Genomic DNA, 53,347 nt, shown 5'->3' with positions numbered 1-53,347 from the left:
TCATGCGCCGCATCCTGCGCAAGATCGCCGAAAACGACTACGGCGCATTGGGCGACACCTCCACCCTCGCCGATCCCAGCGTCGTCGACGATCTCATCGACAACAGAATGAACCGCTGAGGCGGCAGAGCCCACCAAGATAAGACAGCCGCCGATCAATCGGCGGCTGTCGGGATCGCCCCCCTTGAATGCCAAAAGCAGGTTATCGGGCCCTGCCAGAAAGGTCGCGTAAATCTCTGCCAACGCTGTACCTTTGACGTTTGCATCGCTGCATCCATAGTGGCGACGCCCGTGGACTGGGTATCTCTGCCCACCTCCAGCGGCGGCCACAGCGAACCCTGCCCAGCCAGCCCGGTCCGGTGGTGAAGCTTGGAGCAAATTTTATCCGCGTCCTGCGCCGCCGCGGCCCGGATGTGACCTGCCCGTCAAATGTGTACGCCTTGGACCGAATTTCTCCGCAATTTAACCCAACCCGCTGCAAAGGAATGCCGCAGGTGTTAATGTCAGGTCATGTGGGGGCGCTCTGAATGGAGCAGCCGCATGCAAGTTATCATACCACCGACGCATTCCGCGCCGCAGGCCACCGGTCATCCGCAAGGGCTGCCCGGCGACCGGACGGAGTCGAATACGCAGACAAAGATCAAGCCGATCGCTGACGCCCGCAACCCGGAGTCACGGCTGAACGAAGGTCTTGCACCGACCAAATTCTGGCGTGCCGCCAATGGCGAACCGGATCCATCAACCAATGCGCCGCCGCCTTCGATCATGCAGATCACGATCTCCCGAATGCTGGACGCGCAAATTCCGGCCTTTGGCAGCCGGGAGCCGCCCGCCGCAGCCAGCGAGCGGACAGAGGCAGAGTCAGAGGCAATGGGCGCGGCCAATCGGCCCGAACCGAATCCCGTCACCTCGACCGTCAGCCCGGCCACGGACGATCAGTCGGCAGAGCCGAACGACTCGCGCAGTTCTGTCTTGAGCACCTTGCCATAATTGTTCTTGGGCAACGCAGGCAGCGCAACATAAGCCTTTGGCCGTTTGAACCGGGCGATCCGGTCGAGGCAATGCGCGTCCAGCGCGGCCTCGTTCAGGGGGCCGTCGCAGACGACAAAGGCCACCACGTCCTCACCCCATTCGGGGTGGGGGCGGCCGACGACGGCTACCTCTGAGACGTTTGGATGCTCCAGCAGGGCCTCTTCGACTTCGCGCGGGTAGATGTTTGTTCCGCCCGAAATGATCAGATCCTTGGACCGGTCTTTCATGGTGACATAGCCGTCCACGTCCATCGCGCCCATGTCGCCGGTCCAGAGCCAGCCATCCTTCAGCGTTTTGGCCGTGGCCTCTGCGTTCTGCCAATACCCCGACATGACGATATCCCCCCGCACGAGGATTTCCCCAACCGCATCGGGCGGAAGCGTCACGCCTTGCTCATCGGCAATGCGCACCTCGACCGCAGATTGCGCCCGTCCGACGGACCCAAGCCGTTCGCGCCAACGCGGGTGGCTGCGATCCGTCACGTCATGGCGCGACAGCGCGGTGATGCCCATCGGGCACTCTCCCTGACCATAGATCTGGGCAAAGACCGGGCCAAAGTGGTCAACGGCTTCGATGATATCGGCGTTGTACATCGGTCCACCGGCGTACACCACCGTGCGCAGACCCGCGCCCGGGTTGCCCGAGGCCTTGGCATGACGGGTCAGGCGCTGGACCATTGTCGGCGCCATGAACATGTGGACGCCACCAAAATGCGCCGCAAGGCCAAGCGTCTCCTCCGCATCGAACCCGCCGGACGGCGGAAACACATGACGGGCACCGGCGCGAACATGCATCATGTTGTAGATGCCCGCACCATGGCTGAGCGGAGCGGCGTAAAGGGCGGCGTCCTCGGCGCGGACAAGGTCACAGTCGGATTGATAACAGAGCGACATGGTCATCAGCATCCGGTGCGTGATGATCACGCCCTTGGGGCGACCGGTGGTGCCGGAGGTGTAGAACAGCCATGCCAGATCATCAGGCGCGCGATGAACGGGCGCGTCCAGCGGAGCGGCCTCCAAGAGCGCCCGCCAAGCGGCGCTGCCGGTCTCTATCACCTCTGTCGCCGCGACCTGTGCCAGATCGGGGGCAAGATCGGCCGTCGCAAAGGCAAGCGACGCGCCGGAGTTCGCCAGAATGAAATCCGCTTCGCGGGGGTGAAGCTTGGCGTTGATCGGGACAATGGCCGCTCCGGCGTGCCATGCGCCGTATTGGGCAATCAGGTAGTCGGGGACATTCTTCATGAACAGCGCAACACGGTCGCCGGGCCGGATGCCCCGCGCGATCAGAGCCCCGGCAAGGCGCAGGGCGGCGGCGTTGAAGGGCCCATAGTCCGCCACCGGCGCACGGCCCAGAAACAGCGCGGGCCTGTCGGGGCCAAGCTGGGCGGCGCGCGCAAGCCATGTCGAAATGTTCATGTGTGATCCTCCCCGGTCGCGGATGCTATGCGGGGCACCGGTCCGCTGCAACATCTGCGCGCGGCCTCGTCGCCGCAACTGCCCCCGCGTGACAGGTCCGTGCGCAGCCCGACTGGCAAAAACCCGTGGAGATGACCCGAAAACGGCGGGTGGAACGTTTGCGCCATCGCTTTTCCTTCGCCGCGCCATGGCCTATAAGCTGCGCAGAGCCCGCCGGTGTGACCGGTAACGGGCCATTGGACATGGCGAGGATGGCATGAGCGAGAAGAAGACCGAGGCGGATGTGGCCTTCATCAAGGCGCTGGCGGAACTCCTTCAGGAGAACGACCTGACGGAACTTGAAGTTATGCGCGAATATGGCGACGACGACAGCCTGCAAGTGCGCATCAGTCGCGCGGTCCCGGTTGCCGCACAGGCCGCCCCTGTCGCTGCCGCCCCCGCTCACATCGCTGCCGCCGCCCCCGCAGCGGCCGCCGTCGCCGCGCCGGAGATGCCCGAAGACCCGGCCGCCCATCCCGGTGCCGTCACCTCACCCATGGTGGGCACCGTCTACATGCAGGCCGAGCCGGGCTCTGATCCGTTCATCAGCGTCGGCGCCTCCGTCAAGGAAGGCGATACGCTGCTTATCGTCGAGGCGATGAAGACGATGAACCACATTCCGGCACCGCGCTCAGGGACCATCAAGCGCATCCTCGTCGAGGATGGCGCGCCGGTGGAATACGGCGCTCCGCTTGTGATCCTTGAGTAAGCGCATGACTGACAAGATCCTTATTGCCAACCGTGGCGAGATTGCGCTGCGCGTTATTCGCGCCTGTCGCGAAATGGGCATTCCGTCGGTCGCGGTGCATTCCACCGCTGACGCCGATGCCATGCACGTGCGCATGGCCGATGAAACCATCTGCATCGGCCCCGCGCCGTCGACCGACAGCTACCTGTCGATCCCGGCGATCATCTCGGCCTGCGAAGTCACCGGCGCGACGGCGATCCATCCCGGCTATGGATTTTTGTCGGAAAACGCCCGGTTCGTGCAGATCGTCGAAGACCACGACATCACCTTCATCGGCCCGTCGGCGGAACATATCCGCACCATGGGCGACAAGATCACCGCCAAGGAAACAGCCAAGGCGCTGGGTATCCCGGTTGTTCCGGGGTCCGAAGGCGGCGTCGGGTCTGTCGAGGAGGCCAAGAAGATCGGGGCGTCCTTTGGCTATCCGGTCATCGTCAAGGCCACCGCCGGTGGCGGCGGGCGCGGCATGAAGGTCGCCCGCGACGAGGCAGAGATGGAGCGCGCTTATCTGACCGCGCGGTCCGAATCCAAGGCCGCCTTTGGCAACGACGAAGTCTATATCGAGAAATACCTGCAACGCCCGCGCCACATTGAGATTCAGGTCTTTGGTGACGGTCAGGGCAATGGCGTGCACCTGGGCGAGCGGGACTGTTCCTTGCAGCGTCGCCACCAGAAAGTGTTCGAAGAGGCGCCCGGCCCGTCGATCAGCCCAGAGGAACGCGCCTACATCGGCGGGATCTGCGCCAAGGCCATTTCAGAAATGGGCTATCGCGGCGCGGGCACCATCGAGTTCCTGTATGAAGACGGTGAGTTCTATTTCATCGAGATGAACACCCGGTTGCAGGTGGAACACCCGGTGACCGAGGCGATCTTTGGCGTCGATCTGGTGCGCGAACAGATCCGGGTCGCCGCAGGCTACCCGCTGTCGTTCACGCAAGATGACCTGAAAATCAACGGCCACGCCATCGAAGTGCGGATCAACGCCGAGAAACTGCCCGAATTCCGGCCCTCGCCCGGCACCATCTCGCATTTCCACGCGCCCGGCGGTCTGGGTGTGCGGATGGATTCGGCGCTGTATGACGGCTATCGAATCCCGCCCTACTACGACAGCCTGATTGCCAAGCTGATTGTGCATGGCGCAGACCGGCCAGCCGCCCTTGCGCGGTTGAACCGTGCGCTGGGAGAGCTGATCGTGGACGGGGTCGAGACCACTGTGCCGCTGTTCCACGCGCTGCTGCGCGAAAAGGACATCCACACCGGCGAATACAACATTCACTGGCTGGAAAAATGGCTGGAGGCCGGCGGGCTGGAGTGATCCCGCCAGCCACGTGACAGGCTGGGTGCACGTCGCCGGTCCAAGACGTTTCTGACCCGCCCCCACCACGGGCGGCGGGTCGACACTCTGATTTCTCTCTGGCCTTGCCCCTTTGGCCAAATACCCACATTGTAGCTCACCTTTTGCCAAATGATTACGCACACCACATGAGCGTCACCCCCGAACTGCTGCTACACGCCTACCGCACCGGGATTTTTCCGATGGCGGAACGCCATGACGACCCGGAAATTTTCTGGGTCGATCCCCGGCGTCGGGGCATTCTGCCTTTGGACGGGTTCCGCATTTCCCGCAGCCTGGCAAAACGGCTGCGTCGCGATGATTACTCCGTGACGTTGAATGCCGATTTCACCGGTGTGATCGACGGCTGTGCGGACCGCGACGAAACCTGGATCAATGCCGAAATCCGCGACCTCTATCACGCCCTGCACACCGAAGGGCGCGCGCATGCGCTGGAGGTCTGGATGGACGGGGATCTGGTCGGTGGCGTCTATGGCGTGGCCGTGGGCGCGGCCTTTTGCGGCGAGTCGATGTTTTCGCGCCGCCGTGATGCGTCCAAGATCGCGCTGGCCTGGTTGATGGACCTGCTAAGACGTACCGGTTTCACGTTGTTCGACACGCAATTCCTGACACCGCACCTTGCCACTCTGGGCGGGATAGAGATCACGCGGCACGACTATCGCGCGCGGCTGTCGTCCGCGTTGAAAACAGAGGCCGATATCCTGTCTGCGCCGCTTGCCTCAAACGGTGCCGAGGTTGTCGCCCGGAACGCCTTGGCGACGACATCGGGGACCAGCGCCCCCGACTGACGGAGTGCGTCCCAAAAGCCTCTACCCATGGAAAATCGCCCCTGCCGGGCGCGCACAGCGCCTGTGCGGCGGCAAAAGTGAACTGAACGGTTTGAAAACCCCGCGCGAGTCGCTAAGTGCCGCAGCAAACCGCCCTCTTGTCGTATCCGGAGACCGTCTATGCGTTCCCTAGCCCCTGCCCTTGCGGGCCTACTGCTTGCCACCGCCGGATTCGCGCAGGAGGTGCCCAAGCCGGTCAAGCTGATGGAGGTCAGCGCCCAACCGACGCAGATCGAACGGCTGTTCTACGGTCAGGTACAGGCCCTGCAAACGGTCGACCTTGCCTTTCAGGTCGCGGGCCAGATCAAGACGCTGGATGCCGAGGAAGGCACTTATCTGAAGATCGGCCAGACGATTGCCCAGCTGGACCTTGACCGCTATCGCCGCGCGATGTCGCAGGCAGAGATCAACCTTGAAAAGGCCCAGCGTGACGTGACCCGGCTGGAAAGCCTGCGCGGACAGGCCGTATCAGAGGTGTCGGTGAACGACGCCCAGACGCAGTTGAACCTCGCCGAGATCGGCTTTGAGGACGCGCAGGACAATCTGGAACATGCCACGCTGCACGCCCCTTTCGATGCGCTTGTCGCGCGCCGTCTGGTGGCGAATTTCACCACGGTTTCGGCTGGCACGCCCGTCGTGCGCCTGCACGACGTTTCGGAACTGCGCGTGGACATCGAAGTCCCCGAGGTGCTGTTCCGGCAGGCCGGCGCGTCCGACACGGTGAAATTCAGCGCCCAATTGCCCGGCGATCCGACCAGCTATCCGCTGACCATGCGTGAATTCGAAACTGAAACCAGTTCGGTTGGCCAGACCTATACCCTGACGCTCAGCTTTGACGACCCGCCGGGCGATTTTGTCTTTCCCGGTGCCTCTGTGACGGTGATCGCGTCGGCCACCACAAACGGCCATACCGGAGTTGTCCTGCCAGAGACCGCGCTGATCTATGCGCCGGACGGATCAGCCGCCGTAATGGTCTACGACGACGGCATCGTGCGTCGCACCCCGGTCCAGATCGAGATCCGCGCCGACGGGCGCACCTATCTCAAGGACGGTCTGGACGACGGCACGCAGATCATGCTGACGGGCGCGGCTTTGGTCACGGATGGCCAATCCGTCCGCCCCTTCACTCGCGTCGGAGAATAACCTCATGTCCATCGCGCGTGCGTCCATCGACAAGGCGCTGATCACCTGGCTGTTGATGCTGATCTGCCTGCTGGGCGGAATCTGGGGCTTTGCCACCATTGGCCGACTCGAAGATCCGGCCTTTACCATCAAGAACGCCATCATCATCACGCAATACCCCGGTGCCTCGGCCGAACAGGTCGCCCGCGAGGTGAGTGAGCCGATCGAGTCCGAGATCCAGAAGATGGGTGAGATCGATTTCATCACCTCATCGAACAAACCGGGTGTCAGCCGCATCTCGGTCAACATTGAATCGACCTTTGACGGCACCGAACTGCCCGCGATCTGGACCAAGCTGCGCAACCGCGTACAGGACGCCCAGCGCAGCCTGCCCGCAGAGGCGGGCACCCCGATCGTCAACGACAACTTCGGCGACGTCTACGGAGTGTTCTATGCCGTGACCGCGCCCGGCTTTACCGATGCGGAAACCCACGAGATCGCGGAATTCCTGCGGCGCGAACTGCTGGCTGTCGATGGCGTGGCGGACGTGGCCCTGGCCGGGCTGCCCACCGAGGCGATCTATGTCGACGCCAACCCGGCGATTTTCAGCAATCTCGGGATCGCGCCCACGGCACTGGCAACGGCACTCGCCAATACCGACACGCGCACACCGGCGGGCAGCATCGTGCAAAACGGGCAGGATATCCGCATTCAGGCCCCTGCCGGGGATGCCTCGGTGGACGAAATCGCACGGCTGACCATCGGTGTCGGCGGTGAGGTGATCGACCTGCTGGACATCGCCAAAGTGACCCGTGGCCGGGTTGAAACCCCTACCGAAATCATCCGCTTTCAGGGGCAAGAGGCGTTTACGCTGGGGGTTTCGGGCAAGGCTGACCTGAACATCGTCGAGATCGGCCAGCGGGTCGATGCGCGGCTGGCTGAAATCATGCGCGACATTCCCGCCGGTGTGGAACTGCAACCGATCTACCAGCAGCACGTGGTCGTGGACGAGGCGTCGAACGCCTTTCTGGTGAACCTTGCCATGTCGGTGGCGATTGTGGTGATCGTTCTGGCACTCTTCATGGGATGGCGGGCGGCTGTCGTGGTGGGGGCCACGCTGTTGCTGACCGTGGTCGGCACCATCTTTGTAATGGCCATTTTCGGCATCGAGATGGAGCGTATCTCGCTGGGCGCGCTGATCATCGCCATGGGGATGCTGGTGGACAACGCCATCGTGGTCGCCGAGGGGATGCAAGGCGACATGGCGCAGGGCAAATCCGCCCGCGATGCCGCCGAGGATGTCGCCGCCAAGACCCAGACCCCGCTGCTGGGCGCGACCGTGATCGGCATCATGGCCTTTGCAGGGATCGGCCTGTCCCCGGATGCGACCGGTGAATTCCTGTTCTCGCTGTTTGCGGTGATCGGCATTTCGCTGCTGCTGTCCTGGATTCTCGCGATCACGGCCACGCCGCTTTTGGCGCATTACTTCTTCAAGGTCGGCACCGGCGACGCGGGCGACCAATACGGCGGACCGCTGTTTCGCGCCTACCGCGCGACGCTGAACCTTGCGCTGCGGTTGCGCTGGCTGGTGATTGCCGGGCTGATCGGCCTGACGGTGGTGTGCTACATCGGCTTTGGCCAGGTGAAGCAGCAGTTCTTTCCCGACAGCAACACGCCGCTGTTCTACGTCCACTACAAGCTGCCTCAGGGGGCCAGCATCCATCGAACGGCAGAGGACATGAAGCTGCTCGAAGACTGGCTGGCGGATCGTGACGACGTGGTGTCGGTTGCGACCTTTGTGGGCGGCGGGGCCACGCGGTTCATGCTGACCTACGCGCCCGAAGAGGCGCTGCCGACCTATGGCCACCTCATCATCCGCACCGAAAGCCTTGAACAGATCCCGCCGCTGCGCAGCGACCTTGAGGCCTTTGGGCGCAACACACTGACGGCGGGCGAGTTCCGGACCGAACGTCTGGCCTTTGGCCCCGGCGGGGGTGCCCCGATCGAGGCGCGTTTCTCCGGGCCGGACCCGGTGGTCCTGCGCGAATTGGCCGAAAAGGCGATGGCTGAACTGCACGCCGGATCGGATCAGTTGCTGGACCTGCGCACCGACTGGCGCGAACGCGAACTGGTGATCAAACCGATCTTCGCCGATGAGCGTGCCAAGGCGGCGGGCGTCACCCGCGAGGATCTGGCCAACTCCCTGCTGCTGGGTTCTGACGGGTTGCAGGCAGGTGTCTACCGCGAAGGCGACCGCCTGATCCCGATTATCCTGCGCACCGATGTGGCCGCGCAGGAAGGCGGCGCCTATCTGGCGGACCAACCGGTCTATTCCAGCGCCGCACAGGCCTATATTCCGGTGTTGCAGCTGATCGACGGCTACGACTGGGAGGCGCAGAACACGCTCTTGCGCCGTCGCGACCGGGTGCCCACCATCGCGGTGCAGGCAGGCGTCGCCGCCGGAGTCAACGCCTCTGCCGTCTTCAACGAGATACGCGCCGGGATCGAAGCCATTGACCTGCCCGAAGGGTACACCCTTGAATGGGGCGGCGAATACGAAAGCTCGACAGAGGCGCAGGCCGCACTGGGCAAGCAGTTGCCGCTGTCGCTGATCATCATGGTGCTGATTTCCGTCCTGCTGTTCGGCCAGATCCGTCAGCCCGTGGTGATCTGGCTGCTGGTCCCGATGAGCGTGAACGGCGTGGCGCTGGGGCTGCTGGGGACCGGGTTGCCGTTTTCCTTCACCGCGCTGCTGGGCCTGCTCAGCCTGTCGGGGATGCTGATCAAGAACGGCATCGTTCTGGTCGAGGAGATCGACCTTGTCCGGGCCGAGGGCGTGGGCTTTCGCACGGCGGTTCTGGATGCCTCCACCTCGCGGTTGCGGCCTGTTGTGCTGGCCGCCGCGACGACGATCCTTGGCATGATCCCGCTGCTGTCCGACGCCTTCTTTGCGTCCATGGCGGTGACGATCATGGGCGGGCTTGGCTTTGCCTCTGTCCTGACGCTGATCGCGGCCCCGGTGCTTTACTTCAGCTTCTTCCCCAAAGCGCGCAAGGCGGACGCAGCGGCCACCGCTGCGGCCAAGGCCTGACGCACACATTCCCAAGAACCGGACCGCGGTCCGGTTCTTGGGCACCTACGCCCCCGCGCTACGACAGGTCGTCAAAGATTTGTTCAGGAAACGGGTGAAACCCGAGACGTCCGGCGGCGATCAATCCGGCAGCGTGCAGCGCAGGACCCAGACGTCAAAACGCGCATGGTCCATCGCGTTCAGCGCCGGGGACGAGGCGATCATCCAGCCCGAAAACAACGGCTTGGCAATGCCCGCCTCGCGGATGGTCAAGAAGGCATAGGCGTCACCGGAAGGGTCGCCTTCGGGATAGCGGCATTCCTTGAGCGCGATCTCGATCAGGCCCAGAACCTCTGTCTCGCCGTTTTGCAGGACGATGTCCGTGACCTTGGCGTTCAGCTTGTCCAGCCCGCGCAGCACGGCGCCTGTGCCATTGCTCGCCTTTTCCTGCGCACCGGCAGGGACGGCCGCCAGCGCAAGCAGAACAGCGGCCGCGCGCAGGCTCATTGTGTGGTGTCCTCTGCTCCGCCGCCAACATAGCGCAGCAAAAGCGTGAGCAGGCTGACAGAGCCTTGGGTGTCGAGGATTTCTTCGCCAGCGCCATAATAGAACAGCGAGCCGCCGGGGGAGATTTCGACATAGTTTCCGCCAAGCAGCCCTTCGGAGGCAATGGCGATCACGCTGTCATCGGGCACCTGCACGCCGTCGTTCAACACAACGGTGGTGTCGGCACGGTAGGTTTCGGCGTTCAGGCTGATCCCGCTGACGGTGCCCACCTTGACGCCTGCAAGGCGCACGTCGGTGCCGACACTGATCCCTTCTACGGACCGGAAAGAGGCAGACAGCTCATACCCGGTCGCGCCGATGGCAAAGCCCGTGCTCTGAATAGTATAGGCCCCAAAGGCCAGCGCCGCCGCCAGAACCGCGCCGCCGACGGCCACTTCGGCCACGGAATGGGTCATTTGGGCGACCACGCCTCATAGTCGCGACGGTCTGCCGGAGCCTCACGGCGGATAGAGCCGGCGGGCGCGTAGGCCAGCGCGGTGCCGGTCAGGTTCTCGCTGTGCGGCTTTTCCCAGACCTTGTGCGGCAGCGGCCGGTCGGTGGGCGCTTCTTTGAAGGTGTGGTGCAGCCAGCCATGCCAGTCGGGGCTGACGCGGCTTGCCTCTGCCTCACCGTTAAAGATCACCCAGCGCCGCTTGCCGTCGCGGGTCTGGTAGAAGGTGTTGCCCTGCTCATCCTCGCCGACCTTCACGCCTTTGCGGCTGGTGTAGATCAGGGTGTTGAGCGTGGCGCCATTCCACCAGGTCACGGCGCGCAGAAGGGTATTGAGAATGCCCATGGACGACTCCTCGTGTGTCTCGGGCCTTGTATGGCGAATTACCGGGGCGGGGTCCAGTGGCAGCCATGACGCATGTTCCCCGTTTACCGCAGTTGAAGAAGGTTCTGGCGCGGCAAACGTGGTGAACATAATCTTAACACAAAGGGGTGGCACGCGGACCATGACCAAAAAGACCAGAAACGGGCGAGCAGTGATGAAAGATACAGTAACGGCAGTCACCTGCCGGGGCGTGGCCGTGCCCGCCTCTCCCTTTCTGACCGAAACCCGCATACGGCGCATGGCCGAAGAACGTTATGAAGGCGATGAGATCGCAGGCGCGCTGGCCGTTGTGCGCCCCGGCGACCGGGTGCTGGAGCTGGGCGCGGGACTGGGTGTGGTGGGGGCCGTGGTGGCCAGCAATGCCGCCCCGGAGGCCGTGCTGTCGTTTGAGGCCAACCCCGACCTGATCCCCCATATCCGCGCGCTACATGCCTTGAACGGCCTGCAAGACAGGATCGAACTGCGCAATCAGGTGTTGATGAGCGCCCCGGACCGGCCCGACACCCGGACCTTTTACCTGCGCACCTCTTTCCTTGGGTCCTCTCTGGTGGATGTGGACAACCGTCAGACACGGCCCGTCGAGGTGCCGACCGCCTCTTTCGACGCCGTGGTCGAAGAGTTCCGCCCCAACGTCCTGATCATGGATATCGAGGGGGGCGAGTTGGAGTTTCTTGAACACGCCAGCCTCAAGGGCATCCGCGCGGTGGTGATCGAATTCCATCCCGGCGTCTACGGCACCGAGGGCGCCAAGACCTGCAAGGACCGGCTGCGCGCGCTGGGGTTCCGCCGCAATGACGATGTGTCGACGCGGTTCGTCTGGACGTGCAGCCGCGCTCTGCTGCGGATGGAACCGCCCAGCCCGGTGGGCGGCTGGTCCTGCCAGATCGCGCGGCTGAAACGCCCGGTGGTCGTGCCGCCGACGCATCGGTCGCATGTGCAACCCTCGGGCGTGCTGTCCGCCGAAGGACAGGTGGTGCCGCACGCGGCCACGTGGCGGAACGCGCGGCTGTTGACCCCGCCGCCTGCGCAACCCGACCATGCCGAGCGTCTGCCGGGCCGCTGGCTTTGGGGCGGTGTGCTGTGGCGCTATTTCCCGCATTTCGTGACCGAAAGCGTGACCCGGCTCTGGGCGCTGGAACATATCGACATGTCGCGCTTTGATGGCATCCTGTTCACCCCCAAGAACCCGACCAACACCGATCCGCTGCCCGCGTTTCACCACGAATTCCTGCGGCTGATGGGTTGTGACCTGCCGATCCATGAGGCCCGCGCGCCCTGCGTGCCGGATCAGTTGATCGTGCCGGGTCAGGGCTTTGGGCTGGGTGACATCAGCCGCGGCACCGACCGGTTCATCGAGACGGTTGCCCTGCGCTTTGGGCAGGATGTGGTGCCCGAGGGGCCGGAGAAGCTGTATATCAGCCGCTCGCGGCTGGGCGCGGGGCGGGGCGCGCTGTTGGGTGAGGCGCGACTGGAGGCGTATCTGGCGGCGGAGGGTTATGAGATTTTCCACCCGCAGGCGCATTCGCTGACCGAGCAGGTGGCCCGCTACAAGGCGGCCAGACAGATCGTGGCGGCGGAGGGGTCGGCGCTGCATTTTCTGGCCTTCGCGGCGCGGCCCGATCAGCAGGTGGCGATGGTTTTGCGGCGGCGGTCGGGGGCGACGCAGCATATCTCGGCGCATCTGGAAAGTTTTTCGGGGCGCGCGCCCCTTTGGGTCGAGACCCTGCGGCGGGCATGGATGCCGGCCGGGCAGGTCCGCAAGCGATTGGCCATCGGAGAGCCGGATTTCGCGGCGGTTCAGGCGGCCCTTGTGGGGGCCGGATTCGTGGCCCCCGGCCCGGTCTGGGAGCAGCCCGGAGAGGATGAGGTTCGGGCGCTTTTGGGGCCTGATTTTGAGCTTTTGGACGAGGCCGCGCGGCTGGCGGGATAAGGGCTGTCCACGCGTGGACAAGATCGCGCCCCAAGAAAATCAATAGCTTGCAGAGACGGTTTAACCTTGTCTTCAGGTTTTTCCCGCGTGACCAGCGGTGACGGTGGGCGGTGGCGGTGGGTTGAAAACCCACCCTACGCCTTGATCACCGCGCGAGGGCTGTGACCTCGATCTCGATCCGGTATTTGGGGTCGATCAGCCCACATTCCACCATGGTCGCGGCGGGGGGATTGGCGCCAAACGCCTCGCGCAGCAACGGCCAGCAGGGTTCGAATTCGGACCGATCCGGCAGGTAATAGGTCACTCGCACCACATCCGAGAGGCCGGAACCGGCCTTTTCCAGCGCCGCCGCAATGGTCGCCAGCGCGGCCCGGCACTGGTCCTGCACCGTCTCGCCCTGCCCCACGGTGCCCGCCACATGGACAAAGCCCCCGGCCACAACCGCGCGGCAATAGCCGATCTGTTCCTCGAACGGGCTGCCGGACGAAATGCGGGTGATGGTCATAATCATGTCTCCAACGCTGATGGATCTGTCGCGCCCAATGTCCCGGATCGCAGCCAAAGCGCAAGATGGGCCGGAGGGGCATGGACAAAAACCCTGCCACGCCCGCCAACGTGGCAGGGGCTGGACAGCGCCGTTTCGCCCCCCCATCGCGGCAAAAGAAAAGGCGGGGTCAACCCCCGCCCTACCCTAATCCGCGATGTCGCGGCCTCAGCCTGCCGAAGCGCCCTCTTTCTTGGCGTCGGCATAGATCATCAACGGCTTGGCCTCAGAGACCACCGATTCCTCATTGACGACAACCTCTGTCACCTCATCCATGCCCGGCAGTTCGAACATGGTGTCCAGCAGGATACCCTCAAGAATGGAGCGCAGCCCGCGCGCGCCGGTCTTGCGTTCAATCGCCTTTTTGGCGATGGCCGACAGCGCGTCTTCGGTGAAGTCGAGCTTGGTGTCTTCCATCTCAAACAGGCGCTGGTACTGCTTGACCAAGGCGTTCTTGGGCTGGGTCAGGATGGTGACAAGCGCGTCCTCATCCAGATCCTCAAGCGTGGCGATGACCGGCAGACGGCCGACAAATTCCGGGATCAGGCCGAATTTCAGCAGATCCTCAGGTTCCAGTTCCTTAAACGTCTCACCGACGCCAACCAGACTGTCATCGCGCACATCGGCGCCAAAGCCCATGGCAGAGCCTTTGCCGCGCTGCTTGATGATCCGGTCAAGACCGGCGAAGGCCCCACCACAGATGAACAGGATATTGGTGGTGTCGACCTGAAGGAATTCCTGCTGCGGATGTTTGCGCCCGCCCTGCGGCGGAACCGAGGCAACGGTGCCTTCCATCAGCTTCAGCAGGGCCTGCTGCACGCCCTCGCCCGAAACGTCGCGGGTGATCGAGGGGTTTTCAGACTTGCGGGTGATCTTGTCGACCTCGTCGATGTAGACGATGCCGCGCTGCGCGCGTTCGACGTTGTATTCGGACGATTGCAGCAGCTTGAGAATGATGTTTTCCACATCCTCACCGACATAGCCCGCCTCTGTCAGCGTGGTGGCGTCGGCCATGGTAAACGGCACATCCAGAATGCGCGCCAGCGTCTGCGCCAACAGCGTCTTGCCGCAGCCGGTGGGGCCGATCAGCAGGATGTTGGATTTCGCCAGTTCGATGTCCGACGATTTCTGCGCGTGGTTGAGACGTTTGTAATGGTTGTGAACGGCGACAGAGAGCACACGTTTGGCCGTGGCCTGCCCGATCACGTAATCGTCCAGAACATCGCAAATCTCACGCGGGGTGGGAACACCATCAGCCGCCTTCAGCCCGGCGCCCTTGGTTTCCTCGCGGATGATGTCCATGCAAAGTTCAACGCATTCGTCGCAGATGAACACGGTGGGGCCCGCAATCAGTTTACGTACCTCATGCTGGCTCTTGCCGCAAAAGCTGCAATAGAGGGTATTCTTGCTATCGCCGCCTGAATTCGTTGCCATTGTGCACCTTTCCCGGTCTCAAATCCGGTTTCTGCTTCGCCAGCGACCGACCATTGCGCCCCCACAACGCGGCCTGCCGCCAGTGTTCGGACAGCTTAGGCCACGTGGTCGGGCGCGACAATCCGAAAATTCGCCCCGCCCCACCCTGCGGCGCGGGGCTGCCTCATTAGGCGTCGCTGTCACCCTCGGACGTGCGCGACGTCACGATTTCGTCGATCAGCCCCCAGGACTTGGCCTGTTCGGCGTCCATGAAATTATCCCGCTCCAGCGCGCGTTCGACCGTGTCGTAGTCCTGACCGGTGTGTTTCACGTAGATCTCATTCAAGCGGCGCTTCAGCTTCAGCGTTTCTTCGGCGTGGATCATGATGTCTGTCGCCTGCCCCTGATAGCCGCCGGAGGGCTGGTGGACCATGATGCGGCTGTTGGGCAGCGAATAGCGCATACCCGGCGCACCGGCGGTCAACAGCAAAGACCCCATCGAGGCCGCCTGCCCGATGACAAGGGTCGACACCTTGGGTTTGATGTATTGCATGGTGTCGTAGATCGACAGGCCCGAGGTCACAACGCCACCGGGGCTGTTGATATACATCGAGATTTCCTTGGACGGGTTTTCCGCCTCAAGGTGGAGCAACTGCGCCACGATGAGGGAGGACATGCCGTCATGCACCGGACCGCTGAGGAAGACGATGCGTTCCTTCAGCAGGCGGGAGAAGATGTCATAGGCACGTTCCCCGCGGCTGGTCTGCTCGACGACCATGGGGACGAGGTTCATATATGTCTCGATCGGATCTTTCATTTCAGCCTGCCTGCAAATGCTGTCAAAGGTGTAACGCTTGGATGTTACCTGAGTCTTAGTATCGCCATTGGGGGGCTGCAAGGGGCGCAGGGGAAAACGCCCGGAGGCGGGGCGGCCTTGCGCGGGGCGGCACAGACCCGGATCAGTGGCCGATCCGGCGCACATCCGTGCAAATGTGGGCGGCGCATTCCATTTCCAGCGTGACATGGGTCAGCCCGTGCGCGGTGGCCAGTTGCGTCTTGACCCGGTCCTTGATCGCGTCGGCATGGACCCAAGCGCCGGTCTCTATCACCAGATGCGCTTGCAGGGCGGTGGCGTGCTCATCCATCTGCCACAGGTGCGCGTGATGCAGGCTTTGCACGCCGTCCACGGCCTCGGCGGTCTTGAGCACATGTTCCGGGGCCATGCGCGGCGGGCTGCCCAGCATCAGGATGCGGATGACGCCGCCGATTTCGGACCATGCCATCCACAGGATGTAGCCGGCAATCAGCAGGGTGATGGCCGGGTCGACCCATGTCCAGCCAAAGGCCCAGATCAGCGCCCCCGCCACGATCACCGCGACCGAGCCCATGGCATCGGCGAGGTTGTGCAGAAAGGCGGCGCGGATGTTCACGCTGTCCTGCGCCATGCGGTAGGTCAGCGCGGCGGTCACAAGGTCGATGACCAGCGCGACGGCGGCGATGACGATGATCAGCCAGCCGATCACCTCTTGCGGCTGGAAGAACCGCATCACCGCCTCATAGATCAGGTAGAGGCCGATCACGATGAGGGTGGTCAGGTTGATCAGCGCGGCGACCACCTCTGCCCGGCCATAGCCAAAGGTCATCTCTGCGTCGGCGGGGCGGCGGGCAATGCGGCGGGCCCATGCGGCGATGATCAGGCTGGCCGCGTCCGAGAAGTTGTGCAGCGCGTCGGCGATCATGGCGAGCGAGCCGGAGAGCACCCCGCCAACCACCTGCGCGACGGTCAACAGCAGGTTCACACCGACGGCAGCCGCCATGCGGGCGTCGCCGGCATCGGGGTCGACGTGGTGGTGGTGATGATGGTGGTGTCCGTGTGGCATGGGCTGAGAAAGCGCCCATTGGCGATGAGGGTCAAGGTGGCTTGGCCCCTCCGCGACCGGGGGTCGCGCGGGTCTGCCTGTGCGGCCGCGTGACCTTGCCGCAGTCCGCCGCGCAGGGCGCGCGGCGGACGACAGGTTTCATGGCCCAGCGCGCTTAGCCAAACATGTCCGAGGTGATGCCAGCGTACCAGCCGACGCTTTCCTCATAGGTGGCCTTGCGCAGGGCGGCGTCCTCACCGGTGTCGGAGATGAACCCGTCGACCTTGGCGATCTTTTCATCCGTCGCCTCATAGGTCGCGCCCACCTTGACGCCGTCGTCGGTGTCGATCAGCGACCAGCAGGTGTTCGAGAACTTGGCCGGGAAGACGCGGCTGCCGGTGAGCGCACCGCGCACCGCCATCGCCGCGACCTTGGCCTGACTGTTGGCGGAAAAGCCGGATTTCGGCATGTCGCCCTGATTGGTGGCATCGCCAAGGATGTGAATATTCTCATCCAGCCGCGATTGCATGGTGTGACCGTTGACCGGTGCCCAGTTGCCATCGGTCAGATCGGCGGCGGCACAGATCATGCCCGCCTTTTGCGCCGGAATGACGTTGCAGACATCCGCCTTGATGACCTCACCGTCGATGTCGACCTCCATCGTGTCGGGGTTCACAGAGACGTTCTCGCCGCCGAAATCCGGGCCGATGCGGGTGATCATGCCGCCATAGTGCTTTTGCCAGCCCTCTTCGAACAGCGCCTGTTTGGAGAACCCCTCTTTCGGGTCGGCTATGATGATCTTGGCGGTGGGATTGGTGGCCTTGAGCACATGGGCGACCATGGAAATCCGCTCGTACGGGCCGGGCGGGCAGCGGTAGGGGTTGGGGGGCGCGACCATGACATAGGTGCCGCCCTCCGGCATGGCGTCGATCTGTGCCTTGAGCAACGCGGTCTGGGTGCCGGCCTTGTAGGCATGGGGCATGGCGGTTTGGGCGGTCACGTCCCAGCCGGGCACCGCGCCGTCGACAAAGTCGATGCCCGGCGAGATCACAAGCCGGTCATAGGGCACGCTGCCGCCACCGGCCAGTGCCACGGTCTTGGCGTCGCGGTCCACGCCCACGGCCCAGTCATGAACGACGTTGACGCCGTAGTCAGAGGCCAGCTTGGCATAGTTGTGTTCGATGCTTTGCAGATCGCGAAAGCCGCCGATGTAGAGATTGGAGAAAAAGCAGGTGTAATAGCTGCGCGAGGGTTCGATCAGGATAACGTCGATCTCACCATTGCTGTCCTTGGCGATATAGCGGGCCGCGGTCGCGCCCCCTGCCCCGCCGCCGATCACCACGGCGCGCGGTTTGCCGTGGCTGGCGGCCTGTACCATCGGTGCCGCGAGCGAGGCTGCCGCCGCAGCGCTGCCCAGAAATCTGCGTCTGTTCAATGTCATGTCCGTTCTCCTCCTTGTTTGGGCAGGGTTATCGGTGCGGCTGCCCTCCGCCTTTCAAACCGGGACGAGGACGCCCCGTTGTCATTCCCAAAGCCACGAAAAACCCCGCGCGGCACGGGGCTGCGCGGGGCGAGGGGCAGTTGAAAAAGGTCTTGGAGGTGTTTGGGTCCGGCGGTGTCACGTCGGCAAGAGGCCGAAGAACGCCGCCAGCGCCAGCAAAGCACCCAACATCAGTATCCGGGTTGCGAAAGGCATCCGCATGAAATCCATCCAAACTGGCCGGGGTTATCCCGGCGGAACACACAAGCGCAGAGGCGGAAATGGCACCGCTGCGGCGGGGCGCGTTGCCCTGCATGGTCACTGTCTTCTCTGGGTGGATTTTGCTCAATTGCGGAATACCTGACCCTTCGTCATTCGATGGTTGCGAAATAGGCCGCCAGTGCGGCGATTTCCTCATCGCTGAGGCGTCCGGCCATCATCTGCATCACCGGATGTACCCGCAGCTTACGCTTGTAGGCGTGCATGGCGATGACAAAGTCCTCTTCGGGCCATTTGACGATAGAGGGGATGCCGTCGTCGGCCCCGTCGCGCCGGTGGCAGGTCAGGCATTCGGACGCGAGGTATTCGCCATAGGCCACGTCCCCCACGATGGCGAGGATATCGGGCGGCAGGTCCACCTCACGGGCGATGGCGGTGGGGGCGGCCTCGGGGATGTCCTGCGGATTGGCGGAAAACTGGCGCAGATAGGCCAACACGTCGTGGCGGTCTTGTGCGTCTTTGATGCCCCGGAAGGACATGCGCGTGCCGGAAATCAGAACGCGGGGGTTTTCGATATAAGCGTCCAGCAGGTCGTAGTCCCAAGTCAGGCCGTCGCTTGAGGCGCGTTCCATTGATTTGGAATAGTCGAACCCCTCTATGCTGCCCGCGCGGCGTCCGAAAATGCCGTTGAGATGCGGGCCGATGCGGTTCTTGGCCCCTTCGCCAACCTGATGACAACCGATACATTGGCGAAACAGATTTGCCCCGCGATCCGCATCGCCGATCAGCCGGGCCTCCTCCTCTGCCTGTGCTGGCCCCCCGAGGGGAACCAGCGCGACGAGGGCTGTTATTGTCAGCCGCATCATCATGGTCAGACCTTATTGGCCGAAGGACTTGAGGTAGGCAATCATTGCCGCGACATCCTCATCCTTTCTCAGACCGGCAAAGGCCATCTTGGTGCCCTTCACGGTGCCGCGCGGGTTGCCGAGGAAGGCGGCGAGGGTGTCTTCGTCCCATGTACCGCCCATGTCGGCCATCGCGCTGGAGTATTTGAAGTCCTCGATGCCACCGATGGCGCGACCGATCACGCCGGTCAGGTGCGGGCCGGTGCGGTTCTTGGCCCCGTCGCCGATCTGGTGGCAGGCCTTGCACTTGCCAAAGATCTTTTTGCCATCGGCGACCCGTTCGGGGTCAAGCGAGCCCTCTGCCGGGGCGGCCGCAGGGGGGACTGCCGGGGCGGCGTCGGGGTCCGGGTCGGTGGCGGCGACCTCTGCCGGGTCGGCGGCGGAAGCCGGGTCAACGGCGGGCTCTGCGCCCGCCTCATCCGGGGTCACATCCAGAACCGTGGCGCGCATGGTGATCTCAACCGGGGAATCCTTGCAGTTTTCCATGCAAGGTTCCGCGCGCCAGAGGCTGTATTCCGTCTGGGCCCGGTCATCGACGACAAAGCCGTCGGCGTTGGGCAGCGTGATCGTCGGCAGGGTGTCGTTGGAGACCTCGAACGCATCGTCGATGATGTCGTTGGAATAGAGGATATAGGCGACGATGGCGTAAACATCGTCATCCGACAGGGTCTGCGCCGCGCCAAAGGGCATGGAGCGGTGGACATAGTCCCAGATCGTCGAAGTATAGGGCCAGTAGCTGCCCACGGTTTTTAACGGGTCGTCGTCGGCCAATGTGCCGCCGCCCCCGGCCAGTTTCGGCCAGTTGCCGACCCCCTCGGCGAAAGAGCCATGGCAGGCGGCGCAGTTCTCTTCGAACAGCGGCTCGCCCGCCAGCGCGGTGCCGCTGCCGACCGGCAGGCCGGTGCCATCGGGGCTGACGTCGAGGTCCCAGGCGGCGACTTCCTCTGGCAGGGCCTCACGGCCAAGGCCAAAGCGCAGGCCGGTGCTGTCGCCATTGTCCGCGTGGGCGGCGCCGACGATGCCGCCATCCAGCGCCGCCGGGTCCGCCGCGTCTGGGGCAGCAGCGGTCTGCACCGGGGCCACCGGCTCGGGGATGGGGGCGGGCAGGTTTGCGAGAACCTGCGGATTGCTGGGATAGCCCGCGATATTGCGATCGGCGAAGTTATACGCGCCCACCAGCATCAGGCCGATGCCCGCGGCGACGCCGCCGTAGAGTTTAAGAGACTTCGACATTTTCGGCCTCCCCATTGGCTTTGACGTGCCATGTCTGGATGCAGTTGTTGTGATAGATCGAGTTCAGCCCGCGCACGTCGCGCAGTTGCGCCTTGGTCGGCTGGACATAGCCGGTCTCATCCATTGCGCGGGACTGGAGCAGCATGTCTTCGCCGGTCCATGTGGTGTCGAGGTAGAAGCGGGTCAGCGCCTTGTCCTCACCGGGGGCGGCCAGACGGGCGGTTTCCCATGTCATGCCGCCATCCTTGGACACATCGACACGGGTGATCTTGCCGTGGCCGGACCACGCCATGCCGGTGATGACCAGCGGGCCATGACCGTGCTTGATCGGCGCTTGCGGGCTGGGCGAGGTGATGACGGACTTGGCGTCCATGACCCATGTCCACTTGCGCGAGGTGCCGTCGGCCAGCGTGTCGGTGTATTTCGAAGTCTCTTCGCGGCTCTCGACCGGGCCATCCATGACCTCGATCCGGCGCAGCCATTTGACCCACATGTTGCCTTCCCAGCCGGGAACGACAAGGCGGGCGGGATAGCCGTGCTCCTTGCGCAGAGCCTCGCCATTGGCCTTGAAGGCGACCAGAACGTCGTCCATCGCCTTTTCCATCGGGATCGAACGACCGTTGGAGGAGGCATCCGCGCCCTCGACGTAGACCCATTTGTCCTTGAAGTCGCCCGCAGCCTCCAGTCCGGCCTCTGCCAGCAAGGTGCGCAGCGGCACGCCGGTGTATTCCATGTTGTGGATCATGCCGTGGGTGAACTGCGCGCCGTTCAATTGCGCGCCTGCCCATTCCATGCCGGTGTTGGCGGCGCATTCGCAGAAATAGACATGCTGTTCGCGCGGGAAACGTTCCAGATCGGCGTAGGAGAAGACCAGCGGCTTGTCCACCAGACCGTTGATCATCAGCCGGTAGTCGGATTTCGACAGTTCGATCGCGCCGGAATGATGACGCTCAAACGCGCAGCCCTGCGGGGTGATGGTGCCGTCCAGCGCGTGGATCGGCGTGAAGTTGATCGAGGAAATCGTATCGGCGGTCAGCCATTCGACGTTGCGGCGGATGACGTCGTCCTCGAACCTGATCGGCAGGCCATAGGGGACCTCATCGACACCCGCGCCAAGGCCCGTGGCCCAGTCCTGCACCTCGGTGATCAGCGGATCGGGGCCAGCGGCGCGCGCGCCGGTGGCCGCCACCGCGCCTGCCCCCAGAGCGGCGGCACTGGTCAGGAACTGGCGGCGGGAGGGGCCGTTTGCGTCCTTGCTCATTGCGTTCTCCTTACGGATCATATCATTCATCTATGTGAATGAGTTGGCTGGAAAACAGGCGGGCCAAAGCCCGCCTGAAAGACGTGGCGGCGTCTTAGACGCCAACCACCTCAACGGTGTCGCGGGGCGCAATCGAAACGGTGCCCTGCTTGCGGATGTGGCTTTCGACCACATCCCAGATCTGCGGCCCCTCGGTGCCCTCGTTCACGCTGGCCCAGCCGGCGACCACATAGGTCTTGGCCGGGTCAATCGGCTCTCCGGTGCTGAGCAGGGTCATGTTCGAGATCCGCTGCCCCTGCGGCTTGGACACGTCGCAGCGGTAGCCCATGCCACCAACGCGCACCATGTCGCCGCCCTGCTGGTAGTAGGGGTCGGGGTTGAAGATGTTGTCGCCCACGTCCTCAAGGATCACCTTGAGGAATTCGCCTGTCATTTCAGAGCGGTACGCCTCACCATAGGTCATGGAGGTGACGTTCCAGATATCCTCGCGGGTGATGTTGTCACCAGGGATCAGCGAGGGGCCCCAGCGGACGCCCGGCGACAGGGCGATATCGGCCTCACGCTCGGACAGCAGGGCGTCGCAGATCAGGTCGTCCCATGTGCCGTTGAAGTTGCCCCGGCGATAGAGCAGCGAGTCGGTCTGGCCGATCACCTCTTCGAGGTCGGCCTTGTAGGGTGCGCGCTGTTCGTCGATCAGGCTGGCCATTTCCGGGGCCGGCGTGATCACGTCCGAGAAGATCGGGATCAGCTTGTGCCGGAAACCCATCATGCGGCCGTTCTGCACGTCCAGATCGACGCGGGAGACGAATTTGCCGTTGGAGCCGGAAGCGATCAGGATCGTATCCCCCACCAGCACAGGTTCGGGCAGCGCATCATGGGTGTGGCCGGTCAGGATCACGTCGATGCCGGTGACCTTCGAGGCCATCTTTTTGTCGACGTCAAAGCCGTTGTGCGACAGGCAGACCACCAGTTCGGCCCCCTGCGCGCGGACCTCATCCACCATGGCCTGCATGTTTTCGTCGCGGATGCCGAACGAGAACTCGGGGAACATCCAGCGCGGGTTGGCGATGGGCATATAGGGGAAGGCCTGACCGATAACGGCGATCTTGACGCCGCCGCGCTCAAAGAACTTGTAGGGCGGGAAGAGATCCGGCAGCGGTTCATCCCATTCGGCGTCAAAGATGTTCTGGCCAAGTGCTGCAAACGGCAGGTTCTCGACCAGTTCCTGCACCCGCTCGGACCCGAGGGTGAATTCCCAGTGGAACGTCATGGCGTCGGGCTTCAGCCCGTTCATGACGTTGACCATGTCCTGCCCTTCGGTGTGGTAGCAGGTGTAGGAGCCGTGCCATGTGTCGCCGCCATCCAGCAGCAGCGCATCGGGGCGGTCGGCGCGGATCGAGTTCACCACCGTGGCGACGCGGTCCATGCCGCCGACGCGGCCATAGCCTTGCGCCAGCGCACTGAAGTCACCCGAGGACAGCGCGTAATGCGAGGGCGCGCCGTCGTCGATGCCGTACAGCTTGCGGAAATCCGCGCCGGTGACATGGGGCACCGCACCTTTGTTGCCACCGACGCCGATATTGACCGAGGGTTCGCGGAAATAGATCGGTTTCAGCTGCGCATGGATGTCGGTGACGTGGATCAGGCTGACATTGCCGAAGGTGTCGAATTGCAGCAACTGGTCCTGGGTCAGCTTTTGCTGGGCGGCGAGCCGCGCCCAGTTGCCAAAGCCGGACGCGCCGAGCATCGCCGAGGCGGCCATGGACACTTGCAGGAAATCGCGTCTTGAGATCATGGGGAGGGACTTTCTATCTCATGACACACATGCGCATGTGTGAATTTGTTGGAGAAAGGAAACCCCGCGCCAGTCACCTGACGCGGGGTCGTGTGTCTTAGTTGCGGACCGAGGGGCCCTCGACCGAGAGGCCGTTGCCGCGCGATTTCACGTATAGTTCCAGCGCGATGAATTCCGGCGAACCGGTGCCGAAGGTTTCGGCGCGGGTGTCGCGGATGCAGCCCTTGAAGCGCGAATGCGATCCGTTCAGCTTGGCGTTTTTCAGACGGTAGGTCGGGAACCCGTTGATCTGGCCCTGGCTGAGGTGGTCGGCGCGGATGTAGTTGCCGTAGTTCTGCTCGTGGCAGTTGGCGCAGGACAGTTCAAGCTGGCCAAAGCGGGTATAGTACATCTCCTTGCCCTTTTGCCAGGCGTCGGCAACCGGGCCGTCGATGGCCACATTGACCGGCAATCCGCGCGACACGGAGGCAATCAGCGCCTCCATCGAGACCGCCGCGTCGGCGTCGTATTTCCACGCGTCCGCCCCCATGCGGTTGGTCCGGCAGTCGTTGACCTGCATCTGGACCGTGCGCAGTTCACCGGCCTCTTCGTTCCACTTCGGATAGGTCGCGGCGACCCCCACCATGCTGTCCGCCGGATCGCCGTGGCAATCCGCGCAGGATTTGCCTTCGGCGCCTTCGGCGGTGTTCCACTGGTCCATGGCCTGATCGACAAAAATCATGCCCTGATTTTCGAAGTCGTCGGTCTGGAGTTGCTGCGTTTCGTCCGACCGGAAGTGCCAGCCGGAGACAACCTCGTCCAGCGCGTCCGACAGGTGATCGGGCGCTGCCGCCTTGGTGACCATCTCCAGATCGCCGTTGATGGTCAGCGTATCGTCATCTGCGCCGCCGGCAAAGGCCGCGGGCGCAAGCAGCAGTGCGGCTATAGCCGTCAATGCCTTGAATTTCATAGGTATCCCTCCCAATTGGCGATCCAGCCCCGCGTCGTGCGGGACAGGATTTATCTTGCCAGGTCAGCCGACGGCGACCGATTTGGTATCTTCGTAGACGTCGCCGTCATCGTCGTACCAGGTAAACTTCAGATCGCCCGCTTCCGGAATGGTCGCTTCGAATTCGAAGTAGGGGTTGGTCGAGATCGCGGGCGCGAGAACGATGTCGATCACGCTCTGACCGTTGAACTCGCAGGTAAAGCGGTTGATGATCGAGCGCGGGATCACATTGCCCGACCCGTCCTTGCGCTGCCCCGATTCCATCTTGTGCGAAATCAGGGTCTTGATGGTCACGACCTCACCGGCGGATGCCTTCTTGGGGGCCTTGACGCGGGGTTTGACACCAGATGCCATTTCTCAGAACTCCTCTAGGTTTCCGCTGATCAGCCGCCGCAGCCGCCGATGGTGACCTTGACGGTCTTCATCGCGGTCACATAGCTGCCGTCTGCCATCTTGGCGATTGCCTGCACGTCCTGCGTTCCGGCCAGGCGGATACGGGTCGACGCGGCCTGCGAACCGGCCAGCGGGCCGAAACGGAAGACCCCGACGCCCGGTGTCGGGTTGCCCAGTGCATAGACGCGGATCTCGACCGCGCCGGGGGCGTCGACCGAAATCGGCACGGTGTTGCCGTTTTCGGCGATTTCCGGGGCGGTCAGCGTCAGGTCGCCGGTGCCGGCGGTCGCGCCGGCCAGAAAGTCGTCGGGCACGCCGACCAGTTCGGCGTTCGGGTCGGCCTGGGCCAAAGCGCGCAGCGGCAGCAGGGCCACTGCGGCGGCACCGGCACCCAGCGCCAGAGTATCACGTCTCGTGAAGTCCATCATGTTTCTCCTAATGTGATCCGGGGTCAGCCTTCCTGCAACGTCAGCAGAAAGGCGACCACATCCTCGATTTCCTGAGCCGACAGGATCGGCGAGAGTTCACCCTTGGCGGCCTTGCCGGTGTAGCCGTCGCCGGGACGGATAAAGCCGGTTGTCTTGTAGAACGCAGGCATCACCGTGTCCGGGAAGGTCATCTTGGCGTTGACCACGATGCCGCGCAGTTCCTCGGCGGTGCGCGACTCACCCGTCCAGGTCAGTTCGGGGCCGACTTCGCCCTGAAACGCCACATCGGGCAATTGCGCGACCGAATGGCAAGCGGCACAGTTGCCTTTGGACCGGGACGAAAAGATGACGCGCCCGCTGTCCGCGTCGCCCGCCATACCGCTGAGAGACGTGGTGACATCGCCGTATTCGCCAAACTGGACATCGCCGGGGGCGACCGTGTCCGCGAACGCCGCTCCGGTCGCCAGGACCGCCGCCGCCGTGATTGCTGTAAGCCTCATGTTCCCTCCCTAGGCCTTTGAGTCACCGATAGGAGACCCTCATTTATACCTGTTGACGTATACCGTAGGCTACCGGGCGACCTCTACGCAACAACAAATTCAGGGATGTGAATTATTGCTCCGTTTGGTCGCACCTGCCTGCCCGCATGGTCTGTCTGTACCGGCAGGCAAAGCCTTCTGCCAGCTTCATTTTTCAGTACTTCAGCAGAGGGTTGACGCCAAAGGCCGCGCGGTGTGACCCACCGTCGGCCAAGGCAAATCGCGTCTGCCGGACAGTGCCGAACACGCCCCGGCGCCGACAGTTTCATCGGCCCCACCCCGCCGGACCGGACCGATTCCGGCCTGGCCAGGCGCGCCCGGCCAACACCACGGCGGCCCAGGCGACCGCACCGCACGAGACCGCGAACCGACGCCCCGGACGTCAGTCGAATTTGCCGTTGTTGCGCTCTTGAATCCGGCGGGCGTGGTAGCGCTGAAAGTCCTCGCCGGTCTCATCCAGCATGTCGTAACGCTTTTCGGCAACCCATGTGAACATGTCCAGCGAAGTGCCCTTGGCAAAGGCCCCCGGCATCACCGCCACCGCCGCATCCAGCGCGCTTTGGCCCTCTGGCACCTCTTCGGGCAGAAAGACGATGTTGGGGGTAAAGAGCACCCGCCATTTGCGCGCCATTTCCTTTTCGGTCAGCACCTCGCCGTCGAAATCCGTCACCTCGATATCGCCGTGCAGGTTGAGCTGAACCACGAAATAGTTTGAATCGATGAACTCGGACACCTCGGGGTCGGTGAACACCTCTTCGTGCATCTTCTTGCAGTAGATGCAGCCGCGTTGCTCAAAAAACAGTACCAGGCGCTTGTCCTCGGCGTTTGCCTCTGCGAGATCCTCGCGCAGATCCTTGAAGGTGTCGCGCATCCACGGGCTTTTATAAAGACCGTCATCGCCCATGTGCTGCGCCGCCACAGGCAGCGCCATGACCACGGCCAATGCCGCACCGATCCAGTGTTTCATCCCGGTTTCCTCCTATTTGGCACGGCGCAGGGCCCCGCGGCCCCGCGACCGCACATTCAGCGTGTCAGCTCAGCGACGTCCAGGACGGAAAGGTCTCGATCATCCACTGGGCGATCAGGTTGACAGTATCGGTCGCAATGAGAATCGCAAAGACGATCAGCATCACTCCCATGAGTTTTTCGACGTAATGCACCTTGTCGCGATGGCGCGCGGTCCAGCGCAGGAACGGCCCCGAAAACAGCGCCGCCACAACGAAAGGCGCGGTCATGCCGATGCCGTAGACCAGCAACAGCAACCCGCCGCGCGAAATGTCGCCCATGCCGCTGGCGATCATCAGGATCGAGGCCAGCGCCGGACCGACGCAGGGCGTCCAGCCAAAACCAAAGGCGAGGCCCATGACATAGGCACCAAAGACGGTTGTCGGCTCTGCGCTGCTTTCGATCTTGGCCTCGCGGTACAGCAGGCCGATGCGCAGGACGCCAAGAAAGTGCAGGCCAAAGACCCCGAGGATCACCACCGCCACCCATTTCAGGGTGTCCAGATAGTCGGCAAAGGCCTGTCCGACCGCCGTTGCGCCCATGCCCAGCAGGACAAAGATCGTCGTGACCCCGGCGGCGAAGAACAGCGACGAGAGGATCAGGCGTCTTTGAGCGCCCGGCGTGATCCCGGCATCGTCGCGCAGTTCGGACATCGAAATGCCCGCCATGTAACACAGGTAGAACGGCACCATCGGCAGGATGCAGGGGGTGAAAAAGCTCAACAGTCCGGCAAGTGCTGCACCCGCGAATGAAATATCGAGCACCGGCCCCGCCTTTCCTTGATCAATTCACATATTCAGATTAAGTTGTTTGTCAGGCCCGCGTCAATTGGTGCAAAATGAAATCCGTGAAATACCTCTCTGCGCTCCTGTTGAGCCTCGTTCTGACGGCCACCTCGGCATGGGCGAGCGACTACAGGTTGATCATGGTCGAACAGCCAGGCTGCGCCTATTGCGCCGCGTGGAATGACCAGATCGCCCCGGCCTATCCGCATACCGACGAAGGCAGGTTTGCACCGCTGGAACGGGCGGACCTGCGCATGGGACCGCCCGAAGGAGTGACCTACGCGCGGCGGGTGAATTTCACTCCGACCTTCATCCTTGTGAAAGGCGGCGACGAAATCGCCCGTATGGAAGGCTACGTTGGCGAGGACTTTTTCTGGCCGCTTTACACACGGCTCCTCGTAGAAAATACCGCTTTCGCCCTGAGCAGCAACGACTGAGGAAGAACAGGAAATATGGCACTTCCGGTACTGCATGATGACCTGACGGACGACGAGCTGGACGCCATTGTCGAAAAGGCGACCGCCGCGTCGTCATTTCTAAAGGCAATCAGTCACGAGGGTCGGCTGATGATCCTGTGCCATCTGGTCACCGGTGAGAAATCGGTCACCGAACTCGAAGATCTGCTGGCCGCGCGTCAGGCCGCCGTCAGTCAGCAACTGTCGCGGCTGCGGCTCGAAGGGCTTGTTGTGCCGCGCCGCGATGGCAAGGCGATTTACTACCGGCTTGCGGACGAACGGCCGCGCAAGATGCTGGAATGTGTCTACGATCTGTTCTGCCGCGACGACGACTGAGCCGTCCGTAATACCGCAAGGACCGTGGCGGCGCGGCCTTTGTCACGGACATGGGGCGCGGGCACGAGGAACGCACCGCCGGGTCAGGAGGAGGCCCACACATGATTTCGTTTCTGTCCGAACACCATCTCGTGGCGCTGATCGGGCTTGCGACGGGCGTCCCTTTGGGGCTGGCGGCGCGGCTGGGCCGCTTCTGCACCCTTGGCGCGATCGAGGACGCGCTTTACGGCGGATCGACCGTGCGGTTGCGGATGTGGGGCATGGCGATCGGGCTGGCGGTGATCGGCAGTTTCGCCCTTATGGGGTCCGGCCTGCTGGTGGACTCACAGACCTATTATCTGTCGACCCGCTGGATGCCTCTGGCCTCGATCCTGGGGGGGCTGGTGTTTGGCTACGGCATGGCCCTGTCGGGCAATTGCGGCTACGGGGCCATCGCGCGGCTGGGCGGCGGCGACCTGCGCAGCTTCGTGATTGTGCTGGTGATGGGCGTGTCCACCTTTGTCGTGCTGTCCGGGCCGCTGGCGCCGCTGCGGACGCTGATCTTTCCCCAGTCCGACGTCACCACAGACGTCGCGCCGGGGATCGCGCACCAGTTGGCGGCGCTCAGCGGGATGTCGGTGACCGTGATCGGACTGACCATCGGCGCGCTGATCCTTGCGGGCTCCGCCGCGTCCAAGGCCGTCTGGGAAAAGCCCGCGCAGGTGGTCTGGGCCGCCGTTGTCGGGCTGGCGGTGGTCGGCGCGTGGGCGGGCACCTCATGGGTGGCGCGCGAAGGGTTCGAGGCATTGCCGGTGGTGTCGCACAGCTTTGCCGCGCCTCTGGGGGACACGATCCTGTGGTGGATGACCGGCTCTGCCCGACCGCTGAGTTTCGCGGTGGGATCGGTGGCCGGCGTCTGGGGCGGGGCCTTTATCGGGTCGCTGATCAAGGGGCACTTTCGCTGGGAGGCCTGCGAAGACCCGCGCGAACTGCGCCGTCAGATCATCGGCGCGGCCCTCATGGGCGGCGGCGCGGTTGTGGCGCTGGGCTGTTCCATCGGTCAGGGATTGTCGGCGTTCTCTGTGCTGGCGATCTCTGCCCCGGTGACGTTCGCCGCGATCTTTGCCGGGGCGGCATTGGGGCTGCGTCAGTTGATCGTGGGATTCCAGCCAGCAGAGTGACGGTCAGGCGCGGATGCGCCTCAGCCCCATTCCTGCAACCGCGCGACGTAGCGGGCCAGCGTGTCGATCTCTAGGTTGATCCTGTCGCCCACGGCGACCTCACCCCATGTGGTCACGGCCTTGGTGTGGGGAATGAAATTGATGCCGAAATCGCGCCCCGCGACCTCATTCACGGTCAGCGAGGTGCCGTTCAGCGCCACCGACCCCTTGGGGGCGATGAACCGCGCCAAAGCCTCTGGCGCGCGGAATGTAACGCGGGTGCTGTCGCCTTCGTCCGCCATGGCCATCACCTCGGCCACGCCGTCCACATGGCCGGACACGATGTGCCCGCCCAACTCATCCCCAACCCGCAGAGCGCGTTCAAGATTAAGGCGTTTGCCCTCTGTCCAGTCGCCGACGTTGGTCTTGGACACCGTTTCGGCCGAGATATCCACGTCGAACCAATCCGCGCCCAGCCCCACAACCGTCAGGCAGACCCCGTTGCAGGCAATCGACGCGCCCATGTCGATCCCGGCGGTGTCGTATGAGGTGGCGATCCGCGCCCGCAGGTCGCCGCGATGGTCCAATGCGCGGACGGTGCCGAGGTCGGAGACGATGCCGGTGAACATGGATGTGACCTTTCCCGAGCCGCGGAGCCTTAATTTCGCCGAACTCACGCGGTAAAGCTTTGTTCAGACACCGGACATAAAGCGGCACCATGACCAAGGCAACCGGCGACACACGGGTCTTTCTGTTCTTGCAGGGACCGCACGGCCCTTTCTTTCACCGGCTTGGCGCAATGCTGCGCAAAACCGGGGCAGAGGTCTGGCGCGTGGGCTTTAACGCCGGGGACCGCGCCTTCTGGTTCCATCCCCGCAGCTATCTGCCCTATCGCGGCACGCCTGAGGACTGGTCCGACTGGTTCACCAACCTGATCGAGGACCGCCACGTCACCGACATTGTCCTGTACGGCGATGTCCGCCCCATTCACGCGCAGGCCGTGGCACAGGCCAAGGCGCGCGGGTTGACGGTCCATGTCTTCGAAGAAGGCTATATGCGGCCCTATTGGGTCACCTATGAGCGCGGCGGCAGCAACGGGCATTCCCGGTTGATGCGGATGAGCGTGGAGGACATGCGCCACGCGCTGGAACTGTCCGATATGGAGGCCCCCCTGCCCCCGGCCCATTGGGGCGACATGCGCCAGCACATCTTTTACGGCGCGCTCTACCACTGGTTCGTGATGTTCCGGAACGGCGACTACCGGAACTTTCAGCCGCATCGGTCGCTCAGCGTCTTTCAGGAATTCCTGCTGTACTTGCGGCGGCTGTTCCTGATGCCCGCCAGCTGGCTTGACCGGGTGATCGCCACGGCGCGCATCCGCATGGGCGGCTTTCCCTATCATCTGGCGCTGATGCAGTTGGAGCATGACTCCAGCTTTCAGAAACATTCCCCCTTCGACACCATGCCCGATTTTGTCGATCTGGTGATCGCGGGCTTTGCCGAAGGCGCGCCGGGCCATCATCATCTGGTGTTCAAGGCGCATCCGCTGGAGGACGGGCGCGCCCGCGTGCGCCGTGCGGTGACCGCCTCGGCCCGCAAACACGGGGTCTACGACCGCGTGCATTACGTGCGCGGCGGCAAGCTGGCGCAGCTGCTGAACGACGCGCGCAGCGCGGTCACGGTCAATTCCACCGCCGCTCAGCAAGTGCTGTGGCGGGGCATCCCGCTCAAGGTCTTTGGCGACGCGGTCTATGCCAAGCCTGAATTCGTCTCGACCCAACCCTTGTCAGAATTTTTCGACATGCCGACCCGCCCCGACAGCCGCGCCTACAAGGATTACCGGCGCTACCTGCTGGAAACCTCGCAGCTTCCGGGTGGGTTTTATTCCGCGCGCGGACGGCGGCAATTGTTGCGTCAGGTTGTCGATATGATGCTGTCGCCCGACGATCCCTATGATGCGCTCAGCCATGGCACCGCGGCCCCACGGCAACAGTTGCGTCTGGTGGACTAGGCCTTGCTGCACCCCGGACTGGCAATTTTGGCAGGAGTCCGGTACGTTACAGAAAAAACCTGAGGCAGAATAATAAGGTCGAGGAGACCGAGCAGTGAAACAACCCATTTCCCGGTGGGCGCGTGGAATCGCGTTCCTGGTCGCGGTGTCGCTTGTGGCATCCTGCGGCCTTCCCCGCGTTGGTCCCAACAAACGTGAAATCTTTGCCGGATCGGTACAACGTGAAGGCGATGCCTTTATCGTCTCCGTCAACGACCGGGTGACACGCGCCACCGCCGTGGTGCCCTCTCTTGGCTTTTCCGATACCTTCAAGAACGCCAGCCTGCTAGGCTCGGACACCATCCGCCCCGGCGATACGCTGGGCCTGACGATCTGGGAAAACGTTGACGACGGTCTGCTGGCCGCCGAAACCGCCAATGCCACGATCCTCGAAGAGGTGCAGGTGGATGGCGCGGGCTTTGTCTTTGTGCCTTACGCGGGCCGTATCCGCGCGGCGGGCAACACGCCGGAACGCATCCGCCAGATCATCACTGAACGCCTCGAAGACCAGACACCCGACCCGCAGGTCGAGGTGCGGCGGCTGGCCGGTGACGGATCAACCGTGAGCCTTGTCGGCGCGGTGGGCAGTCAGGGCGTCTTTGCGATCGAGCGCCCCACCCGCACCCTATCGGCCATGCTGGCACGGGCCGGTGGCATCACGATCCAGCCGGAAATCGCGCAGGTGACGGTCCTGCGCGGCGACCACAAAGGCAAGATCTGGTTCCAGGACCTTTTTGAGAACCCCAGGTTCGACATCGCCCTGCGCGGCGGCGACCGGGTTCTGGTCGAGGAAGACACCCGCTCCTTTACCGCTTTGGGCGCGACCGGCACTCAGGCCCGCGTGCCGTTCGAAACACAGGTGATCTCGGCGGTGGAGGCGATTGCACAGGTCGGCGGTCTGCTGTCCGCCTCGGCAGACCCGACCGGCGTCTTTGTGCTGCGCAACGAACCGGCAGAGGTTGCCAATCAGGTTCTGGGCCGTGACGATCTGATCGGCGCGCAGCGGATGGTCTATGTGCTGGACCTGACAGAGCCGAACGGCATGTTCATGGCGCGCGATTTCATCATCCGCGATCAGGACACCCTGTATGTGACCGAAGCGCCGTTTGCCCAGTGGAACAAGGTCATCGCGGCCCTGACCGGCACGTTGGGCGCGGTGAGCACGCTCACCACAGCCGCAGACACGCTGTCGGGCGGCTGACCTCCCTTGCAGGGGAGCGACACAGGAACGGGACACGCCGGGGGCACTCACCCCCGGCGTCTTTTTGTCTACAACGGCGGTTTCCTGCGCCAGCGCAGGCTGCGCCGGATCCTGTCGCTGGCGGGGTATCCCGTGTCCCTTGGAAGGCCCGGCCCTGCGGACCTGATCGGTGTCTGGGGCCAGTCCCCCTACGCCCACCGGGGCGAGGCGATGGCCGCCAGAACCGGCGCGGGGCTGGTGCGGGTCGAGGATGCCTTTCTGCGTTCATTGCATCCGGGGCGCGCCGGTGAGCCGCCCATTGGCCTGCTGATCGACCACACCGGCGTGCATTTCGACGGGCGCGCACCCTCTGACCTTGAGACCCTGCTGAACACGCATCCGCTGGATGACACCGCGCTGCTGGACCGCGCGCGCGGCATCGCGGCGCGGATGCGGGAGGGCCATCTGAGCAAGTATTCCGCCACCCGGCTGGACGTGGCGGTGCCCGAACCGGGCTATGTTCTGGTGATCGACCAGACCCGCGGCGACGCCTCTGTGCGCGCCAGCGGCGCGGATCGGGCCCGGTTTCTGGAGATGCTGTTTGTCGCGCGTGAGGAAAACCCCGGCGCGCGCATCGTTGTGAAGACACATCCGGAAACCGAGGCAGGCTATCGCGCGGGCCATTACACCGAGACCGACACCGGCGAGACGGTATCGCTTTATGACGGGCCGGCCTCGCCCTGGACCCTGCTGGATGGTGCGACGGCGGTCTATACCGTGTCCTCGCAGATGGGGTTCGAGGCAATCCTTGCGGGCCACCGCCCGCGCGTCTTTGGCCTGCCGTTCTATGCAGGCTGGGGGTTGACCGAGGATGAGGATGTGATCCCGCGCCGCACGCGCAAGCTGACACGGGCGCAACTGTGCACCGGTGCGTTGATCCTTTACCCGCGCTGGTACGATCCGCATGGCGACCGGCTATGCCAAATCGAGGATGTGCTGGGCGCGCTGGAGGCCCGGTCGCGGGCTTGGCGCGAGGATCGCACCGGATGGGTCGCCTCGGGCATGCGTCTGTGGAAAAGAGCGCCGTTGCAAAAATTCTTCGGTCAGGAAAGGCGCCTGCGGTTCGAAGATGATGTGGACAAGGCTGGGGACATCGCCAAGGCACAGGGCCGCCGCCGGATGTGCTGGGCTAACAAGGCGCAGGGAGAGACGGTGCGGGTCGAGGACGGTTTCCTCAGATCGCGCGGTTTGGGGGCGGAACTGGTGCCGCCACTGTCTTTGGTGCTGGATTCCGAGGGGATTTACTATGATCCCACCCGTCCTTCGGCGCTGGAAGGCTGGATTCAGCGGCGCGCCTTAGAGATGCGACCAGACCAGACACAACGTACCCACAGCCTGATCCGGGATCTGGTGGCCGAAAGCTTATCCAAATACAACCTGCCCGGCTCATTGCCCGACCTGCCCCCCGGCCACCGTATCCTTGTGCCCGGACAGGTGGAGGATGACGCCTCGATCCTCACGGGCAGCCCGACCCTGCGCCGCAACGCCGATCTTCTGGCCCGCGTGCGCGCCGAAAACCCCGACTCCGTCCTCCTGTGGAAGCCGCATCCGGACGTCGAAGCCGGATTGCGGGCCGGTGACGTCGACCAACCGGACCGCTGGGCCGATGCGGTTCTGGGCACCTGCGATATCGGCGCGCTTTTGCAGGAGGTCGATGAGGTCTGGACCATGACATCGCTCACCGGGTTCGAGGCGCTGTTGCGCGGGTGCCGCGTGGTGACATTGGGCGCGCCGTTTTACGCGGGCTGGGGTCTGACCCGCGATCTGGGCCCCGTCCCCGCCCGGAGGTTGCACGGCCCGCGCCCGACTCTCGACGCGTTGGTCCATGCCACACTGATCGACTATCCGCGCTATTTCGACCCGCTGACAAACTCACCCTGTTCCGTAGAGTCCGTCGTCAGCCGTCTGAAAACCGGTGACATTCCCTCCCCCGGCCCGGTCAATCGGGGACTGGCGAAACTACAGGGCCTGATGGCCAGCCGCGCCCACCTGTGGCGAGATTAAGGCTTTGAGACAGTTGATTGATCCATCGGCCTGATAAAAAAGTTACTTTCAGACTTATCCACAGCAAGTTAACCCATGGTAACAACTTGAGAAGGGGCGTTAACCATCTGTTAACGAACTGGATTACCCGTCCTTGCTCCGCCGCCAGACATGGTGGATGTCCTTGCCCGCAGGCGATACATCCACAAGCTGAAACCGCGGTGCTTCGTCCAACCGGGCGACCCCAAGCGCACCGATCCCCGGATGGCCTTCGGCCCCCAAGGCCATGCCTGCGGAAAAGACATGCAGCTCATCCACAAGGTCGTGCATCAGCAAGGACCCGGCCAATTGCCCGCCGCCTTCGCAGAACACCCGTGTCAGGCCCTCGGCCCCAAGGCTGCGCAACAGGGCGCGCGGATCAACGCGCCCGCCGGTGATCTGGCAGGGGATCAGCCGCGCGCCCACCCCCTCCCAAGCCGAGCGCAGCTCACTGCGCGCCTCGGGACCGTGGCACAGCCACAGCGGGACGTCCCTTGCGCTTTGCGCCAGTTGGCTCATCAACGGCACGTCAATCAGACGCGAGACGACAACGCGCACCGGTTGGCGGCGGGGGCCGAAGCCACGCACCGTCAGTTGCGGATCGTCGGACCGCGCGGTCCCTGCCCCGACCATGACCGCGTCATGGCTGCCACGCAATGCGTGGACCGCACGGCGGGCAGAGGGGCCGGTGATCCATTTGCTTTCGCCGGTCGCGGTGGCAATGCGCCCGTCCAGCGTCAAGGCCAGCTTCAGCGTCACCCAAGGCCGCCCCTGCGCCACCCGCAGAAAGAACCCGGCGTGATCATGCAGAGCCTGTTCGACGCCGATGCCGGTTGTGACCTCGACCCCATGCGTGCGCAGATAGTCAAAGCCTTGCCCGTCCACCCGTGGATCGTTGTCTGCGATGGGCGCGACAACGCGCGCAATGCCGGCAGCCACCAGCGCCGCGCAGCAGGGCGGCGTCTGGCCGTGGTGCGCGCAGGGTTCAAGGGTCACATAGGCGGTGGCACCGCGCGCCGCCTCACCGGCCATGTCCAGCGCGACGGTTTCCGCATGTGGACGTCCGCCGGGCTGGGTCCAGCCGCGCCCGACCACACGTCCGTCGCGGACAATCACACAGCCGACCGCCGGGTTCGGCCAGCATTGCCCCATGCCGCGCCGACCCAGCCCAAGGGCGTGGGCCATGTGGCGTCGATCGTCCGGTGTCACTTTTCCGTCTGACCTTCGGGCCGCAATTCACTGACAAACTTGTCAAAATCGTCCGCCGCCTGAAAGTTCTTGTAGACGCTGGCAAACCGCACATAGGCCACCGTGTCGATCCGCGACAGGGTTTCCATGACAATCTCACCGATCATCTTGGACGGGATGTCCGTCTCTCCCATGCTTTCCAGCCGCCGCACGATGCCAGAGATCATCTGGTCAATGCGTTCCGGATCAAGCGGGCGTTTTTGCAGCGCCATGCGAATGGAGCGTTCCAGCTTGTCCCGATCGAAATCCTCACGCCGTCCGCTGGTCTTGATGACGACAAGGTCACGCAACTGCACGCGTTCGTAGGTGGTGAACCTGCCGCCACAGGCCGGACAGAACCGGCGTCGCCGGATCGATACATGGTCCTCTGCCGGGCGAGAGTCCTTTACCTGAGTGTCGATATTTCCGCAAAACGGGCAGCGCATAGGCCCATCCCCTCGTTTTTCTTGATGATCCTGCCTCTGGTCATGGGGTTGGCCCCCATTTATCCACAGTCACTATAGGGGAGCCGCCAGAATTTGGGTAGAGGGGAATTGCCGCCGCTAGATAAGGCGCGCTCAGCCCGGAATATGCCAATGCCGCCCCCGCGCCGTGGTCACGTATTCGGGCCAGGGCAGATCGACGGGCGGCGGATAATCGGCCAGCGGCGGGATCGGGTTTTCGGCGCGTCGGCGGGTAAATTCCTCCGTCGCCGCCTGCCGCGCCTCTGCATCGGTGAGCAGGCGCAGCGCGGTGCGCGCCAACACCCGACCGGCGGTCACCACCGTGGGGTCGATCAGCGCAGGCATCCCGCCCAGCGCGTTCATTGCCCAGGGCGGATACGGCCCGCCGCGCAGCGCCGGGCGGGCGATGTAGATCCGCGCCGTGGGCGCATGCCAGCACATGTCGGTGTAATCGTCCGAGGTGCTGTTGCGCTGGCCCGGCGGCAGGTCACGGCGCAGGATCGCCTCGGCCTCTTGCGGGCTAATAAGGCGCGAGCATTCGGGGATCAGGGGGCTATCAGTGGGGTCTTGTGCGCAGGCCGCCTGCACCTGACGGGCAAGCTCCAGTGCCTCCGCTGTATAGACGGGCGCGCCCACCTGACGGAGCGCCTCCCACGCCAGCGTGGCAAGCGCGTGATTGGGCAGGCCCGGACGGGATTTGCTGACCCAGATCTTTTGCACCGTGCAGCCGGTCATCTGGGCCACATGCCCCGCGAGCTGGTCAAGCTGCGTGGTGATCTGTTCGGCCATGGCCAGATCGGGCACGCGGATCATGTATTGCAGATCGGCCTGCCGCGCGGGCAGATTGTCGGCGCTGGCCTGCCCGGTGGACAGGATCGCCTCTGACACCGACCAGCCGCCGCGATGCGGCAGCATGGACTCACGCAGGGAACGCCCCAACTGGTACATGGTGATCAGCGCATCGTTGGCCCCCGGCGCGCGGACGTCAGAGTGGCTTTGCGGGATCGGCGGCGCCCCCTCTCCGCCCTGCATCCAGTCCTGCGGGGCCTCGCACCGGAACCGGTAGACAAAGGCGTAGGCCGCGCCGCAGTGGGTGTCCCAGCGCACGGTATTGCACAACGGCAACATGTAGAACGGATGCCACGACAACATCGCCGCCAGCCCGTCGTAATAGCCGGCGGCGGCGTGGATCGGTTTTGACCCGCGCACCTTTTCCGCAGGCTCTCCGGTGATCTGAAGCCCGCCGGGGATGCCCTGCGCCTGCATCGCCGCCTTGGTCGCCAGCACACCGGCCAACGCGCCCATGCCCAGTGCGGAATGCGGATCGGTGTGCCCGGCTGCCAAATACCCCAGCCCGTCGCGCGGGGCCTCAAAAGGCAGCGCCGCCTGACAATTGGCCGGGACCGCATCGTATTCGGCATACATGCCGACCACCGGCCCCTCGCCTTGCGACCAGCGTGCGCAAAAAGCGGTGGGCATGCCACCGGACCCGGCCTCGACCTCGAACCCCTCGGCGCGCAGCCGGTCGACGTACCACGCGGCAGAGCGGTATTCCCGCCACGCGGGTTCGGCAAAGTCGAAAATCCGCGCGCACCAGTCCGAGAGATCCCCGGCATGGTCCGCGATCCAGGCGTCGGCGGCGTCAGTGGCGTTGGTCACAGGTTTCTTGGGTCCTTGGCATCGCGCAGATAGTCGGGGATGGTTTGCGGTTCACCCGACAGCAGAACCTTTTCGCGCTCTTCCATCCATTGATCGATTTCCTGCGGTGTGGGATCGGTCAGTTCAATCCACTTCAGACACCATTCCATTTCCTGACGCAACACGGCCGCTGGCAAATGGCTCAACTCGCGTTCCGGTTCATCCCAGCGCGGTCCCCCCAGATAAACGGCGGCATACATGATCTTGGCCTTTTTCGGCGGCGTGCCGTTCACCAGCAGCGCCTCAAAGAACATGCGGTGCACCTCGCGCCACGACCGGGTGCGGAAGGTGGCAAGCTCTTCGTTGCCGACACCGCAATAGGCATCGTGCAGGGCCGCCGCGATCAGGTATTCGCGGCTTTGCCGGTCGCCGATCAGCGGCGCAAAGATCACCGGGATCGTTGCCCCATCGGTCAGCGTGTTGGGCGGCGCGGTCCACCGGTCGCCGGTGGCGTCGATGAAATCGATCTTTGCATTGGTCGGCAGAAAGGCGTGGTGAAAATCCTTGATGAACACCGGTTCACCCGCCATCTGGAGGGGACCGCCGATAAAGCGGCAAAAGCGCTTGTTGTCTTCCACCCCAAGGCAGGTCGAGGCCACACCGCTCTGGCGGGCCAGATATTCGGGCACACCGATCACCGCCCCCGCCCCGCCAGCGGCGAGCAGGAGACCAACGGCGAAAAGCGCCCGACCTTTGGTCTTGCGTGGCATGCGATTAATCCCGAAAACGGTTTGAAAATATTGGCGGTTATGGCCCAGACACTACCAGTCCCGCGCAGCGGAACAATGGCGGAATACCTCACCCGGAGATGTGGCACAGGATGTCCCGGCGATGCGGCGCGCTGCGGTGTTCAAACAGATAAATCCCCTGCCAAGTGCCCAGCCCCAGCCGCGTGCCGATCATCGGGATCGACAGGCTGACCGGCAACAGCGCCGCCTTGATATGGGCGGGCATGTCGTCGGGGCCTTCATAGCGGTGGGTCAGATAGGCCATCTCCGGCGCGTTCGCGTCCGGCACCAACCGGGCAAAAAACGCGTCCAGATCGCGCCGCACGTCGGGATCGGCGTTCTCCTGTATCACCAGACTGGCCGAGGTATGGCGCAGAAACAGCGTACACAGGCCGTCTGCCACCCCGGTCTGCGCCACCCAGCGGGCGACCTCGTCCGTGACCTCATACAGGCCCGGCCCATCAGTGCGGATCGTGAAAACGTTATTTGGCACCCTCTTCCCTTACGTCATTTCGCGGTTATCCTTTTGCCATCCGATCCCCCGCGCCGCAACGGACCGGGGCGGACATCAGGGAGCCCTCAGATGAACGACCAGACCCCGCAACGCCGCATGACGGCAGCCGATTTTGATCAGGATCTACTGGACCTCTACGATTTTTACGCGCACGGGCGCATCACCAAACGCGAGTTTCTGGACCGGGCCGGTAAGTTTGCCGTCGGCGGGATTACGGCGCTGGCGCTTTTGGACATGCTGTCGCCGAACTATGCGCTGGCCGAACAGGTGAAGTTCACCGATCCGGATATCGTGCCCTCCTACATCACCTACCCCTCCCCCAATGGGCACGGAGAGGTGCGCGGCTATCTGGTGAAGCCCGCAAATGCCACCGGCCCCCTGCCCGCGGTGGTGGTTGTGCACGAAAACCGGGGCCTGAACCCGTATATCGAGGACGTCGCCCGCCGCGTCGCCAAGGCCGGTTTCATCGCACTGGCCCCGGACGGGTTGACCAGCGTCGGCGGCTATCCCGGCAACGATGCCGACGGGCGCGACCTGCAACGCACCGTAGACGGCGTGAAGCTGATGAACGACTTCTTCGCCGCCTATGAATTCCTAGCGGCCCATGACGACACCACCGGCAAGATTGGCTGCGTCGGCTTTTGCTATGGCGGCGGCGTCTGCAATGCGCTGGCGGTGGCCTATCCGGAACTGGGGGCCTCTGTCCCGTTTTACGGACGGCAGGCCAACGTCGAGGATGTTCCGAAAATTCAGGCACCGCTGCTGCTGCAATACGCCGAACTGGATGAGCGCATCAACGATGGCTGGCCCGCGTATGAGGCCGCGCTCAAGGAGCACGGCAAGACCTACACCGCGCATATCTATCCGGGCGTGAACCACGGCTTTCACAACGACAGCACCCCACGCTACGATGAGGCGGCGGCAGAACTGGCATGGGACCGGACCATCGCCTTCTTCAACGAACACCTGAGTTGACATGGCCGGGGCGCAGGTTGGCTGCGCCCCGCAGGCCGAGCCGGGATCAGCCCATGACCCCCGGCAGCCCGTCCAATATCCACTGGCGACTGGCGACTGGCGGGCAGCGCCATCGCCCCGGCGGCCACGACCTGCAAAAAACAGATCGCGTTTAAGAGACCGGCAAACGGCTGTTTGCTGGTCTTGTGGCGAAAGACCCGCTGTCCGATCTTGGCCCCGACAGACCCGCCCAGCAGGGCACACGTCAGCAGCCTGCGCTCTGACATGCGCCATGCCCCACGGCGCGACCGTCGCTTGTCCAACCCGAACAGGGCGAATGTCAGGAGATTGATCGCGACGGCCAGACCGACAAGGGCCAGAAACAGGACCGTCTGGTCAGGCATTCCGTCACGGATCATGGCAGGTCAATCGGCGTTCAGTCGAACAGCCGCGCGCCCATCTGGTCGATCATCTGCTTGGCCTTGCGGATCGAGGCGTCAGCCGCCTCATCCGCATCGCGGATCACATCCGCGCGGATCAGGTGATGGCTTTTTGTCTCGCCATTCACCTCGCCCTCGATCAGCGCGCCGATGCGGTACTGTCCGCCTTCGGGCGATGGCTGCGGCGTGATCCGGAACCCTTCGTAGTCGATCGACGCGGCGGCGGCGGGTGCCTTGGCTGCGCCGCCACCACCGCCACCGCCGAAAAGACGTTTCAACAACGACATCGTTTATTGATCCAGGAAAGAGCGCAGCTTGCGCGACCGCGACGGGTGCTTGAGCTTACGCAGCGCCTTGGCCTCGATCTGGCGGATCCGTTCGCGGGTGACGCTGAACTGCTGGCCCACTTCTTCCAGCGTGTGGTCGGTGTTCATGCCGATGCCAAAGCGCATCCGCAGAACCCGCTCCTCTCGCGGCGTCAGGGACGACAGCACGCGGGTCGTGGTTTCCTTCAGGTTCTCCTGAATGGCGGAATCCAGCGGCAGGATCGCGTTCTTGTCCTCGATGAAATCGCCAAGCTGGCTGTCTTCCTCGTCGCCGATGGGTGTCTCCAGCGAAATCGGCTCCTTGGCGATCTTCATCACCTTGCGGACCTTTTCCAAAGGCATCTGGAGCTTTTCGGCCAGTTCCTCCGGTGTCGGTTCGCGCCCGATCTCGTGCAGCATCTGGCGACCGGTGCGGACCAGCTTGTTGATCGTCTCGATCATGTGGACCGGGATACGGATCGTGCGGGCCTGATCGGCGATCGAGCGGGTGATCGCCTGACGGATCCACCAGGTCGCATAGGTCGAGAACTTGTAGCCGCGACGGTATTCGAACTTGTCCACCGCCTTCATCAGGCCGATGTTGCCTTCCTGAATGAGATCAAGGAATTGCAGGCCGCGGTTGGTGTATTTCTTGGCGATAGAGATAACCAGACGCAGGTTCGCCTCGACCATTTCCTTTTTCGCCTGGCGGGCTTCTTTTTCACCCTTCTGGACCTGGTTCACGATGCGGCGGAATTCGCTGATATCCAGACCGACGTACTGGCCGACCTGCGCCATGTCGGCGCGCAGCTCCTCAACCTTGTCGGTCGAGCGTTCGATGAACATCTGCCAGCCGCGACCGGACTTTTCGCTCATCCGCTCCAGCCAGTTCGGGTCCAGTTCGTGGTTGCGATATTCCTCGATGAATTCACGGCGGTTGATGCGGGCCTGATCGGCCAGTTTCACCATGGCGCTGTCGATGGACATGATCCGCTTGTTGATGCCGTACAACTGGTCAATCAGCGCCTCGATCCGGTTGTTGTGCAGGTGAAGCTCATTCACCAGTTCAACAATCTCGGACCGCAGTTTCTGATAGAGCGCCTCATCGCCGGCCGAGAAAGACCCGTCTTCATTCAGGGTCGCCGAAATCCGGCTGTCCTGCATTTCGGCCAGTTCTTCATAGTCGCGGGCGATCCGGTCCAGCGTTTCCAGAACCCGCGGTTTAAGCGCGGTTTCCATCGCGGCCAGCGACATGTTGGCCTGCTCATCCTCGTCGTCGTCGTCGTCCTTGGCGATGGGATTGCCGTCGGCGTCGTATTCCGGTTCATCGCTTTTCGGCTTGGCGGTGGCGTCGACATTGGCGGTGGCGTCCACCACCGGCTCACCCAGTTCGCCGTCCTCGCCCATCTGGCCCGAGAACGTGGTCTCAAGGTCGATCACGTCGCGCAGCAGGATGTCCTCGGACAGCAGCTCCTCGCGCCAGATGGTGATCGCCTGAAAGGTCAGCGGGCTTTCGCACAGCCCGAGGATCATGGTGTTGCGACCGGCCTCGATCCGCTTGGCGATGGCAATCTCGCCCTCGCGGCTCAGCAGTTCGACGCTGCCCATCTCGCGCAGATACATGCGCACCGGATCGTCGGTGCGGTCCAGCTTTTCGTTGCCAGAGCCGGCAAGCGTGACCTCACCGGGCTTCTTGGTCTCGACAAGATCGGTCGAGCCCTTGTTGTCGTCGTCTTCCTGCTCTTCCTCTTCGGTGACCTGGATGCCCATTTCGGACAACATGGACATCACGTCCTCGATCTGGTCGGACGAGACCTGATCCGGCGGAAGCACCTGGTTGAGCTGATCGTAGGTGATGTAGCCACGTTCACGCGCCTCGGCGATCATCTTCTTGACCGCCGCCTGGCTCATGTCGAGGCTTACATCCTCATCCTGGTCTTCGGACTTGACGTCTTCATTGTCCTTGGCTGCCATGCGGCTCTCCTGATGGGGGGCTCGGGAACGGGGCGATTCGTAGAAACGACTCAATAGCGCGATTAAGTGATTCGCACACCCGTTTAACCTTATTTCTTTACCACTTCGTCACCAATACGACGCTCATTTGCGCCCCTTGTCGAATCGAATCTGCGACAGGAGCGAATCAAACGCGCTGCGTTCCTCACGGTCAATCGGGGCACCGTTCGGCCCAACATCGTATTCGGCATCATCTTCATCCCGGCGGCGTCCGGCTTGTGCGCGGACCCGTGCGGCCTCGGCCAGACGCCATGTCAGCGCCTCGTCGGCATGGTCGGCCAAGTCTTCCACGGCTTCTTTCAGTTCCACTTGCCAACCGTCGGCGGCGGCCAGTTTTGCCAGTTCCTCTGCCACGGTCAGCCGCGCAAGGTCGGCGTTTCCGGGCGTCCGGATACACGGCACCACCGCCACATGGCGTCCCGCCATAAGATTTTCAAGGGCCCCCGCACCAATCATCGCCTCGGCACGCTGTGTCATCGCGTCGGGATCGGCAATGCTGTCGAGAATGGCATCGCGCAAGGCGGCCAGTTCCCCGTCGGTGCAGGGCATGGCCTCCAGTTGCGATTCGAACTCTTCGGCGATTCCGGGGGCTGACAATATGGCGGCTAGGATCACCTCCAGTCGCATACGACGCTCCCCGTCCGCGCCAGAGGAGGCCAGAAAAGAGGCCTTGGCCCCCGCCGTCGGCACCGCCGGGGGCTGGTAGGGTTTGAATCCCTTGCCGCGATACGCCTGTTGCTTGCGGGGGGCCTGCTGCGGGCGTTGGACGCGAAAAGCCTGAAACCGCAACTCCTTGATGGCTTCGCCGTAGTGGTGGCGCAGGCTGGGGTCCTGAATCTTGCCGATCCGCGCGCGCAGGGCCTTGTCCAGCGCCGCCCTGCGCTCGGGGCTGTCCAGCACCAGCCCCCCGGTCTCTTGCCGCCACAGCAGTTGCACCATCGGCATTGCACCATCCAGCACCTTCTTGACCGCCTCAGGCCCCTCGGCGCGCAACAGATCGTCCGGGTCCTTGCCTTCGGGCATGATCGCAAAGCGTAGGCCCTTGCCCGCTTCCAGCAGCGGCAAGGCCACGTCGATCACCCGGTAGGCCGCGTTCAACCCGGCCTTGTCGCCGTCCAGCGCGATCACCGGCTCATTCGACACGCGCCACATCAGTTGCAACTGCGGCTCTGTCACGGCGGTGCCCAAAGGCGCGACCGAAGCAGTGAACCCGGCCTCGGACAGCGCGATCACGTCCATATAGCCCTCACCGACGATCAGGGTCTGCCCCCGGCCCGACGCCTCGCGCGCGGGTTTGAAGTTGAACAGGTTGCGCGACTTGTCGAACAGTTCGGTTTCCGGAGAGTTCAGGTATTTGGCGTTGTCGTTCGGGTCCATCGCGCGGCCGCCAAAGGCGATGGCGCGCCCGCGCGCGTCGCGGATCGGGAACATGATGCGGTTGCGGAACACGTCATATGGCGCGCGCCCCTTGTCAGACGCCTTGACCAGCCCGGCGGCCAGCATCAGGTCCGGCGACACGCCCCGGCCCGCCAGCGCCTCGCGCAAGTTTTCCCACCCTGCCGGGGCAAAGCCGATTTCCCAGCGCTCCAGCGCCGCCTCGTCCAGACCGCGCCGCGCCAGATAGGCCCGCGCCTCGGCCCCGGCACCGGTCTTGAGTTGCAGGCGGAAAAACCCCACCGCCTGTTCCATGACCTCGACCAGTTGTGTCCGGCGGTCCGCCTTTTGCTGCGCGCGGGGATCTTCCTTTGGCACCTCCATGCCCGCCTCTTGCGCCAGAATCTCGATCGCTTCCATGAAGCTCACGTTTTCCGTCTCACGCACAAAGGAAATGGCGTCGCCTTTGGCGTGGCAGCCAAAGCAATAGTAATACCCCTTGCGGTCATCGACGTGAAAGGACGCGGTCTTTTCATGGTGGAACGGGCACGGCGCCCAAAGGTCGCCTTTGCCCTGATTGGATTTCCGGTTGTCCCACATCACCTTGCGCCCCACCACCTGTGCGAGGCTGGAGCGATTGCGCAGTTCATCCAGAAAACCGGGGGGGAGACTCATGGTGCCTAATATCGGGCTTTGCAGCGACAATGCCAAGAGCGCACTCAGGTCACCCTGCGAAGGATCTGCCGCCCCGACAGCTCAGCCCGTCAAGTCAGCAACAGGGGCGCACGCGGCATGGCGTGAATCAAAGCGCCTCACACTGGGTGCGGGCGGCCTTGGCAACCTCTGGCGTCAACGCCTCTTCGGGCAGGGCAAAGACGAATTCCGCCAGTTGCTCGGCGGCGGTGCGATCCATGTCCTTGCGCAACGTGCGGCGCACCTTGCCGATGGTGTCGCCGTCCAGCCGCGCCTGAACGGCGGCGTTGAACCACGTTTCGGTCAAGGCACATTTATCGACGTCCTGCGCCATCGCGCCGGACGCGGTCATTCCGAAAACAGCGATCATAGCCAAAATACGCATGTCCCTCATTCCCCTCTGGCTGCCCCCACTGGCTGCATGAGGGACATTTAGCCCGCCGCCCGTCGTCCGGCAACTGCGGCCATGGCGTCGCCGATATCATGGGCAAGAGTCCGCGCCATCGACCGGAACGCCATGATTTGCAGCCCCTCGGGCCGTCGACAGATCGTAACCGTCATATGCTGGAGCAACGTCCGCGCCGCAGCGCCTTCGGGAAAGGCGGCAGGCCGCAGATCAATGGGCACCAGTCGCGCCAGAACCTCTTCGGCGTCCAACCCGGCCAGCAGGACCACCGCCCAAGCATCCGACTGATCGGTGACAGAGGCATGCTGCGCAAGGCTGTCGTCCGGGGCCGGCCCCATCAAAAAAGCCTGATCCCGCGCCGTCCAGACACAGGTCGCCGTCTCGGTCGCTGTCACCTGCCCCGGCTCGGGAAAGCGCAGACCGTGCGCCGCCTGCAACGCCTCCGTCAGCGCCGCCCGTTGCCCCCGGAACGGCATCAGGGCGGTGATCCGCCCCGGATCGACCTCGCTCAGGGTCACATCGCCCTTGCTCAGTGGCAAGATTCCGTTGCAGGGCGTCAAAGCTGTCAGGTCAACCACGCACCCGTCCTCCATCCGCATCAAAGGCCACCGGATCGGTCACAAGGCATGTCTCCTCAACCCCGCGCAGATGATCGACCATCCGCACCTCTTCGCCATGCCGCGCGCGTCCGTTTTTCAGAAAGCCAAGGCCAAGGTATGTCCCCAAGGTCGGCGAGAATCCGACCGAGGTGATATAGCCCTGATCATTGACCCGCACTGCCTCTGCCCCCTTGTCGAACAGATGCGCCCCGGCGGTCAGTGTCTTCCCGACGGTCACGGGCCGCAGGCCAACCAGTTGCTCGCGCGCGTCCTCGACCATGCCGGGCCGCGCCGCCAGCGCCTTGCCGATACAGTCTTTCTTGGCCGACACCATGCGGGCAAAGCCGATGTCAAAGGCACTGGTGCGGCCGTGGATTTCGGCATGGGTGATGTGCCCCTTTTCAATCCGCAAGACGTTCAGCGCCTCCATCCCGTAGGGGCCGCCGCCCAGCGCCTCTGCCCGGCCCAGCAAGACTTCGAACAGGCTGGCGCCATAGCGCGCAGGCACCGCGATCTCATAGGCGTGCTCGCCCGAGAAAGAGATACGGAACAGCCGCGTCGCGACCCCGCCAATGCTGACCGGCCCGTTTTGCATAAACGGAAAGCTGGCGTCGTCGATGGGCTGATCCAGCACGCCGTTCAGCAACTCGCGCGATTTGGGTCCGGCAACCGCAAACTGCGCCCATTGTTCGGTGACGGATACGAACCGCACATCCATATGGCTGCAATAGGCCTGCCGCACCCAGTCGAGGTGCTTCATCACCGGCCCCGCCGCTGCGGTGGTTGTCGTCATGACCCACTGCGTGTCAGACAGCCGCGCCGTGGTGCCGTCATCCATGACATGCCCGTCCTCACGCAGCATCAGCCCATAGCGCACCCGCCCCGGCTTCAACGTCGAAAAGGTGTTGGAGTAGACAAAATCGAGGAACGCGCCGACATCGCGGCCCTGCAAATCGATCTTGCCAAGGGTCGAGACATCGCAGATGCCGACCGCCTCGCGCACCATTTTGACCTCACGGTCACAGCTTTCGCGCCATGTGGTCTCCCCCGGTTTGGGGAAATACGAGGGCCGATACCATAGCCCTGCCTCGATCATCGGCGCGCCGCGCGCGACGCTGGCCTCATGCGAGGTGGTAAACCGTTGCGGAGCAAAGCCCGTGCCCTGCGCCCCCGCCCCCATCGCCGCAATCGGCACCGGGACATAAGGCGGGCGAAAGGTGGTTGTGCCCGTCTCGGGGATATCGCGGCCTGTGGCGTCGGCAAGGATCGCCAAGGCCGAGACGTTCGAGCTTTTGCCCTGATCCGTCGCCATGCCCTGCGTCGTGTAGCGTTTCATGTGCTCGACGCTTTTGTAGTTCTCGGTCGCGGCCTGCTTGACGTCCTTCACGGTCACGTCGTTCTGAAAATCCAGCCAAGCGCGCCCCTTGCCCGCCACCGCCCACAGCCGCCGCACGCGATAGGCCGCGTTTTCGGCCTCGGGGATCACCGGCATCTCTCCGCTGAAGCCAAGCGCGCCGGCCGCCTCGAACCCCGCCTCTGCGCCCTCGCGCAAGCAGCCTGTGGTGGAAAACGTACCGCGCGCAGCCCCTGCCACGCTCATCCCCGGCACCGCCCCATCCCGCGGGACAAAGGCGGCGATCAGGTCGTTCCAGACCGGTCGCCCATTCAGGTGGCAGGTCAGGTGCACCGACGGGTTCCACCCGCCGGACACGCCCAGCGCATCCACTTGCAAACGTTTCAACGCGCCTTGCGGCCCCGTCAGGTCGATGGCTTCCAGCCCCTTGCCGCCCAGCGCGCGGGACACCTGCCACCCGGCATGGAACGGCACGTCGCCGGCAAGGTTCTGCGCGTCATGGCGGCTGTCCACCAGCGCCTCGACCCGGACGCCCGCCGTCAGCATATCCCGCGCGGTCCGGTGCGCGTCGTCGTTGTTGCCAAAGACCGCCACCCGCTGCCCCGGCACCACGCCCCACCGATTGAGATAGCTGCGCAACGCGCCCGCCATCATCACGCCGGGGCGGTCGTTGTCGCGAAAGGCGATGTGCCGCTCCATCGCACCGGCGCACAGCACCGTGCGTTTCGCCACGATCCGCCAGAAGCATTCGACCGGCGCATCGCCGGGGTTGGCCAGATGATGCGTCACCCGTTCCAGCGCGCCATAGGTACCGCCGTCATAGGCCCCCGTAACCGTGGTGCGCGGCATTAGCCGCACGTTCGGCAGCGTCGCCAGTTCCGCCGCCATGGCATGCGCCCATGCATGGCCCGGCTGACAGTCGACCTCTTCCTCTTCGGACGCCAATCGCCCGCCGCAATCGAACCCCTCGTCGCACAGGATCACCTCTGCCCCGGTCCGGCTGGCGGCATGGGCCGCCATCAATCCGGCAGGCCCGCCGCCAATCACCAGCACGTCGCAAAAGGCATAGGCCTTTTCATAGCGTTCGGCGTTGGTCTTGCCCGACAGCGCCCCCAGCCCCGCCGCCCGGCGGATCATCGGCTCATACAGCTTTTCCCAAAAGCTTTTGGGCCACATGAAGGTCTTGTAATAGAACCCCGCGCCAAAGAACGGCGCGGCCAGATTGTTGACGCTCAACAGGTCAACATCCAGCGAGGGCCAGCGGTTCTGGCTGACCGCCTCCAGCCCGCTGTAAAGCTCCTGCACCGTGGCGCGGATGTTGGGGTCCGTGTCCCCGGCCTGCGTCACCGTCACCAGCGCGTTGGGTTCCTCGGACCCGGCGGTCAGCACCCCGCGCGGACGATGGTATTTAAAGCTGCGCCCCATCAAACGCACACCCGCACCCAGCAGCGCCGAGGCCAGCGTATCGCCCGCAAACCCGGTGTAGGGCTTGCCGTCAAAGGTAAAGTCCAGCGGGCGCGACCGATCCACCCGGCCCTTGCCGTCAATCCGCATCGGCGCGCTCCACCAATTCGACCGCGAAAATCTCATGCGTGACGGTATCGCGTTCCACCGCCAGCCAAGCGGTGCAGCCCGCCTCGTGATACCACAGGTCCCGCGTGCGGCCCGCCGGGTTGTCGCGCAGGTGCAGCCAGTCTGCCCAGATCTGCGGCGCGGCATCGGCGCCGGGGCGATCCAGCATCACTGCATCGCCTTGGTAATAGAATTCGCGCCGGTCGCGCGGGCCGCAAATCGGGCAGGTCAGCCGCATCTTTTCACATCCCGTAACAGTCCGGGTCCGCGCCCCGGCAAACGCACCGCCGGAACGGCGCGCAGTCCCCCTGCGCAAAGCAAGCACGGCCCGGACAGAACCCCGGCCTTAGTGGAGGTTATGTTGCGCACCTGTCCCCTCCTCGTCCATCAGTCCGCGACCGGTGCTGAACCGGTCCAGCCGGAATTTCGCCGCCGGTTCGTGCGGGCGATCCGTTGCCATCAAATGCGCAAAGGAAAAACCCGATCCCGGCACGGCCTTGAACCCGCCGTAACACCAGCCGCAATTGAGATAGAGCCCCTCGACCCCGGTCTTGTCGATGATCGGAGAGCCATCTGACGACATATCCATGATGCCGCCCCAACTGCGCAGCACCCGCGCCTTGCCGATCATCGGCATCAGCGTCATCGCCGCCTCCATCACGTGTTCCGCCATCGGCAGGTTGCCGCGCGCCGCGTAAGAGGCATAAAAATCCAGATCGCCGCCAAAGACCAACCCGCCCTTGTCGGACTGGCTGATATAGAAATGCCCCATGCCAAAGCTGACGACATTGTCGATGCAGGGTTTCAACCCTTCGGTGACAAAGGCCTGCAAGACATGGCTTTCAATCGGCAGGCGCATCCCGGCCAGCGCCGCCACCTGCCCCGACCGGCCCGCCACGACAATGCCCACCTTTTTCGCCCGGATCGCGCCGCGCGTGGTTTGCACCCCGGTCACGCGGCCACCCTCGATGTCGATGCCGGTCACTTCGCAATTCTGGATCAGGTCGACCCCGTGCTGGTCCGCGCCGCGCGCATAGCCCCAGGCGACCGCGTCATGCCGCGCCGTGCCGCCGCGTCGTTGCAGCAGCCCGCCGTAGATCGGAAAACGGATATTGTCGAAATCGAGAAACGGCAGCATCTCGCGGACTTGGTTGCGGTCCAGAAGCTCGGCATCGTCGCCTTGGTTGCGCATCGCGTTGCCGCGCCGGGCAAAGGCGTCGCGCTGGCCGTCCGAATGGCACAGGTTGATGATGCCGCGCTGGCTCATCATGGTGTTGAAGTTCAGCTCTTGCTCCATCCCCTCCCACAGCTTCAGCGAATGGGAATAGAATTCAGAGTTGCCGGGCAGGCCATAGTTGGCGCGCACGATGGTGGTGTTGCGACCCACGTTGCCGCCGCCCAGATAGCCCTTTTCCAGCACGGCGATATTGGTCAGCCCGTGTTCCTTGGCCAGGTGATACGCCGTGGACAGCCCGTGCCCGCCGCCGCCGATGATGACGATGTCATATTCGGGTTTGGGCGCCGGGTCGCGCCAATGCGGCTTCCAGCCGCGGTTGCCTGTAAGCCCTTCTGCAAGAACCCTGAGACCGGAAAAGCGCATCGCCCCCTCCAAGTGAACCGGGGGCCAGAAAAGCAGGCCCGCCGTTCGGGATCAATTCCCCCAAGCGACGGGCCGTGACGTTTTTGTGCTGTTGCGACAATGTCGCGCTTAGCTGTCGCTCCAGACGATCTTGGGCGCGAAACGCGGGCGGGTAAAGCCGTAGTTGTAGAACAACCCTGCCCCGGTCAGCCCCGGAATCGCGAAGGGCGGCGCATAATTGGTCTCTGTCTCGACCACGATCACGCGCTCGTTGTGCAGCATGTTCGGCAGTTGATCGTGCATCTGCGAAAGTTGCGCGCTCTGGAGTTCGCCCAGCCCGCCCCGTGTCTTGGACCATTCGGTTTCATAGCTGGAGGTATTGCCGTTGTAGCGCACCAGCGTGACCCGCAGCGACGACTCGCCGCCCGGACGCACGAGAAAGTCCAGCAGTTCGACCATCCCGTCAAGGTAGGTGCCGTCGATCGGATCGGTCTCGCGGGAGATCGCGTCAGAGATCGTGTAGGCCGCCTTGACGTTCAGAGCCTTGTAGCGAAAGGCATCGTGCAGCGAAAAGGTGGCCGCCAGCAGGAACAGGATGAACGGCAGCCAGATCAGGCTTTCGATGGCGATGTTGCCCCGTGTGTCGCGGGCAAAGTGGCGCAGATGGGATAGCATCTTGGGAAAGGTCATGGCGCTTACCTCGGCTCTTGGACAAAGGCGGACGTGACAACAATCTGGGCATAGCCCTGCGCGTCCTTGTTCAACGCCAGACCGAAAGACGTCGTTGGCATGGCGGGTTTGTATTTCAGGCAGGCGCGGACCAGCATCAGCTGATTGTCCATACCGGCCACAAAACTGCGCAGCGGACGCGGCTCTTCCTCGGCGTTCTTGCAATCCGCACCGGGCGGGATGGCGGCAAAGTTGCGCGGATCGACCTCTAGCATCTCCAGCCGGAGGTTTTCGGCGCAGCCGTCGACGATGACGGCCTCATCGCAAATCTTTTGCCGCACTTCCTCATATGTCGGGATGTCGCCGGTGTTGAGGCGGATCTCGCGGGTTGCAAGGTCGACCCCCCGCTCCAGCAGCGCGTGGCGCAGGTTCATGTAGCCCATTTCGACCGCCGCCGCGAGGATGAAGAAGAAGATGGTAAAGTAGACGGCGAATTCGATGGTGGCCGTCCCGTCCTCTTCACGACGGAACCTGTTCAGGGCAGTTTTCAGGCGATTTGTCATTGGATCAGCCTCAGGTTGTTGATCTGGCGGGCAATGGTGTCAAACGTGTCGTCGATGTCGTCACCGTAGACGTGGAAAGAGTGGCTGGGCGAAGACGCGCACCGGCGCATATCCGCTGCGGCAGTGGCGTCGGTCTCGAAGGCGATGGTAAAGACCGTGACGCCATTGGCCTTGGCCAGATCACACTGTTTCATCAGGTTGGTGACGTTGGTCGACTGGGACGACAGCGCGTAGTAGCTGCTGCTGCCCTGAACCTGCAATTCGGTCTCGCCGTTCAGCGGATCGCGCGGATCGTTGGGGCGGAACTGGTCGGTGGTCTGACCGTCCGTCATCAGCACGATGTACTTTTCCGTTTCGGGATCATGCCAGTCGATCGGACGGCCTTCGAAGCGCGGGGCCACCAGACCGTTGGCGATAAGGTGGCTGACCTCGTCCCGGTTGTTCGGGTCCAGCAGGGCAAGACCGTACTTCATGCCAAATTGCGTGCCGGTGCCGTCGTGCATCCGCATGTCCGCGATGAACGCGTTCAGGGCGGCCTCGTCGTCGGAAAAATACTGGATTGCGGTGTCTTCACCCGGGCACCAGCCCCAGTCCATCACCTCTGCCGCGATCGGCCAGAACATGAAATGCGGGACGTAGTCTTCCGATTGCGGCATGTCGGTCGTGTCGAACTCATGGTCGTAGATCTCGATGCACGAGCCCGGCATGTTGATGTTGACCGGGTCCGGCTCTGTCGGCTCCGTGGTGGTGGCCGGCTCGGGCTCGGGATTGGGCGATGTGTATTCCGCCGCCCATGCCGCATAGTCGATCTGGCCGAAGGAAAACGTGTTGCCGGGGATCTTGCCGGTGTTCTTGGTCGGACCAAGATCGGCTTCCGGTCCGTTCTGGTCGCCCTTGATCTGGAAGTAGCGGTTCTTTTCCTTGCCGCCCTTGATCGAGATGCCCAGGAACTGGCTCGGGTCCGTCAGTTCACTGTCGTGCGCCATCATGTAGGCGACGGCTCCGCGAAAGAAATCGTCAACATCGCGCGGCGCTGTTTCGGGGAAACCCTCGATCTTGTGGGCGCGGTTGTAGATGTCGTCACCGTCGGTATCGAAGTAGACCACGATGTTCGAAATCGCCTGTTCCCACGCCGGGAAGTAGCCGCTTGCCGCGGCGTCCGGGCTGGACCCATCCGTACAGGACGGGT

At 63.7% G+C, this 53,347-nt stretch carries 51 protein-coding genes (1 of these 51 running past the window's edge); 14 read left to right on the top strand and 37 right to left on the bottom strand.

Features of this window, described 5'->3' with window-relative positions:
- The first annotated feature begins 539 nt into the window (after positions 1-539).
- A complete protein-coding gene (locus ACN0S5_RS05345) occupies positions 540-989 on the top strand; it encodes a hypothetical protein (protein WP_417206657.1) in 450 nt (149 codons plus the stop codon).
- Here the strand turns inward: ACN0S5_RS05345 and ACN0S5_RS05340 are convergent.
- Positions 935-2,446, bottom strand: a complete 1,512-nt coding sequence (locus ACN0S5_RS05340; RefSeq protein ID WP_417206655.1) for an AMP-binding protein — start codon at positions 2,444-2,446, stop codon at positions 935-937. The genes ACN0S5_RS05345 and ACN0S5_RS05340 overlap by 55 nt on opposite strands.
- Positions 2,447-2,702: 256 nt before the next feature.
- Between ACN0S5_RS05340 and accB the strand changes: the two genes are divergently transcribed.
- From accB to ACN0S5_RS05315, 5 genes are all read left to right on the top strand, one after another.
- Complete coding sequence (gene accB, locus ACN0S5_RS05335; RefSeq protein WP_417206653.1) at positions 2,703-3,194, top strand: acetyl-CoA carboxylase biotin carboxyl carrier protein; 492 nt, start codon at positions 2,703-2,705, stop codon at positions 3,192-3,194.
- Positions 3,195-3,198: 4 nt separating this feature from the next.
- Entirely contained in the window at positions 3,199-4,548 is a 1,350-nt protein-coding gene (accC, locus tag ACN0S5_RS05330; RefSeq protein WP_417206652.1) for an acetyl-CoA carboxylase biotin carboxylase subunit, read from the top strand.
- A gap of 167 nt (positions 4,549-4,715) precedes the next feature.
- Positions 4,716-5,375: a leucyl/phenylalanyl-tRNA--protein transferase gene (aat, locus tag ACN0S5_RS05325; RefSeq protein WP_417206650.1), complete on the top strand. Its 660-nt coding sequence runs from the start codon at positions 4,716-4,718 to the stop codon at positions 5,373-5,375.
- A 159-nt stretch (positions 5,376-5,534) separates the two neighbouring features.
- A complete protein-coding gene (locus tag ACN0S5_RS05320) occupies positions 5,535-6,557 on the top strand; it encodes an efflux RND transporter periplasmic adaptor subunit (protein WP_417206648.1) in 1,023 nt (340 codons plus the stop codon).
- Between the two features lie 4 nt (positions 6,558-6,561).
- Positions 6,562-9,627, top strand: coding sequence for an efflux RND transporter permease subunit (locus tag ACN0S5_RS05315; protein WP_417206646.1), 3,066 nt, complete (start codon positions 6,562-6,564; stop codon positions 9,625-9,627).
- Positions 9,628-9,747: 120 nt separating this feature from the next.
- Here ACN0S5_RS05315 and ACN0S5_RS05310 read toward each other — a convergent pair whose 3' ends face one another.
- The 3 genes from ACN0S5_RS05310 to ACN0S5_RS05300 are packed head-to-tail and all read right to left on the bottom strand — an operon-like array spanning position 9,748 to position 10,948.
- On the bottom strand, positions 9,748-10,113 hold the full coding sequence (locus ACN0S5_RS05310) for a DUF2155 domain-containing protein (protein WP_417206644.1): 366 nt from the start codon (positions 10,111-10,113) through the stop codon (positions 9,748-9,750).
- Positions 10,110-10,568 carry an outer membrane lipid asymmetry maintenance protein MlaD gene (mlaD, locus tag ACN0S5_RS05305; protein ID WP_417206642.1) on the bottom strand — a complete coding sequence of 153 codons (459 nt, stop codon included), beginning with the start codon at positions 10,566-10,568 and terminating at the stop codon, positions 10,110-10,112. Before mlaD ends, ACN0S5_RS05310 begins: the two co-directional genes overlap by 4 nt.
- Positions 10,565-10,948 (bottom strand): NADH:ubiquinone oxidoreductase subunit NDUFA12, encoded by a 384-nt coding sequence (locus tag ACN0S5_RS05300; protein WP_417206640.1) that lies wholly within the window; start codon positions 10,946-10,948, stop codon positions 10,565-10,567. Before ACN0S5_RS05300 ends, mlaD begins: the two co-directional genes overlap by 4 nt.
- Before the next feature lie 193 nt (positions 10,949-11,141).
- Between ACN0S5_RS05300 and ACN0S5_RS05295 the strand changes: the two genes are divergently transcribed.
- Entirely contained in the window at positions 11,142-12,917 is a 1,776-nt protein-coding gene (locus ACN0S5_RS05295; protein WP_417206638.1) for an FkbM family methyltransferase, read from the top strand.
- Positions 12,918-13,062: 145 nt separating this feature from the next.
- On the opposite strand, the gene ACN0S5_RS05290 is transcribed toward ACN0S5_RS05295, so the two are convergent.
- The 15 genes from ACN0S5_RS05290 to ACN0S5_RS05220 all read right to left on the bottom strand — a co-directional run bounded on the left by ACN0S5_RS05290 (position 13,063) and on the right by ACN0S5_RS05220 (position 27,743).
- Complete coding sequence (locus ACN0S5_RS05290; protein ID WP_417206636.1) at positions 13,063-13,422, bottom strand: RidA family protein; 360 nt, start codon at positions 13,420-13,422, stop codon at positions 13,063-13,065.
- A gap of 207 nt (positions 13,423-13,629) precedes the next feature.
- Complete coding sequence (clpX, locus tag ACN0S5_RS05285; RefSeq protein WP_417206634.1) at positions 13,630-14,895, bottom strand: ATP-dependent Clp protease ATP-binding subunit ClpX; 1,266 nt, start codon at positions 14,893-14,895, stop codon at positions 13,630-13,632.
- Positions 14,896-15,061: 166 nt separating this feature from the next.
- Positions 15,062-15,691 carry an ATP-dependent Clp protease proteolytic subunit gene (locus ACN0S5_RS05280; protein WP_417206632.1) on the bottom strand — a complete coding sequence of 210 codons (630 nt, stop codon included), beginning with the start codon at positions 15,689-15,691 and terminating at the stop codon, positions 15,062-15,064.
- Positions 15,692-15,833: 142 nt separating this feature from the next.
- Complete coding sequence (locus tag ACN0S5_RS05275; RefSeq protein ID WP_417206630.1) at positions 15,834-16,754, bottom strand: cation diffusion facilitator family transporter; 921 nt, start codon at positions 16,752-16,754, stop codon at positions 15,834-15,836.
- 154 nt (positions 16,755-16,908) lie between these two features.
- On the bottom strand, positions 16,909-18,174 hold the full coding sequence (locus ACN0S5_RS05270) for an FCSD flavin-binding domain-containing protein (protein ID WP_417206628.1): 1,266 nt from the start codon (positions 18,172-18,174) through the stop codon (positions 16,909-16,911).
- Between the two features lie 410 nt (positions 18,175-18,584).
- Positions 18,585-19,295: a c-type cytochrome gene (locus tag ACN0S5_RS05265; protein WP_417206675.1), complete on the bottom strand. Its 711-nt coding sequence runs from the start codon at positions 19,293-19,295 to the stop codon at positions 18,585-18,587.
- 15 nt (positions 19,296-19,310) lie between these two features.
- Positions 19,311-20,570 (bottom strand): c-type cytochrome, encoded by a 1,260-nt coding sequence (locus tag ACN0S5_RS05260; protein WP_417206626.1) that lies wholly within the window; start codon positions 20,568-20,570, stop codon positions 19,311-19,313.
- Complete coding sequence (gene soxC / locus ACN0S5_RS05255) at positions 20,554-21,831, bottom strand: sulfite dehydrogenase (RefSeq protein ID WP_417206624.1); 1,278 nt, start codon at positions 21,829-21,831, stop codon at positions 20,554-20,556. Before soxC ends, ACN0S5_RS05260 begins: the two co-directional genes overlap by 17 nt.
- Before the next feature lie 94 nt (positions 21,832-21,925).
- Positions 21,926-23,626 (bottom strand): thiosulfohydrolase SoxB, encoded by a 1,701-nt coding sequence (gene soxB, locus ACN0S5_RS05250; RefSeq protein WP_417206622.1) that lies wholly within the window; start codon positions 23,624-23,626, stop codon positions 21,926-21,928.
- A gap of 97 nt (positions 23,627-23,723) precedes the next feature.
- Positions 23,724-24,575 carry a sulfur oxidation c-type cytochrome SoxA gene (gene soxA, locus ACN0S5_RS05245; RefSeq protein ID WP_417206621.1) on the bottom strand — a complete coding sequence of 284 codons (852 nt, stop codon included), beginning with the start codon at positions 24,573-24,575 and terminating at the stop codon, positions 23,724-23,726.
- 63 nt (positions 24,576-24,638) lie between these two features.
- A complete protein-coding gene (gene soxZ, locus ACN0S5_RS05240) occupies positions 24,639-24,968 on the bottom strand; it encodes a thiosulfate oxidation carrier complex protein SoxZ (protein ID WP_417206619.1) in 330 nt (109 codons plus the stop codon).
- 29 nt (positions 24,969-24,997) lie between these two features.
- Positions 24,998-25,432 carry a thiosulfate oxidation carrier protein SoxY gene (gene soxY, locus ACN0S5_RS05235; RefSeq protein ID WP_417206617.1) on the bottom strand — a complete coding sequence of 145 codons (435 nt, stop codon included), beginning with the start codon at positions 25,430-25,432 and terminating at the stop codon, positions 24,998-25,000.
- Between the two features lie 26 nt (positions 25,433-25,458).
- Positions 25,459-25,935: a sulfur oxidation c-type cytochrome SoxX gene (gene soxX, locus ACN0S5_RS05230; RefSeq protein WP_417206615.1), complete on the bottom strand. Its 477-nt coding sequence runs from the start codon at positions 25,933-25,935 to the stop codon at positions 25,459-25,461.
- Positions 25,936-26,356: 421 nt separating this feature from the next.
- A complete protein-coding gene (locus ACN0S5_RS05225; RefSeq protein ID WP_417206613.1) occupies positions 26,357-26,941 on the bottom strand; it encodes a thioredoxin family protein in 585 nt (194 codons plus the stop codon).
- A gap of 64 nt (positions 26,942-27,005) precedes the next feature.
- The gene (locus ACN0S5_RS05220) at positions 27,006-27,743 is read right to left on the bottom strand and encodes a cytochrome c biogenesis CcdA family protein (protein ID WP_417206611.1); all 738 of its coding nucleotides are present in this window, start codon (positions 27,741-27,743) and stop codon (positions 27,006-27,008) included.
- Between the two features lie 74 nt (positions 27,744-27,817).
- On the opposite strand from ACN0S5_RS05220, the gene ACN0S5_RS05215 reads away from it, so the two are divergent.
- From ACN0S5_RS05215 to ACN0S5_RS05205, 3 genes are all read left to right on the top strand, one after another.
- Positions 27,818-28,201 carry a thioredoxin family protein gene (locus ACN0S5_RS05215; RefSeq protein WP_417206609.1) on the top strand — a complete coding sequence of 128 codons (384 nt, stop codon included), beginning with the start codon at positions 27,818-27,820 and terminating at the stop codon, positions 28,199-28,201.
- A 15-nt stretch (positions 28,202-28,216) separates the two neighbouring features.
- Positions 28,217-28,555, top strand: coding sequence for an ArsR/SmtB family transcription factor (locus tag ACN0S5_RS05210; RefSeq protein WP_417206607.1), 339 nt, complete (start codon positions 28,217-28,219; stop codon positions 28,553-28,555).
- Between the two features lie 101 nt (positions 28,556-28,656).
- On the top strand, positions 28,657-29,715 hold the full coding sequence (locus ACN0S5_RS05205; RefSeq protein WP_417206605.1) for a YeeE/YedE family protein: 1,059 nt from the start codon (positions 28,657-28,659) through the stop codon (positions 29,713-29,715).
- Positions 29,716-29,735: 20 nt separating this feature from the next.
- Here the strand turns inward: ACN0S5_RS05205 and ACN0S5_RS05200 are convergent, their stop codons facing one another.
- On the bottom strand, positions 29,736-30,323 hold the full coding sequence (locus ACN0S5_RS05200; protein ID WP_417206603.1) for a riboflavin synthase: 588 nt from the start codon (positions 30,321-30,323) through the stop codon (positions 29,736-29,738).
- Between the two features lie 89 nt (positions 30,324-30,412).
- On the opposite strand from ACN0S5_RS05200, the gene ACN0S5_RS05195 reads away from it, so the two are divergent.
- The 3 genes from ACN0S5_RS05195 to ACN0S5_RS05185 all read left to right on the top strand — a co-directional run bounded on the left by ACN0S5_RS05195 (position 30,413) and on the right by ACN0S5_RS05185 (position 34,988).
- Positions 30,413-31,705, top strand: coding sequence for a capsule biosynthesis protein (locus ACN0S5_RS05195; protein ID WP_417206601.1), 1,293 nt, complete (start codon positions 30,413-30,415; stop codon positions 31,703-31,705).
- 94 nt (positions 31,706-31,799) lie between these two features.
- On the top strand, positions 31,800-32,945 hold the full coding sequence (locus ACN0S5_RS05190; RefSeq protein ID WP_417206600.1) for a polysaccharide biosynthesis/export family protein: 1,146 nt from the start codon (positions 31,800-31,802) through the stop codon (positions 32,943-32,945).
- A 6-nt stretch (positions 32,946-32,951) separates the two neighbouring features.
- Entirely contained in the window at positions 32,952-34,988 is a 2,037-nt protein-coding gene (locus tag ACN0S5_RS05185) for a capsular polysaccharide biosynthesis protein (protein WP_417206598.1), read from the top strand.
- Positions 34,989-35,111: 123 nt separating this feature from the next.
- Here ACN0S5_RS05185 and ribD read toward each other — a convergent pair whose 3' ends face one another.
- The 5 genes from ribD to ACN0S5_RS05160 form a co-directional block, all read right to left on the bottom strand.
- Positions 35,112-36,215 carry a bifunctional diaminohydroxyphosphoribosylaminopyrimidine deaminase/5-amino-6-(5-phosphoribosylamino)uracil reductase RibD gene (ribD, locus tag ACN0S5_RS05180; RefSeq protein WP_417206597.1) on the bottom strand — a complete coding sequence of 368 codons (1,104 nt, stop codon included), beginning with the start codon at positions 36,213-36,215 and terminating at the stop codon, positions 35,112-35,114.
- A complete protein-coding gene (nrdR, locus tag ACN0S5_RS05175; RefSeq protein ID WP_323770413.1) occupies positions 36,212-36,679 on the bottom strand; it encodes a transcriptional regulator NrdR in 468 nt (155 codons plus the stop codon). Before nrdR ends, ribD begins: the two co-directional genes overlap by 4 nt.
- Positions 36,680-36,811: 132 nt before the next feature.
- A complete protein-coding gene (locus tag ACN0S5_RS05170) occupies positions 36,812-38,356 on the bottom strand; it encodes an amidohydrolase (RefSeq protein ID WP_417206594.1) in 1,545 nt (514 codons plus the stop codon).
- Complete coding sequence (locus ACN0S5_RS05165) at positions 38,353-39,105, bottom strand: DUF1353 domain-containing protein (protein ID WP_417206592.1); 753 nt, start codon at positions 39,103-39,105, stop codon at positions 38,353-38,355. Before ACN0S5_RS05165 ends, ACN0S5_RS05170 begins: the two co-directional genes overlap by 4 nt.
- 88 nt (positions 39,106-39,193) lie before the next feature.
- A complete protein-coding gene (locus ACN0S5_RS05160) occupies positions 39,194-39,616 on the bottom strand; it encodes a secondary thiamine-phosphate synthase enzyme YjbQ (protein ID WP_417206590.1) in 423 nt (140 codons plus the stop codon).
- Positions 39,617-39,706: 90 nt separating this feature from the next.
- Here ACN0S5_RS05160 and yghX point away from each other — a divergent pair, with 90 nt between their 5' ends.
- The gene (gene yghX / locus ACN0S5_RS05155; RefSeq protein WP_417206588.1) at positions 39,707-40,612 is read left to right on the top strand and encodes a YghX family hydrolase; all 906 of its coding nucleotides are present in this window, start codon (positions 39,707-39,709) and stop codon (positions 40,610-40,612) included.
- Here yghX and ACN0S5_RS05150 read toward each other — a convergent pair.
- The 12 genes from ACN0S5_RS05150 to ACN0S5_RS05095 all read right to left on the bottom strand — a co-directional run.
- On the bottom strand, positions 40,543-40,995 hold the full coding sequence (locus tag ACN0S5_RS05150) for a DUF1294 domain-containing protein (protein ID WP_417206586.1): 453 nt from the start codon (positions 40,993-40,995) through the stop codon (positions 40,543-40,545). The genes yghX and ACN0S5_RS05150 overlap by 70 nt on opposite strands.
- 32 nt (positions 40,996-41,027) lie before the next feature.
- On the bottom strand, positions 41,028-41,318 hold the full coding sequence (locus ACN0S5_RS05145) for an HlyU family transcriptional regulator (protein ID WP_417206584.1): 291 nt from the start codon (positions 41,316-41,318) through the stop codon (positions 41,028-41,030).
- A 3-nt stretch (positions 41,319-41,321) separates the two neighbouring features.
- A complete protein-coding gene (rpoD, locus tag ACN0S5_RS05140) occupies positions 41,322-43,310 on the bottom strand; it encodes an RNA polymerase sigma factor RpoD (protein WP_417206582.1) in 1,989 nt (662 codons plus the stop codon).
- Between the two features lie 123 nt (positions 43,311-43,433).
- Positions 43,434-45,398: a DNA primase gene (gene dnaG, locus ACN0S5_RS05135; protein WP_417206580.1), complete on the bottom strand. Its 1,965-nt coding sequence runs from the start codon at positions 45,396-45,398 to the stop codon at positions 43,434-43,436.
- Between the two features lie 127 nt (positions 45,399-45,525).
- Positions 45,526-45,801, bottom strand: a complete 276-nt coding sequence (locus tag ACN0S5_RS05130; protein WP_417206578.1) for a hypothetical protein — start codon at positions 45,799-45,801, stop codon at positions 45,526-45,528.
- A 47-nt stretch (positions 45,802-45,848) separates the two neighbouring features.
- Positions 45,849-46,400 (bottom strand): sarcosine oxidase subunit gamma, encoded by a 552-nt coding sequence (locus ACN0S5_RS05125; RefSeq protein WP_417206577.1) that lies wholly within the window; start codon positions 46,398-46,400, stop codon positions 45,849-45,851.
- Positions 46,393-49,329: a sarcosine oxidase subunit alpha family protein gene (locus tag ACN0S5_RS05120; protein ID WP_417206575.1), complete on the bottom strand. Its 2,937-nt coding sequence runs from the start codon at positions 49,327-49,329 to the stop codon at positions 46,393-46,395. The genes ACN0S5_RS05125 and ACN0S5_RS05120 overlap by 8 nt, the downstream gene beginning before the upstream one ends.
- Entirely contained in the window at positions 49,319-49,585 is a 267-nt protein-coding gene (locus ACN0S5_RS05115) for a sarcosine oxidase subunit delta (protein ID WP_417206574.1), read from the bottom strand. Before ACN0S5_RS05115 ends, ACN0S5_RS05120 begins: the two co-directional genes overlap by 11 nt.
- 108 nt (positions 49,586-49,693) lie before the next feature.
- Positions 49,694-50,947, bottom strand: coding sequence for a sarcosine oxidase subunit beta family protein (locus ACN0S5_RS05110; RefSeq protein ID WP_417206572.1), 1,254 nt, complete (start codon positions 50,945-50,947; stop codon positions 49,694-49,696).
- Between the two features lie 108 nt (positions 50,948-51,055).
- The gene (locus tag ACN0S5_RS05105; RefSeq protein ID WP_417206570.1) at positions 51,056-51,616 is read right to left on the bottom strand and encodes a TadE/TadG family type IV pilus assembly protein; all 561 of its coding nucleotides are present in this window, start codon (positions 51,614-51,616) and stop codon (positions 51,056-51,058) included.
- A gap of 5 nt (positions 51,617-51,621) precedes the next feature.
- Positions 51,622-52,158 carry a TadE/TadG family type IV pilus assembly protein gene (locus ACN0S5_RS05100; protein WP_417206568.1) on the bottom strand — a complete coding sequence of 179 codons (537 nt, stop codon included), beginning with the start codon at positions 52,156-52,158 and terminating at the stop codon, positions 51,622-51,624.
- Positions 52,155-53,347 carry the 3' portion of a pilus assembly protein TadG-related protein gene (locus ACN0S5_RS05095; protein ID WP_417206566.1) on the bottom strand. 721 nt of this gene lie beyond the right edge of the window, so the window shows 1,193 of its 1,914 coding nt (coding positions 722-1,914); the start codon falls outside the window, past its right edge; its stop codon occupies positions 52,155-52,157. The genes ACN0S5_RS05100 and ACN0S5_RS05095 overlap by 4 nt, the downstream gene beginning before the upstream one ends.

Source organism: Antarctobacter sp. (assembly GCF_048262615.1).
Taxonomy (GTDB): Bacteria; Pseudomonadota; Alphaproteobacteria; order Rhodobacterales; family Rhodobacteraceae; genus Antarctobacter.
Note: the sequence above shows the minus strand (reverse complement) of the source record. Positions and strands in the feature narration are given on the sequence as shown.

Excerpts from the sequence above, each read along its gene's own strand:
- ACN0S5_RS05345 (WP_417206657.1), top strand. The coding sequence starts at position 540 with ATGCAAGTTATCATACCACCGACGCATTCCGCGCCGCAGGCCACCGGT.
- ACN0S5_RS05105 (WP_417206570.1), bottom strand. The coding sequence starts at position 51,616 with ATGACCTTTCCCAAGATGCTATCCCATCTGCGCCACTTTGCCCGCGAC.
- yghX (WP_417206588.1), top strand. The coding sequence starts at position 39,707 with ATGAACGACCAGACCCCGCAACGCCGCATGACGGCAGCCGATTTTGAT.
- aat (WP_417206650.1), top strand. The coding sequence starts at position 4,716 with ATGAGCGTCACCCCCGAACTGCTGCTACACGCCTACCGCACCGGGATT.
- ACN0S5_RS05315 (WP_417206646.1), top strand. The coding sequence starts at position 6,562 with ATGTCCATCGCGCGTGCGTCCATCGACAAGGCGCTGATCACCTGGCTG.
- ACN0S5_RS05270 (WP_417206628.1), bottom strand. The coding sequence starts at position 18,174 with ATGACATTGAACAGACGCAGATTTCTGGGCAGCGCTGCGGCGGCAGCC.
- ACN0S5_RS05100 (WP_417206568.1), bottom strand. The coding sequence starts at position 52,158 with ATGACAAATCGCCTGAAAACTGCCCTGAACAGGTTCCGTCGTGAAGAG.
- ACN0S5_RS05110 (WP_417206572.1), bottom strand. The coding sequence starts at position 50,947 with ATGCGCTTTTCCGGTCTCAGGGTTCTTGCAGAAGGGCTTACAGGCAAC.
- dnaG (WP_417206580.1), bottom strand. The coding sequence starts at position 45,398 with ATGAGTCTCCCCCCCGGTTTTCTGGATGAACTGCGCAATCGCTCCAGC.
- ACN0S5_RS05300 (WP_417206640.1), bottom strand. The coding sequence starts at position 10,948 with ATGGGCATTCTCAATACCCTTCTGCGCGCCGTGACCTGGTGGAATGGC.
- ACN0S5_RS05225 (WP_417206613.1), bottom strand. The coding sequence starts at position 26,941 with ATGAAACACTGGATCGGTGCGGCATTGGCCGTGGTCATGGCGCTGCCT.
- soxY (WP_417206617.1), bottom strand. The coding sequence starts at position 25,432 with ATGGACTTCACGAGACGTGATACTCTGGCGCTGGGTGCCGGTGCCGCC.
- ACN0S5_RS05120 (WP_417206575.1), bottom strand. The coding sequence starts at position 49,329 with ATGCGGATTGACGGCAAGGGCCGGGTGGATCGGTCGCGCCCGCTGGAC.
- rpoD (WP_417206582.1), bottom strand. The coding sequence starts at position 43,310 with ATGGCAGCCAAGGACAATGAAGACGTCAAGTCCGAAGACCAGGATGAG.
- clpX (WP_417206634.1), bottom strand. The coding sequence starts at position 14,895 with ATGGCAACGAATTCAGGCGGCGATAGCAAGAATACCCTCTATTGCAGC.
- ACN0S5_RS05340 (WP_417206655.1), bottom strand. The coding sequence starts at position 2,446 with ATGAACATTTCGACATGGCTTGCGCGCGCCGCCCAGCTTGGCCCCGAC.
- soxZ (WP_417206619.1), bottom strand. The coding sequence starts at position 24,968 with ATGGCATCTGGTGTCAAACCCCGCGTCAAGGCCCCCAAGAAGGCATCC.
- ACN0S5_RS05210 (WP_417206607.1), top strand. The coding sequence starts at position 28,217 with ATGGCACTTCCGGTACTGCATGATGACCTGACGGACGACGAGCTGGAC.
- soxB (WP_417206622.1), bottom strand. The coding sequence starts at position 23,626 with ATGATCTCAAGACGCGATTTCCTGCAAGTGTCCATGGCCGCCTCGGCG.
- ACN0S5_RS05115 (WP_417206574.1), bottom strand. The coding sequence starts at position 49,585 with ATGCGGCTGACCTGCCCGATTTGCGGCCCGCGCGACCGGCGCGAATTC.
- soxC (WP_417206624.1), bottom strand. The coding sequence starts at position 21,831 with ATGAGCAAGGACGCAAACGGCCCCTCCCGCCGCCAGTTCCTGACCAGT.
- nrdR (WP_323770413.1), bottom strand. The coding sequence starts at position 36,679 with ATGCGCTGCCCGTTTTGCGGAAATATCGACACTCAGGTAAAGGACTCT.
- ACN0S5_RS05200 (WP_417206603.1), bottom strand. The coding sequence starts at position 30,323 with ATGTTCACCGGCATCGTCTCCGACCTCGGCACCGTCCGCGCATTGGAC.
- ACN0S5_RS05280 (WP_417206632.1), bottom strand. The coding sequence starts at position 15,691 with ATGAAAGATCCGATCGAGACATATATGAACCTCGTCCCCATGGTCGTC.
- ACN0S5_RS05310 (WP_417206644.1), bottom strand. The coding sequence starts at position 10,113 with ATGAGCCTGCGCGCGGCCGCTGTTCTGCTTGCGCTGGCGGCCGTCCCT.
- accC (WP_417206652.1), top strand. The coding sequence starts at position 3,199 with ATGACTGACAAGATCCTTATTGCCAACCGTGGCGAGATTGCGCTGCGC.
- ACN0S5_RS05150 (WP_417206586.1), bottom strand. The coding sequence starts at position 40,995 with ATGCCTGACCAGACGGTCCTGTTTCTGGCCCTTGTCGGTCTGGCCGTC.
- ACN0S5_RS05290 (WP_417206636.1), bottom strand. The coding sequence starts at position 13,422 with ATGACCATCACCCGCATTTCGTCCGGCAGCCCGTTCGAGGAACAGATC.
- ACN0S5_RS05260 (WP_417206626.1), bottom strand. The coding sequence starts at position 20,570 with ATGTCGAAGTCTCTTAAACTCTACGGCGGCGTCGCCGCGGGCATCGGC.
- ACN0S5_RS05275 (WP_417206630.1), bottom strand. The coding sequence starts at position 16,754 with ATGCCACACGGACACCACCATCATCACCACCACCACGTCGACCCCGAT.
- ACN0S5_RS05320 (WP_417206648.1), top strand. The coding sequence starts at position 5,535 with ATGCGTTCCCTAGCCCCTGCCCTTGCGGGCCTACTGCTTGCCACCGCC.
- soxA (WP_417206621.1), bottom strand. The coding sequence starts at position 24,575 with ATGAAATTCAAGGCATTGACGGCTATAGCCGCACTGCTGCTTGCGCCC.
- ACN0S5_RS05195 (WP_417206601.1), top strand. The coding sequence starts at position 30,413 with ATGACCAAGGCAACCGGCGACACACGGGTCTTTCTGTTCTTGCAGGGA.
- soxX (WP_417206615.1), bottom strand. The coding sequence starts at position 25,935 with ATGAGGCTTACAGCAATCACGGCGGCGGCGGTCCTGGCGACCGGAGCG.
- ACN0S5_RS05295 (WP_417206638.1), top strand. The coding sequence starts at position 11,142 with ATGAAAGATACAGTAACGGCAGTCACCTGCCGGGGCGTGGCCGTGCCC.
- ACN0S5_RS05215 (WP_417206609.1), top strand. The coding sequence starts at position 27,818 with ATGAAATCCGTGAAATACCTCTCTGCGCTCCTGTTGAGCCTCGTTCTG.
- ACN0S5_RS05205 (WP_417206605.1), top strand. The coding sequence starts at position 28,657 with ATGATTTCGTTTCTGTCCGAACACCATCTCGTGGCGCTGATCGGGCTT.
- accB (WP_417206653.1), top strand. The coding sequence starts at position 2,703 with ATGAGCGAGAAGAAGACCGAGGCGGATGTGGCCTTCATCAAGGCGCTG.
- ACN0S5_RS05145 (WP_417206584.1), bottom strand. The coding sequence starts at position 41,318 with ATGTCGTTGTTGAAACGTCTTTTCGGCGGTGGCGGTGGTGGCGGCGCA.
- ACN0S5_RS05165 (WP_417206592.1), bottom strand. The coding sequence starts at position 39,105 with ATGCCACGCAAGACCAAAGGTCGGGCGCTTTTCGCCGTTGGTCTCCTG.
- ACN0S5_RS05130 (WP_417206578.1), bottom strand. The coding sequence starts at position 45,801 with ATGCGTATTTTGGCTATGATCGCTGTTTTCGGAATGACCGCGTCCGGC.
- mlaD (WP_417206642.1), bottom strand. The coding sequence starts at position 10,568 with ATGACCCATTCCGTGGCCGAAGTGGCCGTCGGCGGCGCGGTTCTGGCG.
- ACN0S5_RS05265 (WP_417206675.1), bottom strand. The coding sequence starts at position 19,295 with ATGCGGCTGACAATAACAGCCCTCGTCGCGCTGGTTCCCCTCGGGGGG.